This is a genomic window from Kitasatospora sp. NPDC097691 (genome assembly GCF_040302665.1).
Classification (GTDB): Bacteria; Actinomycetota; Actinomycetes; order Streptomycetales; family Streptomycetaceae; genus Kitasatospora.
Genome location: NZ_JBEORY010000065.1, coordinates 1 through 49,364 on the forward strand (window position 1 = coordinate 1; position 49,364 = coordinate 49,364).

Annotated in this window: 50 protein-coding genes; 11 read left to right on the forward strand and 39 right to left on the reverse strand. The window is 72.8% G+C overall.

The window, feature by feature from the left end; translation table 11 throughout:
• The 16 genes from ABTY56_RS32290 to hisI all read right to left on the reverse strand — a co-directional run.
• Positions 1–3,056, reverse strand: a 3,056-nt coding sequence (locus ABTY56_RS32290) for a glutamate synthase central domain-containing protein (RefSeq protein ID WP_502893232.1), incomplete at its 3' end; no start/stop codon positions are given.
• Positions 3,057–3,511: 455 nt separating this feature from the next.
• Entirely contained in the window at positions 3,512–4,249 is a 738-nt protein-coding gene (locus ABTY56_RS32295; protein ID WP_350523523.1) for a VIT1/CCC1 transporter family protein, read from the reverse strand.
• 148 nt (positions 4,250–4,397) lie between these two features.
• Entirely contained in the window at positions 4,398–5,471 is a 1,074-nt protein-coding gene (gene lgt, locus ABTY56_RS32300; protein ID WP_350632919.1) for a prolipoprotein diacylglyceryl transferase, read from the reverse strand.
• A gap of 119 nt (positions 5,472–5,590) precedes the next feature.
• Positions 5,591–6,454, reverse strand: coding sequence for a DsbA family protein (locus ABTY56_RS32305; protein ID WP_350632920.1), 864 nt, complete (start codon positions 6,452–6,454; stop codon positions 5,591–5,593).
• Positions 6,455–6,530: 76 nt separating this feature from the next.
• Positions 6,531–7,049, reverse strand: a complete 519-nt coding sequence (locus tag ABTY56_RS32310; RefSeq protein ID WP_350632921.1) for a MauE/DoxX family redox-associated membrane protein — start codon at positions 7,047–7,049, stop codon at positions 6,531–6,533.
• A gap of 129 nt (positions 7,050–7,178) precedes the next feature.
• Complete coding sequence (locus tag ABTY56_RS32315; protein ID WP_350632922.1) at positions 7,179–7,412, reverse strand: hypothetical protein; 234 nt, start codon at positions 7,410–7,412, stop codon at positions 7,179–7,181.
• A 211-nt stretch (positions 7,413–7,623) separates the two neighbouring features.
• A complete protein-coding gene (gene trpA, locus ABTY56_RS32320) occupies positions 7,624–8,436 on the reverse strand; it encodes a tryptophan synthase subunit alpha (protein ID WP_350632923.1) in 813 nt (270 codons plus the stop codon).
• Positions 8,437–8,438: 2 nt separating this feature from the next.
• Positions 8,439–9,701: a tryptophan synthase subunit beta gene (trpB, locus tag ABTY56_RS32325; protein WP_350632924.1), complete on the reverse strand. Its 1,263-nt coding sequence runs from the start codon at positions 9,699–9,701 to the stop codon at positions 8,439–8,441.
• Between the two features lie 48 nt (positions 9,702–9,749).
• Positions 9,750–9,899: a tryptophan biosynthesis modulator TrpM gene (gene trpM / locus ABTY56_RS38885; RefSeq protein ID WP_396547533.1), complete on the reverse strand. Its 150-nt coding sequence runs from the start codon at positions 9,897–9,899 to the stop codon at positions 9,750–9,752.
• A gap of 9 nt (positions 9,900–9,908) precedes the next feature.
• Entirely contained in the window at positions 9,909–10,715 is an 807-nt protein-coding gene (trpC, locus tag ABTY56_RS32330; protein ID WP_350632925.1) for an indole-3-glycerol phosphate synthase TrpC, read from the reverse strand.
• 211 nt (positions 10,716–10,926) lie between these two features.
• Complete coding sequence (locus ABTY56_RS32335; RefSeq protein ID WP_350632926.1) at positions 10,927–11,367, reverse strand: DUF2752 domain-containing protein; 441 nt, start codon at positions 11,365–11,367, stop codon at positions 10,927–10,929.
• Between the two features lie 129 nt (positions 11,368–11,496).
• Positions 11,497–11,769 carry an HGxxPAAW family protein gene (locus ABTY56_RS32340; protein ID WP_350632927.1) on the reverse strand — a complete coding sequence of 91 codons (273 nt, stop codon included), beginning with the start codon at positions 11,767–11,769 and terminating at the stop codon, positions 11,497–11,499.
• Between the two features lie 222 nt (positions 11,770–11,991).
• Positions 11,992–12,591 carry a TIGR02234 family membrane protein gene (locus ABTY56_RS32345; RefSeq protein WP_350632928.1) on the reverse strand — a complete coding sequence of 200 codons (600 nt, stop codon included), beginning with the start codon at positions 12,589–12,591 and terminating at the stop codon, positions 11,992–11,994.
• Positions 12,588–13,178 (reverse strand): Uma2 family endonuclease, encoded by a 591-nt coding sequence (locus ABTY56_RS32350; RefSeq protein ID WP_350632929.1) that lies wholly within the window; start codon positions 13,176–13,178, stop codon positions 12,588–12,590. Before ABTY56_RS32350 ends, ABTY56_RS32345 begins: the two co-directional genes overlap by 4 nt.
• Positions 13,179–13,198: 20 nt before the next feature.
• Entirely contained in the window at positions 13,199–14,722 is a 1,524-nt protein-coding gene (locus tag ABTY56_RS32355) for an anthranilate synthase component I (RefSeq protein ID WP_350632930.1), read from the reverse strand.
• Between the two features lie 41 nt (positions 14,723–14,763).
• The gene (gene hisI, locus ABTY56_RS32360) at positions 14,764–15,135 is read right to left on the reverse strand and encodes a phosphoribosyl-AMP cyclohydrolase (protein WP_350632931.1); all 372 of its coding nucleotides are present in this window, start codon (positions 15,133–15,135) and stop codon (positions 14,764–14,766) included.
• Positions 15,136–15,269: 134 nt separating this feature from the next.
• Between hisI and ABTY56_RS32365 the strand changes: the two genes are divergently transcribed.
• Together ABTY56_RS32365 and ABTY56_RS32370 are read left to right on the forward strand one after the other, a co-directional pair.
• Positions 15,270–15,833 (forward strand): hypothetical protein, encoded by a 564-nt coding sequence (locus ABTY56_RS32365; protein ID WP_350632932.1) that lies wholly within the window; start codon positions 15,270–15,272, stop codon positions 15,831–15,833.
• A 52-nt stretch (positions 15,834–15,885) separates the two neighbouring features.
• Positions 15,886–16,530: a TIGR03085 family metal-binding protein gene (locus ABTY56_RS32370; protein WP_350632933.1), complete on the forward strand. Its 645-nt coding sequence runs from the start codon at positions 15,886–15,888 to the stop codon at positions 16,528–16,530.
• Positions 16,531–16,636: 106 nt separating this feature from the next.
• Here the strand turns inward: ABTY56_RS32370 and ABTY56_RS32375 are convergent, their stop codons facing one another.
• The 5 genes from ABTY56_RS32375 to ABTY56_RS32395 form a co-directional block, all read right to left on the reverse strand.
• Complete coding sequence (locus tag ABTY56_RS32375) at positions 16,637–17,776, reverse strand: FG-GAP-like repeat-containing protein (protein ID WP_350632934.1); 1,140 nt, start codon at positions 17,774–17,776, stop codon at positions 16,637–16,639.
• A 68-nt stretch (positions 17,777–17,844) separates the two neighbouring features.
• Positions 17,845–19,929 carry a glycoside hydrolase domain-containing protein gene (locus ABTY56_RS32380; RefSeq protein WP_350632935.1) on the reverse strand — a complete coding sequence of 695 codons (2,085 nt, stop codon included), beginning with the start codon at positions 19,927–19,929 and terminating at the stop codon, positions 17,845–17,847.
• A gap of 188 nt (positions 19,930–20,117) precedes the next feature.
• Positions 20,118–21,530, reverse strand: a complete 1,413-nt coding sequence (locus ABTY56_RS32385; RefSeq protein ID WP_350632936.1) for a C40 family peptidase — start codon at positions 21,528–21,530, stop codon at positions 20,118–20,120.
• A gap of 104 nt (positions 21,531–21,634) precedes the next feature.
• Positions 21,635–21,910, reverse strand: coding sequence for a hypothetical protein (locus ABTY56_RS32390; RefSeq protein ID WP_350632937.1), 276 nt, complete (start codon positions 21,908–21,910; stop codon positions 21,635–21,637).
• Positions 21,911–21,953: 43 nt separating this feature from the next.
• Positions 21,954–22,151 carry a hypothetical protein gene (locus ABTY56_RS32395; RefSeq protein WP_350632938.1) on the reverse strand — a complete coding sequence of 66 codons (198 nt, stop codon included), beginning with the start codon at positions 22,149–22,151 and terminating at the stop codon, positions 21,954–21,956.
• Between the two features lie 412 nt (positions 22,152–22,563).
• On the opposite strand from ABTY56_RS32395, the gene ABTY56_RS32400 reads away from it, so the two are divergent.
• Together ABTY56_RS32400 and ABTY56_RS32405 are read left to right on the forward strand one after the other, a co-directional pair.
• Entirely contained in the window at positions 22,564–23,550 is a 987-nt protein-coding gene (locus ABTY56_RS32400; protein WP_350632939.1) for a LuxR C-terminal-related transcriptional regulator, read from the forward strand.
• 172 nt (positions 23,551–23,722) lie between these two features.
• A complete protein-coding gene (locus ABTY56_RS32405) occupies positions 23,723–24,502 on the forward strand; it encodes a VOC family protein (protein ID WP_350632940.1) in 780 nt (259 codons plus the stop codon).
• 90 nt (positions 24,503–24,592) lie between these two features.
• Here the strand turns inward: ABTY56_RS32405 and hisF are convergent, their stop codons facing one another.
• From hisF to hisD, 8 genes are read right to left on the reverse strand one after another with little or no spacing between them, the layout of a single operon-like run.
• Positions 24,593–25,363, reverse strand: coding sequence for an imidazole glycerol phosphate synthase subunit HisF (hisF, locus tag ABTY56_RS32410; protein WP_350632941.1), 771 nt, complete (start codon positions 25,361–25,363; stop codon positions 24,593–24,595).
• Positions 25,360–25,791: a RidA family protein gene (locus ABTY56_RS32415; RefSeq protein WP_350632942.1), complete on the reverse strand. Its 432-nt coding sequence runs from the start codon at positions 25,789–25,791 to the stop codon at positions 25,360–25,362. The genes hisF and ABTY56_RS32415 overlap by 4 nt, the downstream gene beginning before the upstream one ends.
• Positions 25,788–26,513: a bifunctional 1-(5-phosphoribosyl)-5-((5-phosphoribosylamino)methylideneamino)imidazole-4-carboxamide isomerase/phosphoribosylanthranilate isomerase PriA gene (gene priA, locus ABTY56_RS32420; protein ID WP_350632943.1), complete on the reverse strand. Its 726-nt coding sequence runs from the start codon at positions 26,511–26,513 to the stop codon at positions 25,788–25,790. Before priA ends, ABTY56_RS32415 begins: the two co-directional genes overlap by 4 nt.
• Positions 26,514–26,533: 20 nt before the next feature.
• On the reverse strand, positions 26,534–27,169 hold the full coding sequence (gene hisH / locus ABTY56_RS32425) for an imidazole glycerol phosphate synthase subunit HisH (protein WP_350632944.1): 636 nt from the start codon (positions 27,167–27,169) through the stop codon (positions 26,534–26,536).
• Between the two features lie 31 nt (positions 27,170–27,200).
• Complete coding sequence (locus ABTY56_RS32430; protein ID WP_350632945.1) at positions 27,201–27,353, reverse strand: CG2302 family histidine operon protein; 153 nt, start codon at positions 27,351–27,353, stop codon at positions 27,201–27,203.
• Positions 27,350–27,940, reverse strand: coding sequence for an imidazoleglycerol-phosphate dehydratase HisB (gene hisB, locus ABTY56_RS32435; RefSeq protein WP_350632946.1), 591 nt, complete (start codon positions 27,938–27,940; stop codon positions 27,350–27,352). The genes ABTY56_RS32430 and hisB overlap by 4 nt, the downstream gene beginning before the upstream one ends.
• Positions 27,941–27,946: 6 nt before the next feature.
• Positions 27,947–29,047 carry a histidinol-phosphate transaminase gene (locus ABTY56_RS32440; protein ID WP_350632947.1) on the reverse strand — a complete coding sequence of 367 codons (1,101 nt, stop codon included), beginning with the start codon at positions 29,045–29,047 and terminating at the stop codon, positions 27,947–27,949.
• Positions 29,044–30,351 carry a histidinol dehydrogenase gene (hisD, locus tag ABTY56_RS32445; protein WP_350632948.1) on the reverse strand — a complete coding sequence of 436 codons (1,308 nt, stop codon included), beginning with the start codon at positions 30,349–30,351 and terminating at the stop codon, positions 29,044–29,046. Before hisD ends, ABTY56_RS32440 begins: the two co-directional genes overlap by 4 nt.
• Positions 30,352–30,441: 90 nt before the next feature.
• Between hisD and ABTY56_RS32450 the strand changes: the two genes are divergently transcribed.
• The 3 genes from ABTY56_RS32450 to ybaK all read left to right on the forward strand — a co-directional run bounded on the left by ABTY56_RS32450 (position 30,442) and on the right by ybaK (position 33,388).
• Complete coding sequence (locus ABTY56_RS32450) at positions 30,442–32,022, forward strand: oxidoreductase (protein WP_350632949.1); 1,581 nt, start codon at positions 30,442–30,444, stop codon at positions 32,020–32,022.
• A gap of 120 nt (positions 32,023–32,142) precedes the next feature.
• Positions 32,143–32,871, forward strand: coding sequence for an LON peptidase substrate-binding domain-containing protein (locus ABTY56_RS32455; protein ID WP_350632950.1), 729 nt, complete (start codon positions 32,143–32,145; stop codon positions 32,869–32,871).
• Positions 32,872–32,893: 22 nt separating this feature from the next.
• Positions 32,894–33,388, forward strand: a complete 495-nt coding sequence (gene ybaK, locus ABTY56_RS32460) for a Cys-tRNA(Pro) deacylase (RefSeq protein ID WP_350632951.1) — start codon at positions 32,894–32,896, stop codon at positions 33,386–33,388.
• 122 nt (positions 33,389–33,510) lie between these two features.
• Here ybaK and ABTY56_RS32465 read toward each other — a convergent pair whose 3' ends face one another.
• From ABTY56_RS32465 to ABTY56_RS32490, 6 genes are all read right to left on the reverse strand, one after another.
• Positions 33,511–34,266 (reverse strand): hypothetical protein, encoded by a 756-nt coding sequence (locus ABTY56_RS32465; protein ID WP_350632952.1) that lies wholly within the window; start codon positions 34,264–34,266, stop codon positions 33,511–33,513.
• A 54-nt stretch (positions 34,267–34,320) separates the two neighbouring features.
• Positions 34,321–35,130, reverse strand: coding sequence for an ABC transporter permease (locus ABTY56_RS32470; protein WP_350632953.1), 810 nt, complete (start codon positions 35,128–35,130; stop codon positions 34,321–34,323).
• Positions 35,127–36,125: an ABC transporter ATP-binding protein gene (locus ABTY56_RS32475; protein WP_350632954.1), complete on the reverse strand. Its 999-nt coding sequence runs from the start codon at positions 36,123–36,125 to the stop codon at positions 35,127–35,129. Before ABTY56_RS32475 ends, ABTY56_RS32470 begins: the two co-directional genes overlap by 4 nt.
• A gap of 150 nt (positions 36,126–36,275) precedes the next feature.
• Complete coding sequence (locus ABTY56_RS32480; protein WP_350632955.1) at positions 36,276–37,631, reverse strand: NYN domain-containing protein; 1,356 nt, start codon at positions 37,629–37,631, stop codon at positions 36,276–36,278.
• A gap of 306 nt (positions 37,632–37,937) precedes the next feature.
• Positions 37,938–38,966, reverse strand: coding sequence for an aspartate-semialdehyde dehydrogenase (locus ABTY56_RS32485; protein ID WP_350632956.1), 1,029 nt, complete (start codon positions 38,964–38,966; stop codon positions 37,938–37,940).
• A gap of 136 nt (positions 38,967–39,102) precedes the next feature.
• Positions 39,103–39,993, reverse strand: a complete 891-nt coding sequence (locus ABTY56_RS32490) for a dihydrodipicolinate synthase family protein (protein ID WP_350632957.1) — start codon at positions 39,991–39,993, stop codon at positions 39,103–39,105.
• 72 nt (positions 39,994–40,065) lie between these two features.
• Here ABTY56_RS32490 and ABTY56_RS32495 point away from each other — a divergent pair, with 72 nt between their 5' ends.
• Positions 40,066–40,953 carry a LysR family transcriptional regulator gene (locus ABTY56_RS32495; protein ID WP_350632958.1) on the forward strand — a complete coding sequence of 296 codons (888 nt, stop codon included), beginning with the start codon at positions 40,066–40,068 and terminating at the stop codon, positions 40,951–40,953.
• A gap of 106 nt (positions 40,954–41,059) precedes the next feature.
• Here ABTY56_RS32495 and dnaE read toward each other — a convergent pair whose 3' ends face one another.
• The 3 genes from dnaE to ABTY56_RS32510 form a co-directional block, all read right to left on the reverse strand.
• On the reverse strand, positions 41,060–44,593 hold the full coding sequence (gene dnaE / locus ABTY56_RS32500; protein ID WP_350632959.1) for a DNA polymerase III subunit alpha: 3,534 nt from the start codon (positions 44,591–44,593) through the stop codon (positions 41,060–41,062).
• A 135-nt stretch (positions 44,594–44,728) separates the two neighbouring features.
• Positions 44,729–45,556 carry a hypothetical protein gene (locus ABTY56_RS32505; protein WP_350632960.1) on the reverse strand — a complete coding sequence of 276 codons (828 nt, stop codon included), beginning with the start codon at positions 45,554–45,556 and terminating at the stop codon, positions 44,729–44,731.
• Between the two features lie 135 nt (positions 45,557–45,691).
• Positions 45,692–46,153 carry a GyrI-like domain-containing protein gene (locus tag ABTY56_RS32510; RefSeq protein WP_350632961.1) on the reverse strand — a complete coding sequence of 154 codons (462 nt, stop codon included), beginning with the start codon at positions 46,151–46,153 and terminating at the stop codon, positions 45,692–45,694.
• 93 nt (positions 46,154–46,246) lie between these two features.
• On the opposite strand from ABTY56_RS32510, the gene ABTY56_RS32515 reads away from it, so the two are divergent.
• From ABTY56_RS32515 to ABTY56_RS32525, 3 genes are all read left to right on the forward strand, one after another.
• Positions 46,247–47,026, forward strand: coding sequence for a VOC family protein (locus ABTY56_RS32515; RefSeq protein WP_350632962.1), 780 nt, complete (start codon positions 46,247–46,249; stop codon positions 47,024–47,026).
• A gap of 164 nt (positions 47,027–47,190) precedes the next feature.
• Positions 47,191–47,997: a hypothetical protein gene (locus ABTY56_RS32520; protein WP_350632963.1), complete on the forward strand. Its 807-nt coding sequence runs from the start codon at positions 47,191–47,193 to the stop codon at positions 47,995–47,997.
• 73 nt (positions 47,998–48,070) lie between these two features.
• Entirely contained in the window at positions 48,071–48,604 is a 534-nt protein-coding gene (locus ABTY56_RS32525) for a HEAT repeat domain-containing protein (RefSeq protein WP_350632964.1), read from the forward strand.
• 137 nt (positions 48,605–48,741) lie between these two features.
• Here the strand turns inward: ABTY56_RS32525 and ABTY56_RS32530 are convergent.
• The coding region (locus ABTY56_RS32530; protein WP_502893231.1) for an MFS transporter at positions 48,742–49,364 on the reverse strand (623 nt) is incomplete at its 5' end.

Consider the following 49,364-nt stretch of genomic DNA (forward strand, 5'->3'; position numbering starts at 1 on the left):
TCCTCGATCGAGTAGATGTCGTGGTGCGGCGGCGGGGAGATCAGACCGACACCCGGGGTGGAGTGCCGGGTCTTGGCGACCCACGGGTACACCTTGTGGCCGGGCAGCTGGCCGCCCTCGCCGGGCTTGGCGCCCTGGGCCATCTTGATCTGGATGTCGTCCGCGTTGACCAGGTACTCGGAGGTGACGCCGAAGCGGCCGGAGGCGACCTGCTTGATCGCCGAGCGGCGCTCCGGGTCGTACAGGCGGTCCGGGTCCTCGCCGCCCTCGCCGGTGTTGGACTTGCCGCCGAGGCGGTTCATCGCGATGGCGAGGGTCTCGTGCGCCTCGCGGGAGATCGAGCCGTACGACATGGCGCCGGTGGAGAAGCGCTTGACGATCTCGGAGACCGGCTCGACGTCCTCGACGGGGATCGGCTCGCGGTCGAGGCCGTCCAGCCGGAACAGGCCGCGCAGCGTCATCAGGCGGGCGGACTGCTCGTTCACCCGGTCCGTGTACTGCTTGAAGATGTCGTACCGGCGGTTGCGGGTGGCGTGCTGCAGCCGGAAGACGGTGTCCGGGTCGAACAGGTGCGGCTCGCCCTCGCGGCGCCACTGGTACTCGCCGCCGATCTCCAGCGCGCGGTGCGCGGCGGGGATGCCGGAGGCCGGGTACGCCTTGGCGTGCCGGGCGGCGGTCTCCTTGGCGACCTCGTCCAGGCCGATGCCGCCGAGCTTGGTGGTGGTGCCGGCGAAGTAGCCGTCGACCAGGCCCTGGGAGAGGCCGATGGCCTCGAAGACCTGGGCGCCGCGGTAGGAGGCGACGGTGGAGATGCCCATCTTGGACATGACCTTGAGCACGCCCTTGCCGAGCGCCTTGATCAGGTTCTTGATGGCCTTCTCGGGCTCGACGCCCTGGATGAACACGCCCTGGGCGACGAGGTCCTCGACCGACTCCATGGCCAGGTACGGGTTGACCGCGCCGGCGCCGTAGCCGATCAGCAGCGCGACGTGGTGCACCTCGCGGACGTCGCCGGCCTCGACCAGCAGCGACACCTGGGTGCGCTGCTTGGTGCGGATGAGGTGGTGGTGGATCGCGGAGGTGAGCAGCAGGGAGGGGATCGGGGCGTGCTCGGCGTCCGAGTGCCGGTCGGAGAGCACGATGATCCGGGCGCCGTCGGCGATCGCGGCGTCGGCCTCGGCGGCGATCGCGGCGAGCCGGGCGGCCAGGCCCTCGCCGCCGCCGGAGACCTTGTAGAGGCCGGAGAGCGTGACGGCCTTGAGGCCGGGCTGGTCGCCGTCGGCGTTGATGTGGACGAGCTTGGCCAGCTCGTCGTTGTCGATCACCGGGAAGGTGATGCCGACCGAGCGGCAGGAGGCGGACTCGGCGGCCAGCAGGTTGCCCTCGGGGCCGAGGTTGGAGAGCAGCGAGGTGACGAGTTCCTCGCGGATGGCGTCCAGCGGAGGGTTGGTGACCTGCGCGAAGAGCTGCACGAAGTAGTCGAACAGCAGGCGCGGCTTCTCGCTGAGCGCGGCGATCGGCGAGTCGGTGCCCATCGAGCCGAGGGCTTCGCCGCCGGTCTTGGCCATCGGCGCGAGGATGACCCGCAGCTCCTCCTCGGTGTAGCCGAAGGTCTGCTGGCGGCGGGTGACGGAGGCGTGGGTGTGCGCGATGTGCTCGCGCTCGGGCAGCTTGGCGAGCTGGATCTGCCCGGCCCCGACCCACTCCTGGTAGGGGTGCTCGGCGGCGAGGGCGGACTTGATCTCCTCGTCCTCGACGATGCGGCCCTCGGCGGTGTCGATCAGGAACATCCGGCCGGGCTGCAGGCGGCCCTTCTTGGCGACCTTCTCCTGGTCGATGTCGAGCACGCCGACCTCGGAGGAGAGGACGACCAGGCCGTCCTCGGTGATCCAGTAGCGGGCCGGGCGCAGGCCGTTGCGGTCGAGCACGGCGCCGACCTGGGTGCCGTCGGTGAAGGTGACGCAGGCCGGGCCGTCCCAGGGCTCCATCAGGTTGGAGTGGTACTGGTAGAACGCGCGGCGGGCCGGGTCCATGGTGGCGTGGTTCTCCCACGCCTCCGGGATCATCATCAGCACCGAGTGCGGCAGCGAGCGGCCGCCGAGGTGGAGCAGCTCCAGGACCTCGTCGAAGGAGGCGGAGTCGGAGTGGTCGGGGGTGCAGATCGGGAAGATCCGCTCCAGGCCCTGCCCGTTGCGGTTCGCGGGGATCAGGTCGGTGACGAGCTGGGACTCGCGGGCGCGCATCCAGTTGCGGTTGCCCTTGACCGTGTTGATCTCGCCGTTGTGCGCGACGAAGCGGTACGGGTGGGCGAGCGGCCAGCTCGGGAAGGTGTTGGTGGAGAACCGCGAGTGCACCAGGCCGATCGCGGACGCGTAGGTGCGGTCCGACAGGTCGGGGAAGAAGGGCTCCAGCTGGCCGGTGGTCAGCATGCCCTTGTAGACGATGGTGCGCGCGGACAGCGACGGGAAGTAGACCCCGGCCTCGCGCTCGGAGCGCTTGCGGACCACGAAGGCGATCCGGTCGAGCTCGATGCCGGCCTTCTCGCCGTGCGCGAGGAAGACCTGGCGGAAGCGCGGCATCACGCTGCGTGCGGTGGTGCCGAGCAGGTCCGGGGTGACGGGGACGTCGCGCCAGCCGAGGACGGTGAGGTCCTCGTCGGCGGCGATGGCCTCGATCTGCGCGACGGCGGCGGCGTCCTCGTCGTCGTCGTCGGGCAGGAAGGCGATGCCGACGGCGTAGGCGCCGGCTGCCGGGAGTTCGAAGTCGACCCGGCCGCGCAGGAACGCGTCGGGGACCTGGGTCAGGATTCCCGCACCGTCACCGGAGTCCGGCTCGGCGCCGGTGGCGCCGCGGTGCTCCAGGTTGCGCAGGACGTTCAATGCCTGCTCGACGATGGTGTGGTCGGCGATGCCGGTCAGCGTGGCGACGAAACCGACGCCACAGGCATCGTGCTCGTTTCGCGGGTCGTACAGGCCCTGAGCAGCAGGTCGCGCATCCGGCACGAGCGAGTACGGCTGGCGGGCGGCGCCGGCCTGGGGCTCGTTGGCGGAGTGCATGGATGCAGACAGCATCGGCTCTCCCGTCGTCGTCTTTCGGCAAGTTGGTGCAAGTAGGGACGACGTTGGCCCTGATGCGATGGTGCGGTGTCGTGCAAGTTACATGATGCCCAGGATCCCGAGAAGCGGAATATCCCGTCCACATGGCGGGACGAGTCGCAGGTCAGGGGGTGTGGGAAGAAGGACGTGCCACAGTGCGCGTCCCGACGATTGTGCCCAACCGTCCCCGGCCTGAAACAGGGGCGAAACCGGATCGCCACAGAGGCCGATCATGGCCGCCTGCGAATCCATTCCGGGAGTCGGCCCACGGATGCGAATCCGCGGCACCGAGGCCCGGATGGTGAGACTAGGCCAGGCATGACGCGACGCCCATGTGTGAAACGTCACGCATTGCCCGGCATAATCATGCACAGTTCTGGGTCATCCCACAGGTTCTGACGAAGGCCCGGCGGGCCTCAGCCCACGTGCCCGCCGATCAGCGAGCCGAGCAGGTAGGTCACCCCGGCCGCCGCACCGCCCAGCACCAGCTGCCGCAGCCCGCTGAACCACCAGCTGCGGGCCGTCACCCGGGCCACCACCGCGCCGCACAGGAACAGCCCGGCCGCCGCCAGCACCAGGGCGGGCAGCAGCGAGGTCGCGCCCAGCAGGTACGGCAGCAGCGGCAGCAGCGCGCCGAGCGCGAAGCACAGGAACGACGACCCGGCCGCGACCAGCGGCGAGGGCAGGTCGGTGGGGTCGATGCCCAGCTCCTCGCGGGCGTGCACCTCCAGGGCCAGCTCCGGGTCGACGGACAGCTGCCGGGCCACCTCGTGGGCGAGCTCCGGGTCCACCCCGCGCGAGACGTACAGCTGGGCCAGTTCGGCCAGCTCGCCGTGCGGGTTGCGGCTCAGCTCCAGCCGCTCGGCCTCGATCTCGGCCTGCACCAGCTCACGCTGCGAGGCCACCGAGGTGTACTCCCCCGCCGCCATCGAGCAGGCACCGGCCGCCAGGCCCGCCAGCCCGGTGAGGATCACCGTGCCGTTGGACACCGCGCCGCCGACCACCCCGGTCATCAGCGCGAAGTTGGACACCAGGCCGTCCACCGCGCCGAACACGGCCGGGCGCAGCCAGCCGCCGTTGACGTCCCGGTGGTGGCCGGCCGCGGGTATCCGGGGCTGGTGCCCGGCCTCCGGTTCCAGCGTGGTCGCACTCATGTCCCTGTCCCCTCCGTCGTCATTGCTCCGCCCTGACCGTAGCCCTCCTGACCTGCGCATTTCCAGCAAAGTAAGGCTGTCCGAACACGACTGAGGCCACCCTTCGCAAGCGCTGCGAAGGGTGGCCCCGGTCGGGGGAAGCCCCAGGTCAGATCGGGTTCTTGGCGTCCTCGTCGGCCTTGTCGGCGGCTGCCGCGGCCGGTGCGGCGGCCGGCTTTCCGTCCACGGACCGGGACGACTTCGCCCCGTCCCCGCCCTCGGCGACCTCGGCGTCGGCCTTCACCGCACCCTTGGCGCGGGCCTTCTCCGCGACCTTCGCATCGGCCTTCACCGCACCCTTGGCGCGGGCCTTCTCCGTGGCTCCGCCCTCGGCGCCCTCCGCCTCCAGGTGCGCGGCCGGGTCGATGCTCGCCGGGTCCTCCCGACCGGGCCGCTTCTTGCCGACGATCACCAGGTACGCCACGGCGCTCAGGAACACCGCGATCGACACCCAGTCGTTCAGGCGCAGGCCGAAGTAGACGTGCGCCTCGTCGATCCGCAGCCACTCGGTCCAGAACCGGCCCACCGTGTACGCGGCGACGTACAGCGCGAAGGCCCGGCCGTGGCCCAGCGTGAACCGGCGGTCCGCCCAGATCACCAGCAGTGCGACGCCGACGCACCAGAGCGACTCGTACAGGAAGGTCGGGTGGTAGACGCCGTCCACGACCGTGCCGTCCGGCAGCACCTTGTGGATCTTCAGGCCCCACGGCAGCGTGGTCTCGCGGCCGTACAGCTCCTGGTTGAAGTAGTTGCCCCAGCGGCCCAGCGCCTGCGCGAGCGCGATGCCCGGCGCGATGGCGTCGGCGTAGGCGGGCAGCGGCACGCCCCGGCGGCGGGCACCGATCCAGGCGCCGACCGCGCCCAGCGCGATCGCGCCCCAGATGCCGAGGCCGCCCTCCCAGATCTTGAGGGCGTTCCAGGGGTTCTTCCCCTCACCGAAGTACAGCCGGCCGCCATCGGTGATCACGTGGTAGAGGCGGCCGCCGACGAGGCCGAACGGCACGGCCCACACGGCGATGTCACCGACCGTGTGTTTGGCACCGCCCCGGGCGACCCAGCGCTTGCTGCCGAGCCAGACGGCGACGACGACACCGAGGATGATGCAGAAGGCGTAGGCGCGCAGCGGGACTGGTCCGAGGTTCCAGACGCCCCGCGACGGGCTGGGAATGTAGGCGATATCCATGGCAGTTCCGACGCTACAGGGTCGATGGCCCGGGTCCGACACCCCCGGGGTCACAGAAACCGAACAACAGGGCCGCCGCCGCCTCCGGACGGGGAGGGGACGGCGGCCGGGTACGCGGCTCAGCCGGCGTTCGGCGACGGGTTGTTGGCCTCCGAAGCGGTGCTGGTCGGCGCCGGGGTCTGCCCGTGCGAGCCCGCCGTGCCGGGCTGCTTGCCCTGGTTCGCGGCCTCCACCCACTTCACCAGGTTCTCCGGGGTGATCTCCTCGCTGCCGTTCTTCGGGTAGATCGGCTGGCCGTTGAGCAGCACCGTCGGGGTGGACTTGTAGCTGGACTTGTCGAAGTCCTGCTGCACCGAGGACACCCATCCGCCGTACTTGTTGTCGTTGACGCAGGCCTGGAACTCGGGCGTGTCCAGGCCGTTGACCTGCTTCGCCAGGTTGAGCAGGACGGCCTTGTCGCCGAAGGCGTCGTTGGTCTCCTCCGGCTGGTTGCGGTACAGCACGTCGTGGTAGTCCCGGAAGTGCCCGGCGTCCTGGGCGCAGGCCAGCGCGTTGGCGGCGGTCTTGGAACCCTTGCCCGGCACGGCCCGGTCGATGAACGACACGATGTGGTAGTTGGTGTAGACCTTGCCGGCGTCCTCCAGCTGGTCGACGGTCGGCGAGAACTCCCGCTCGAACATGCCGCAGGCGGGGCAGCGCGGGTCCTCGTAGACGGTGAGGACGGAGGGTGCGTTGCCGGCGCCGACCGGGATGACGAGGTTCTTGTCGCCGATGGTCCCGGCCGGGGCGGCGGTCGGGGTCTCCGGCTTGGAGCGCTCGTTCTGCACCACGACGCCGACGACCACGGCGGCGGCGATCACCGCGAGCACGGCGCCGCCCACGACCAGCTTCTTCCTGCGCCGGGCGGAGGCCTCCTCGGCCGCCCGCTGCTCCTGCATCCGCTCGCGGGCGGTGCGCTTGCCTTCTCGGTTCTTCTCGCTCATTGCCTTGACATCCACGGTCGGGGGCCTTCGTCGGGTGCGGGGTGGGCGGGGACGGGGGTGCGGCGGGGCCGGCGGGTCAGGTCGCCAGCCAGCGGTCCACCGAGAACCGGGTACGGGGCCGCCAGAGCAGCCACCCGGACAGCAGCAGGAACCCGGTGTCGCGCAGGATCTCCTGCAGGTACTTCGTCTGGGACTCGTCGACGTGCCCGCCGCCGCCGAAGCAGCCGCAGTCGATCGAGATGCCGCGCGCCCAGGCGGAGGCGATCCCGGCGATGAAGACGAGCAGCAGCAGCGCCGAGACCCCGGCGACCAGCCGGACGCCGAGTCCGATCAGCAGCAGGAAGGCGAGCGCCAGCTCCAGGAAGGGCAGGCCGTAGCCGATCGGCTTGACCAGGCTCTCGGGCAGGATCTCGTAGGCCCGGACGGCCTGGGCGGCCTCCGCCGGGTCGGCGATCTTGGCCAGCCCGGCCCAGCCCCACACCACCGCGAGGCCGAGCCGTACGGCCGTGCCGACCCACTCGCTCCAGACCGGTACCGGCCGCCGCTCCGACGGTGCGGGAGCCGGGCCACCGGGCTGCGCTGCCGGGCCGGCCATCAGGGAACCCCCCTCGGGAAACTCGTTCACTTCCTGACGAACCGTAAGGGAGGAAGGGGGGTTCCTCCTCATTCGGGAATTAAGCCGGAAGAGTGACGACCTGTCCGAATCCTCGCGAACACCCGTACGTCAGTGGCACCCCGGCATCCGCCCCGGGTCGAACAGGTCCGGACGCCCGTGCCCCGCCCGCTCGGCGGCGTCCCACCGGGCCGCCTCGGCACACGCGACCGCGTCCCGCTCCGCCCGCTCCGCACCCCGCTTGGCCAGCGCCTGACCCACCTCGGTGTGCGCCCCGACGGCGGCGCCCAGAGCCAGCGCGGCGGCCGCCGCCCGCAGCAGAACGGCCCGATGAAAACCCCGCACCGGCTCACCCCTTCGCTCGCTCCGCTACCCCCGTGCACCTCGTTCGTGCACTCGTCCCTCCACTCAACGTCCGTCAACCCCGCCTGATGCGTGTCGCCATCACTGTTCACTCGTTCGGGTCCGCCCCCGGCCCGACCCCGCCCGCGGAAACCCGACGGCCCGCCACTCCCCGAGGAGTGGCGGGCCGTCGACCGACCGTTTCCGGCGCGCGTCAGCGCCTCCGCACGCCCGCCGCCAGCTCCCCGGCCAGCGCCCGCACGGCGTCCAGCGCCGCCGCCTCGTCGTCGCCCGCCTCCAGGATCCGCTTCACGAACGCCGAACCGACGATCACGCCGTCGGCGAACCGCGCGACCTCCGCCGCCTGCGCGGCGTCGGAGACCCCGAGCCCGACGCAGACCGGCAGGTCCGTGGTGGCCCGGGTGCGCGCGACCAGGTCCTCGGCCAGCGAACCGACCGCCGAGCGGGTGCCGGTCACGCCCATCACCGCGGCCGCGTACACGAACCCGCTGCCCGCCGCCGTGACCTCGGCCAGCCGGGCGTCCTTGCTGCTGGGGGCGACCACGAACACGGTGTCCAGCCCGTGCTCGTCCGCCGCCTTGCGCCACTCCTCCGACTCCTCCACCGGCAGGTCCGGCAGGATGCAGCCGGCCCCGCCCGCGGCCGCCAGGTCGGCGGCGAAGCGCGCCACGCCGTAGCGGTCGACCGGGTTCCAGTACGTCATGACCAGCACCGCCGCCTCGGGGTGCGCGGCCGCGGCCTCCTGGACGGTGCGCAGCACGTCCTTGATCCGCACGCCGCCGCGCAGCGCGATGTCGTCGGCGGTCTGGATGACGGCGCCGTCCAGCACCGGGTCGGAGTGCGGCAGGCCGACCTCGACCACGTCGCAGCCGCCCTCGATCAGTGCGTTGACCGCCCGGATGCCGCCGTCGACGGTCGGGAAGCCGGCCGGCAGGTAGCCGATCAGCGCGGCGCGGTCCTCCGCCTTGGCGGCCGCCAGGACTCCGCTGAGCTTCGAAGCAGCCATGGTCAGTTACCCCCCTGGGCGGAGCCGTTGCCGGTGCCGGCGCCCGGCTCGTCGTACAGGCCGAAGTACTCGGCGGCGGTGTGCATGTCCTTGTCGCCGCGCCCGGAGAGGGAGACCAGGATGGTGGCCTCCGGTCCGAGCTCGCGGCCGAGCTCCAGGGCCCCCGCGAGGGCGTGGGCGCTCTCGATGGCCGGGATGATGCCCTCGGTGCGGGACAGCAGCCGCAGCGCCTGCATCGCGGCGTCGTCGGTGACGGGGCGGTACTCGGCCCGTCCGGTGTCCTTCAGCCAGGCGTGCTCCGGGCCGACGCCCGGGTAGTCGAGGCCGGCGGAGATCGAGTGCGACTCGATGGTCTGGCCGTCCTCGTCCTGCAGGACGTAGGTGCGGGAGCCGTGCAGCACGCCCGGGTCGCCCTTGGTGAGGGTGGCGGCGTGCCGGGGGGTGTCGGCGCCCTCGCCGGCCGCCTCGCAGCCGATCAGGCGCACGTCGGCGTCCGGGATGAACTCGTGGAAGATGCCCATCGCGTTGGAGCCGCCGCCGACGCAGGCGACCACGGCGTCGGGCAGCCGCCCGGTGCGGTCGAGCACCTGCTGCCGCGCCTCGACGCCGATGATCCGGTGGAAGTCGCGGACCATCATCGGGAACGGGTGCGGCCCGGCGACGGTGCCGAACAGGTAGTGGGTGGAGTCCACGTTGGCGACCCAGTCGCGGAACGCCTCGTTGATGGCGTCCTTCAGGGTCCGGCTGCCGGACTTGACGGCCACCACCTCGGCGCCGAGCATCCGCATCCGGGCGACGTTCAGCGCTTGGCGCTGGGTGTCGACCTCACCCATGTAGACGGTGCAGTCGAAGCCGAAGAGCGCGCAGGCGGTGGCGGTGGCCACGCCGTGCTGGCCGGCGCCGGTCTCGGCGATGATCCGGGTCTTGCCCATCCGCTTGGTGAGCAGCGCCTGGCCCAGCACGTTGTTGATCTTGTGCGAGCCGGTGTGGTTGAGGTCCTCGCGCTTGAGCAGGATGCGCGCGCCGCCCGCCTCGGCGGAGAAGCGGTGCACGTCGGTCAGCGGGCTCGGGCGCCCGGTGTAGTCCTTGAGCAGCGCGTCGAGCTCGGCCGCGAAGGCCGGGTCGGTCTTGGCCTTCTCGTACTCCTCGGCGACCTGCTCGACCGCGGCGACCAGCGCCTCGGGGATGAAGCGGCCGCCGTACGCGCCGAAGTATCCGCGCACGTCCGGCACCTGGGCACCGGGCAGGTAGTCCTTCTCGGACATGTGGTTTCCCTTGGGGAGTTGACGACAGTGACGTCTGATCGGCTGGGGTCAGCCGCGCGTCACGCGCCATCGCCGTCCCGGCACCTGCCCGGGCTCACAGCCGATCACGTACCGCACCCGACGCCCCAGCACCCGGCGTGCGGGCGCGCGGCAGCCGCGCGGGCGGCAACCGGGGGCGAGTCGGGCGGCGATCTTCATCGGGCTGTGTCAGTCCTTGTGCCGGACGGCCGGGTGGGCCCCGGCGGCGACCAGGTCGGCGACCGCGGCGCGCGGGTCCTTGCCGGTCACCAGGGACTCGCCGACCAGCACCGCGTCGGCGCCGAGGTTGGCGTAGTTGATCACGTCCAGCGGGCCGCGGACCCCGGACTCGGCGATCTTCACGATGCCGTCCGGAATGGCGTGGACCACGTTCCCGAAGGTGTTGCGGTCCACCTCCAGGGTCTTCAGGTTGCGGGCGTTGACGCCGATGATCCGCGCCCCGGCGTCCACCGCGCGCTTGATCTCGTCCTCGTCGTGCACCTCGACCAGCGGGGTGAGACCGATCGACTCGGCGCGCTCGATCAGCGACACCAGGGCCGACTGGTCGAGCGCCGCGACGATCAGCAGCGCGAGGTCGGCACCGTGCGCGCGGGCCTCCCACAGCTGGTAGGCGGTGACGATGAAGTCCTTGCGCAGCAGCGGGGTGTCCACCGCGGCGCGGACGGCGTCCAGGTCGGCCAGCGACCCGCCGAAGCGGCGCTGCTCCGTCAGCACGCTGATCGCGGCGGCACCGCCGGCCGCGTAGTCGCGTGCCAGGGCGGCCGGATCGGCGATCGAGGCCAGGGCGCCCTTGGACGGGCTGGAGCGCTTCACCTCGCAGATCACCCGGACCCCGTCGCCCTTGAGGGCGGCGACGCCGTCCTTGGCCTCCGGGGCCTTGGCGGCGCGCTCCTTCAGCTCGTCCAGGGAGACCTGGGCCTGCCGCTCGGCGAGGTCCTCGCGGACCCCTTCGATGATCGAGTCGAGCACACTCACTCAGGAGCCCCCATCGTTTCTGCCAGTTGGCCAGCGAGAGCCGGGCGGGCGGTGACCCGCCGGCTCTTCGATGGTATCGGCACCCGGGAGCGCGGGGCGCATCCGCCCGGCGCGCGTCTCGCGGACCGGACCCCGGCTCCGGCCGCGCTCAACTGCGACTTCACCGCTTCTCCACCCACGTCGAGGGCGGTTGCCGGTCAGGAGCCTGCACTCACACCAGGGGCGGCGCCAGACCGGCTCCGACCGGCGAGTTCCGCACCACGGTGAACACCAGCACGAGCAGCGCGATCAGCGCCCAGCGCCGGCCCCCGACGGTGACCCGGGGCGGCGGTCCGCAGGTCAGCGCGGCCCAGGCCCAGCGCAGCCAGAGCACCCCCAGCACGCCGAACAGCAGGACGGCGGCGGCGTTGTCGTGCAGGGCCCCGGTGAGGTCCCCGTGGGTGAGCGCGTGGACGCAGCGCAGCCCGCCGCAACCGGGGCACCACCAGCCGGTGGCCGTCAGGAACGGGCAGTCCGGGTAGTGCCCGGGGCTGTTGGGGTCGACCACGGCGACGTACGCGGTGGGGACGGCCACCGCCGCCAGCGCGGTCAGCGGCGGGCCCAGCCGGCGCAGCACGGTCGGCGGGGCGGAGGCGGTGGGGGCGGCGTTCACGCCCCGATTCTGCCCGCGTCCGGGCCCGGACACGACGAAACGGCGGGCGCGGCGCGCCCGCCGTTCGGTTGTGCGAAAAGGCGAGTCGTACGGAAGCGGGGTCGGGCCCCCCGTACGGTGAGCCGGTCGTCAGGCAGTGGCAGCGGCGGCGACGGCGCGGGCCTCGCGGGCCGCGACCTGCTCCTCGGCCGACTTGTAGACATTGGTGCTCGGCTGCTTGCCCATGCCGGCCATCGACATGGCCTTGCCGACCACGCCACCGGCCACGACGACGGCCAGGCCGGCACAGACGAGGAGCACCGACGGCAGGATCATCGCGACACCCGCGATGCCGAAACCGACGAAGGAGATGACGACGCCGGTCCAGGCGGCGGGGTTGTGGCCGTGTGCTGCTGCTGCCATCTGAGTGGTGCTCCTTGGCTCTCGGGGCCCGGCCGGGCCTGCGGGGCCGCCGGCGGGTTGACGGAGTCCATTGTGCCGGGCCACACACCGGCGCCCCAAAGCGGGTGGCGGGTCTATCGCGTCACATGTGCACGTCGGGCGGCCACGGGGCCCGTGCGGCGGCGTGCGGGGCCGCCGCGACGGCTGCGGCGCCCTGGCCGCGAGCCCGGACGGGTGCGGGCCTCAGACGGCCGTGGGGTCCTCGCCGCGGTCCAGCGCCTTCCACAGGTCGCCCGGGGTGTCGGCCTTGGCCGGGGTCCTGGCCGGGGCCTTTCCGGTCGGCGCCTCGTAGCGGCTGCCCATGGCGGGCCAGCGGCGGCCGTAGCGCAGGGTGAGCAGTCCGGCGAGGGCCAGCAGCACGCCGCCGACCAACGCGACCCACGGCCAGGCGGTGTGCGAGACCCCGGTGGCCGCCGAGCCGGTCAGTGCGAGCTTGCGGGCCGCCTCGGCGTCCAGCGCGGCGGTGTCGCCGGCCCCGGCGACCGACGCGGCGGCCGCGCCGATCCCGGCGAGCAGGGTCAGCGCCCCGACGGCCAGCCGTCCCACGCCGCGCACCGCGAACACCGCGACGGCCGCGGCGAGGCCCACCAGGGCCAGCCCGCCGGGCAGCTCGGAGATCGTGCCGCCGGTGACGGCGACGTCCAGGGTGCCCGCCCGCCCCTCGGCCCAGGTCCGCCCGACCGCGGTCAGCACCAGGACGGCGCTCAGCACGGTCAGCAGCAGCATCACGCCGAGCGTGCGGCGGCTGGAGGCGGCGGGGGCGGGGGTCTGGTCAGCACTCACCCGTCCACTATCCCCCGACCGACACCCCGGTCCGCACCCGGGGTGGGGGACGGCGTGGGGAAGGGGTCCGTCCGCAGCACCACCGTCCGCCCGCCCAGCGACAGGAACAGGTCGTTGCCGAACGGCACCCGCTCGGCCTCCCGGTACACCCCCTCGGGGGACGGCGCGGTGTGCACGGTGCAGACCGCCGCCGCCGGATCGACCACCACGTAGAGCGGCACACCGCTGCTCGCGTACGCCCGCCCGGCCTCCGCCAGGTCCGGCCGGGCCACCTCCAGCACGGCCTCGACCCCGGCCGCGCCGAACCGGCCCCGCTCGCCCCGCACCGCGCCCCGGGCGAGCACCACCAGGTCCGGGGCGAGCACGGCCGCGTCCGGGGTCGGGCCGGCCGTGTCCGGGGTCGGGGTCGGGCCGGCCGCGTCCGGGGTCGGGGTCGGGCCGATCACGTCCGGGCCGCCGGGCGCCGTCGGGAAGTCCACCGCCACGCCGGACAGCACCCGGCCGTGGCCCGCCGGCTGCTCGGCGAACTGCCCGGCCGCGCTCAGCACGACCTCCCAGCGCAGCTCGTCGTACGGCACCTCGGGCATCCGGGCCGCCTCCTCACACCTCAGGACAGTTCCGGCCTCCGCAGCGTATTGGCGGTGGCGACGGCCCGCAGCACGGCGGCTGCCTTGTTGCGGCACTCGGTGTCCTCGCCGTGCGGGTCGGAGTCGGCGACCACGCCCGCGCCGGCCTGCACGTAGGCCGTGCCGTCGCGCAGCACGGCCGTACGGATCGCGATCGCGGTGTCGGAGTCCCCGGCGAAGTCCAGGTAGCCGACGCAACCGCCGTACAGGCCGCGGCGGGTGGGCTCCAGCTCCTCGATGATCCGCATCGCCCGCGGCTTGGGCGCGCCGGAGAGGGTGCCGGCCGGGAAGCAGGCGGTCAGCACGTCGAAGGCGCTCCGCCCCGGCGCGACCTTGCCGGTGACGGTGGAGACGATGTGCATCACGTGGCTGTAGCGCTCGATCTGCATGAAGTCGACCACCTCGACGCTGCCCGGCTCGCAGACCCGCCCGAGGTCGTTGCGGCCGAGGTCGACCAGCATCAGGTGCTCGGCCCGCTCCTTGGGGTCGGCGAGCAGCTCGGCGGCCAGCGCCGCGTCCTCGTGCGGGGTCGCGCCGCGGTGCCGGGTGCCGGCGATCGGGTGCAGCATCGCCTCGCCGTCGGTGACCTTGACCAGCGCCTCCGGGCTGGAGCCGACCACGTCGAAGCCCCCCTCGGCGGTGCCGTCCGGCCCCGGGAAGCGGAACAGGTACATGTACGGGCTGGGGTTGGTGGTGCGCAGCACCCGGTAGACGTCCAGCGCGGAGGCCGGGCAGGGCGCCTCGAAGCGCTGCGAGGGCACCACCTGGAAGGCCTCGCCGGCCCGGATCCGCTCCTTGATCTCGTCCACCGCGGCCCGGTACGGCTCGCCGCCGAACGGCGAGTGCACCTCGCCGGGGCCGGCCGGGGTGAAGGTGGCCAGGCCCGGGTCGACCGGCTTGAGCAGGTCGGCCTCCATCGCGTCGAGACGGCCCACCGCGTCCGCGTAGGCCTCGTCCACGCCGGTGGCCAGGTCGTTGTGGTTGACGGCGTTGGCGATCAGCAGCACCGTGCCGTCGGCGTGGTCGAGCACCGCGAGGTCGGTGGCCAGCATCATGGTCAGCTCGGGGAGCCCGAGGTCGTCCGGGTTGAGGTCGGGCAGCTTCTCCAGTCGGCGGACGATGTCGTAGCCGAGGTAGCCGACCAGGCCGCCGGTGAGCGGGGGCAGGCCGTCGTCGGCGTGCCGCGGGGTGTGCAGCGCCTCCAGGGCGGCGCGCAGCACCTGCAGCGGGTCGCCGGTGGTGGGGATGCCGACCGGCGGGGTGCCGAGCCAGCGGGCGTCGCCGTCCCGGTCGGCGGTGAGCGTGGCGGCGCTGCGCACCCCGACGAAGGAGTAGCGCGACCAGCTGCGGCCCTGCTCGGCGGACTCCAGCAGGAAGGTGCCGGGCCGCTCCGCGGCGAGGCTGCGGTACAGACCGATCGGGGTGAGGCCGTCCGCGAGGAGCCTGCGGGTGACCGGGATGACCCGGGTGTCGACGGCGAGCTTGCGGAAGGCTTCGAGGTCCATGCGGGGCGGCACCTTCTTGAGTTCTGTGAGTGGAGGGAGGGTCAGGAGAGCGGGAGCACGTCGGCGTCGAAGCAGGTGCGGTCGCCGGTGTGGCAGGCCGCGCCGGTCTGGTCGACCTTGACCAGCAGGGTGTCGCCGTCGCAGTCCAGTGCCACCGACTTGACCACCTGGACGTGGCCGGAGGTGTCGCCCTTCACCCAGTACTCGCGGCGGCTGCGGCTCCAGTAGGTGCAGCGGCCGGTGGTGAGCGTGCGGTGCAGCGCCTCGTCGTCCATCCAGCCGAGCATCAGCACCTCGCCGGTGTCGTACTGCTGCGCGATGGCCGGGAGCAGGCCGTCCTCGGTGCGCTTGAGACGGGCGGCGATCTCGGGAGCCAGGGCGGTGGTGCCGGGAGTGGCGGGTGTGGTGGACATGGGGCCCATTGTGTCAGTCCGGTCGGCCGTCCCGGCGGGTCCGTCCGACCGGTGGTCCCGGTTGTGCCGCCCGTCCGGGGCGAGTTCGGCCAACCGCCTGCCGGGCGGCCCCTTCGTGGGCCATCCTCGTGGCCATGACGCCCGAGCAGCCGCCCGCAGCCGCCTCCCGCGGCCTGGTCCTCACCGTCGTCGCCGTGCTGGTCGTCCTGCTCGCGGTGGTGGCCACCGCGGCGCTCTGGCCGGACGACAGGAAGCCCGCCGCCGCACCGCCGCCCACCCCCACGGCCACCCCGACGCCGACCCCCACCCCGACACCCACGCCCACCCCGACCAAGCCGCCGCCGCCGTACGCCTTCTTCGCGGTCGGCACCTGCTTCGACCACCCGCAGCTGAGCCCGGTGATCACCCGCGCCGAGGAGCGCCCCTGCAGCGGCGAGCACGACGGCGAGGTGATCGCCGACCTCAAACTTGCCGACAACCTGACCGGCGAGATCCCGATCGCCCTCGCCATGCGGGACGGCTGCAAGGAGGCCGAGGCCGCCGCCAAGGCCAGGCAGGCCGACGGAAAGACGTACTACGGGCGCCAGTTCGGCCCGGCCCTGGTCAACTACCAGCAGGGCTGGCGGGACTACACCTGCACCCTCACCGCCGCCAACAAGCAGGGCGGCCCCAAACTCACCGGCCACCTCCGCCCGTAGGCCGGGTCCTGGGGCCCGTCTTCGAACGGAGGACGGGCCATAGGCTTCCACCATGTCGAACCACGCTCTCGCCGAACGCCACCGCCTCGCCGAACTCCTCACCGCCGCAGGGCCGGACGCCCCCACCCTCTGCGCCGGCTGGACCACCCGGGACCTCGCCGCCCACCTGGTGATCCGGGAGCGTCGCCCCGACGCGGCGGCGGGGATCCGGATCACCGCCCTGGCCGCCCGGACCCGGCGGGTGCAGGACGACTACGCCGCGCGGCCGTACGAGGAACTGATCCGCCTCTTCCGCTCCGGCCCGCCGGTCTACTCCCCCTTCGCCCTGCCCGGCGCGGACGAGGCGGCCAACACCGTCGAGTACTTCGTGCACGCCGAGGACGTCCTGCGGGCCGCCGAGGACTGGACCCCCCAGACCGTCCCGCCCGGCCGCGCCGAGGCCCTGTGGCGCCGCCTCCCCATGATCGCCCGCTTCGAGGCCGGCCGCCGCTCCCCCGTCCGCCTGGTCCTCGCCCGCCCCGACGGCCGGTCCCTCACCGTCGGCCCGGCCGGCGCCCCCACCGTCCACGTCACCGGCGACCCGGGCGAACTGGTCCTCTTCACCTACGGCCGCGGCGCCCGCACCACCCTGGACGTGGACGGTGCCCCCGACGCCGTCGAAGCCCTCCGCCACGCCCTGCCGCTGCCCCCGAAGTAGGGCGCCCGAGCGTGCGGCGGGCCCGCCGGTCGGGGCCTTCCCCTGACCGGCGGGCCCGCCGTCCGCCCTGAACTCCGTCACCGGGTCGGGGCCGCAGGGCCCCCGGTCACCAGCCGCCGGAGCCGATCTCGGTGCGGGCGCTCAGGCCGTTGCCGGTGCCCTTGTAGAGGTAGAGCTTCCCGGTCTGCCCCGGGTCGGAGTCGACGGCCGCGAGGTCCCCGATGCCGTCACCGGTGAAGTCAGCGCCCGCGTAGTCGGAGATGCCGTTCCAGCCGGCGGTACCGATCTCGACGCGGTCACCCAGGCCGTGTCCCGTGCCGGGGTACAGCCACAGCTTGCCGGTGGACTTCTCGGTCGCGACGATGTCGTCCTTGCCGTCCTTGTTCATGTCACCGGGGCTGACGATCTTGTTCATGCCGTTCCAGCCGCCGGTACCGATCTCCACCCGCTTGCCGAGGGCCCCGCCGAGGCCGGGGTAGAGGAAGAGCTTGCCGGTCGAGTTCTCGCTCGCCACGACGTCGGCCACGCCGTCGCCGTTGAAGTCGCCCACCGCGGTGTTGTTCATGCCGTTCCAGCCGCCGCTGCCGATCTCGATCCGGCCTTCGACGCCGTGGCCGTTGCCCGGGTACACCCAGAGCTTGCCGGTCGACTTCTCGGTCGCGACGATGTCGTCCCCGCCGTCGCCGTTCAGGTCGCCCACGGCCAGGTTGCTCATGCCGTTCCAGCCGCCGCTGCCGACCAGCACCCGGCTCCCCAGTGCGCCCTTCCCGTTGCCCGGGTAGAGGAACAGCTTGCCGGTCGAGACCTCCACCGCGACCAGGTCCTTCTTGCCGTCGCCGTTGAAGTCACCCGCCGTCAGGTCGGTCATCCCCGGGTCGGCCGGCCCGGCCGGGTACGGGTCAGCGTGGTCGGTCGAGAGCCCGGTGCCGGGGCTGCAGGTCCACGCGCCGGCCCCCTGGTCGGCGAGGATCTTCTCGGCGATCAGGATCTGTTCCTTCTTGGTCGCCTGGTGCGGATAGGCCGCGTACTGGGTGCCGCCGTAGTGCTGCCAGTTGTACTCGGATATCTGCAGGCCGCCGTAGTAGCCGTTCCCGGTGTCGATGGACCAGTTGCCGCTGCTCTCGCAGGCGGCCACCTTGTCCCAGGTGCCGACCGTCGCGGCGCCGGCCGTGCCGGCGAGGGCCAGGGGTGCGAGGCTCAGCGCGAAGACGGCCAGGCTCTTGCGCATACGGGTCTGTGCGGACATGGGTGTTCTCCCCCTGAAGTCGGTGCTGGCGTACGTGGATTCGGGACCGTGCCGGTGCGCTCGGCGGCTCACCAGCCGCCGGAGCCGATCTCGGTGCGGGCGCTCAGGCCGCTGCCGGTGCCCTTGTAGAGGTAGAGCTTCCCGGTCTGCCCCGGGTCGGAGTCGACGGCCGCGAGGTCCCCGATGCCATCACCGGTGAAGTCAGCGCCCGCGTAGTCGGAGATGCCGTTCCAGCCGGCGGTACCGATCTCGACGCGGTCACCCAGGCCGTGTCCCGTGCCCGGGTACAGCCACAACTTCCCCGTCGACGTCTCGGTCGCGACGATGTCGTCCTTGCCGTCCCTGTTCATGTCACCGGGGCTGACGATCTTGTTCATGCCGTTCCAGCCACCGGAACCGATCTCCACCCGGCTCCCCAGACCACTGCCCGTCCCCGGGTACAGCCACAGCTTCCCCGTCGAGTTCTCACTCGCCACGACGTCGTCCTTGCCGTCACCGTTGAAGTCACCGACAGCCGTGTTGTTCATCCCGTTCCAGCCACCGGAACCGATCTCCACCCGGTCACCCACACCACTGCCCGTCCCCGGGTACAGCCACAGCTTCCCCGTCGACTTCTCCGTCGCGACGATGTCGTCCTTGCCGTCCTTGTTCAGGTCACCCACGGCCAGGTTGCTCATCCCGTTCCAACCACCGTTGCCGATCAACACCCGGCTCCCCAGCGCCCCCGTCCCCGTCCCCGGGTACGACCAGAGCTTGCCGGTCGACACCTCGACCGCCACCAGGTCCTTCTTGCCGTTCCCGTTGAAGTCACCCGCCGTCAGGTCGGTCATCCCGGGGTCGTTCACCGGGGCCTTGGCGGCGACGTCGACGTAGTTCCGGTCGATGTTGATGGTGGTCCCGCCGTGCGACTCCGTGACGTTGCCGGCGTACTGGTGGACGCGCTGGTGGTTGGACCAGTACCCCGCCGGGATGTAACCGTCGTCGGTGTCGGCGGCGTTGTTCCAGTTCGCGGACCACGCCACGTCGGGGCGGTCGAAGCTGGACGAGTTGTAGGCGCCGGCCATGTCCTTGATCCCGCTGGACGAGGAACTGTAGACGCCTGAACGGAAGTTGAGCTCGTGCAGTCGGCCGGTCCAGCCCGACAGGTAGTTCAGCACATTGGTGCGGTAGCCGGGCGAGTAGTCCTCCATGTCGGTGTAGAGCACCGTGCCGGTGGTGAAGCCCAGGCCCTTGGCCAGCTTGACGGCGGCCTCCGCCGCGGCCCGGCCCTGACCCTCGGCGCCCGAGGAGGAGATCCCCGCGGCCTGGGTGCCCGCGTAGACGGGCAGCAGGTGCCAGCCGGCGCTGCTCTGCTGCGCCACCCACGACGCGGTGAGGTTGTTCTGCGCGCAGACCCGGGTCGGACCGCCGATGTAGATGCCCACGCCCCGGTACGGCGAGGAGGCCCAGTCCGCCATCGCGCCGGAGGAGGGGGCGGCGCAGGCGTCGAACGCCTTGCCGGTGTAGCCGGTGCCCGGCGTCTCCGACGCGGCCGCCGACGCCCCGGCGGGCGCGGCGAGGGCGCCGGGGACGGCCTTCGGGGGCTGCGGCACGGGGGCCGCGGCGGCGCCGTCGCCGATCGAGGCGGAGGCGAGGATGCGTTGCACCGCGGCGGCCGAGGCGGAGGCGTGACTGGTCGTCACGTAGACGCCGGCGCCCTCGAAGGCCACCCGCGCCTCCTGGCCGTCACTGTCCGGCAGGGTCGGGACGCCGCGGCCGGCCGGCACCGTGACGGTGGCGAGGTCGGCCCGCTCGGCGGAACCGGAGAAGGTCTCGACGACCAGCGCGTCCGCCTTCTCCCCGATCAGGTGGGTCGGGCAGTTCTGGTCCGCGCCGGGGTGGCCGAGGTAGACGGTGTTCCGGTCGAGCCGGACGCAGGTGTCGGGCGCCTGGGCCAGGTCGACCACCGGCCAGCTCGACGGCACCTGGAGCGAAAGCCCCTGGTAGGAAACGGTCTTGACGCTCTGCCCGGCAACAGCGGACTCGGCAGTAGCGGACTCGGCGCCGACGGGCTCGGCCGCCTGGGCGGCGACCTGTCCCAGCGGCAGGGTGACGGTGAGGGCACCGGCCGCCACGGCGAGCGCGGCGACACCCCTCAGACGGTGGTGGTTCACGGATCTCTCCAGGGAAACGGGCAGGGCGGAGCCACCCGGGGACGGATCCGGGCAGGGCGGCGCGCGCAGCAGGTCAGGGAAGGTGAGCGGGGAGGGCCGGGGCGGGCCCGCGCGGTGGTCGCGGGCCCGCCCCCGGTTTCAGCGGCCGGCCGGGCGGCCGGGGGCGGCCGGCGGAGCCGGCGTGGGGACTACCAGCCGCCGGAGCCGATCTCGGTGCGGGCGCTCAGGCCGCTTCCGGTGCCCTTGTAGAGGTAGAGCTTCCCGGTCTGCCCCGGGTCGGAGTCGACGGCCGCGAGGTCCCCGATACCGTCACCGGTGAAGTCCGCACCCGCGTAGTCGGAGATCCCGTTCCAGCCCGCGGTACCGATCTCCACCCGGTCACCCAGACCGCGCCCCGTACCCGGGTACAGCCACAACTTCCCCGTCGACGTCTCGGTCGCGACGATGTCGTCCTTGCCGTCCTTGTTCATGTCACCAGGGCTGACGATCTTGTTCATGCCGTTCCAGCCACCGGAACCGATCTCCACCCGGCTCCCCAGACCACTGCCCGTCCCCGGATACAGCCACAGCTTCCCCGTCGAGTTCTCACTCGCCACGACGTCGTCCTTGCCGTCACCGTTGAAGTCACCGACAGCCGTGTTGTTCATCCCGTTCCAGCCACCGGAACCGATCTCCACCCGGTCACCCACACCACTGCCCGTCCCCGGGTACAGCCACAGCTTCCCCGTCGACTTCTCCGTCGCGACGATGTCGTCCTTGCCGTCCCTGTTCAGGTCACCCACGGCCAGGTTGCTCATGCCGTTCCAACCACCGTTGCCGATCAGCACCCGGCTCCCCAGCGCCCCCGTCCCCGTCCCCGGGTACGACCAGAGCTTGCCGGTCGACACCTCGACCGCCACCAGGTCCTTCTTGCCGTTCCCGTTGAAGTCACCCGCCGTCAGGTCGGTCATCCCGGGGTCGGACGGACCGTCCTCGCGGATGGACTTGTTGCGGACCGGCACGAAGGTGCCGTAGCCGGAGAAGTACGGGTAGGGGATCTCGCGGTAGTGGACGCCGCTGCCGGTGAACTCGTAGCCCATGTAGTGGCTGGAGTCGGTCCACTTCTCGAACAGCACCACGTGGCCGTGGGCCCCGCTGTCGTCGTTGAGCAGCGCGTCGCCGGCCTTGAGGTCGCCCTTGTCGATGTGCTCCGTGACGCCCCGAGGGCCGAAGGTGTCGGTGGTCAGCGAGTCGTCGAGCTTCCAGGCCATCGAGACGTAACCCGAGCAGTCGGTGCGGTAACCGTTGTGCGAGCCGGTCCAGCTGTAGTCGAGGCCTATGCCGACCCAGGTCTTGGCGCGCCGGATCGCCTCGCTGCGGGAGACCGCCGGGGCCAGGACGGACGCGGCCGCCGACGACCCGTCAGCGGCGGGCGCCTGGGCGACCCCGACCGGCTGGCCGGCGCCCCCGTACTCGCCGCCCGCGACCGCGGTGCCGGCGACGGGGGCGGGGGCGGGATCGGCGGCGAACGCCGTGCCGCCCTGGACGACCAGGCCGAGCGAGAGCGAACCGGCCAGCCCGAGGGCGGCGGCGGACGTGCGGAGATAAGCCCTGCGGGACATGCGTACTCCTGAAAATGGCATCGAAAGGACCGGCGCGGCGCGACGGCGCCCGGATCACCGGAAGAGGGAGCGCCGGACGGACTCCGGCAGGAAGCGGACGGCCGTCAGCCGGCGACGGAAACGTGCCAGGACTGGAAGGCCGGAGACCGCGCGATGGCGGCGGAACAGATGGCCAGCGAAAGGGCGGGGGCGTTGTCGCCACTCCCGCCGCTGGTGAAGACGACGAGGTCGATGGAGTCCTGACGGGCCCTCGACTGGACGTGCTCCAGGCCGCCGAAGGGATCGGCGTGGGCCCAGAGCACGTCCTTCAGGACATGGGCGTCGGCAGCGGTCGGCGGACGCCGGTCGGGGCTCGTCAGGGTGAGGCGGACAATGTGCATCTGGCTCGGTTCGAGCGGCCGGTGACGGCGAAGTCGGCGGCGGTCACTTCTTGTTGTCCCAGCTGATGCTGCCCGGGTCACCCAGACCGCCCTTGCCGCCCCCGGTGCGGACGGGGGCGCCCTCACCCGGGTCGCCCGCGCCGGGGTCGCTCGCCGCGGACACGCCCGCCGCGCCGGCCGGTGCGCTGGCCGGTGCGGCGGCGAAGGCGGTGGCGGTCGGCAGAGCGAGCGTGGCCACCATTGCCGCAGCCGCGAGGACACCGGGAACGCGAGCGGTAATCCGCATGGAGAACAACCCCCTGTTGATGATCGGTCGGTGCGTCGGACGCCGGCTGGTTCCCGCCGTCCCGCCGGCCCGGGGTTCGGCGCCCCCGGCTCGGTGATTCCCATCCTGCAAGCCCCGGGCGGTGCTGCGGAAGGCCTTGCCCGAGGCATCATCAGGCCAGGCAGCATGGCGCCACCCCAGCCGCCCCGGCCACCTCTGCCGCCCTTTCAGCCCCTTCAACCCCTTCCGCCCCGGACGCCTCCGCAGCCCCCTCCGCCGCTCCGACGCATCGTCAGATCTCCTTGCACACACATTTGTAAGCTGTGAGAATCTTGTCGACGGCCTTGACATGAGCTGGCCGCGCGCATCGCCGAGTCCGGGGGGAATCGTGCTCGAAGTGCTGGGACTGGACCCTACGGCGGAGGCCGTCTACGCGGCCCTGCTGGTCGAGCCCGGGTGCGGGGTCACCGTCCTGTGCCGCCGCCTCGGCCTCTCCGAGACCGCCGTCAGAGAGGCCCTCGACCAACTCGCGGACCTGACGCTGCTGCGCCCCTCCCAGGAGGTCTCGGGCGCGCTGCGCCCGGTCAGCCCGGCGATCGGCCTGGAGGCCGTCATCCGCCGCCAGGAGGACGACCTCGCCCGCCGCCAGCAGGAGCTGGCCGCCAGCAAGGCCGCCGTGGCGCGGGCCGTGGCCGCCTACGCGGACCTGGTGCCCAACACCACCTCGGACGCCACCGAGCGCCTGGTCGGGATGGACGCGATCCAGGCCAAGCTCGAGATGCTGGCGCGCGACCTCCGGGAGGAGTTCCTCGCCGCGATCTCGGGCGGCGCGCAGTCCCAGGCGAGCATGGACGCCGCCCGTCCGCTCGACCAGGACGCGCTGGAGCGCGGCGTCACCATGCGGACGCTCTACCAGGACAGCGTCCGCAACGACCAGGCCACCCACGCGTACGCCCAGTGGCTCACCGAGCTCGGCGGCCAGGTGCGGACGGCGCCCCTGCTGCCGCCCCGGCTGCTGGTCTTCGACCGGCACACCGCCGTCGTCCCGATCGACCCGACGCAGACCAGGCTCGGGGCGCTGTGCACCAGCGAGCCCGGGCTGGTCGCCTCGCTGGTCGCCCTGTTCGAACAGGCCTGGTCCACCGCCGTACCGCTCGGCGCCGACCAGCCCACCCACCACGACACCGGCCTCACCGCGGCCGAGCGCGACCTGCTCCGGCTGCTCGGGACGGGCCTGACCGACGAGGCCGCCGGCAAGCGGCTCGGCATCTCGGTGCGGACCGTACGCCGCCAGATGTCCGCCCTCATGGAGCGGCTCGACGCCGCCAGCCGCTTCGAGGCCGGCCTCAAGGCGGCACAGCGCGGCTGGCTGTAGGCGGCGGCGCCGCAGGCGCACCCACAGAGCCCCGCCCCGCCCCGCGTGCGGACGTCCGTGCCCGGGTGCGGATGTCAGTGCCCGGGTGCAGACTCGCAGGTGGCCGGGGAGGGGGCGTGCGCGCGCCCGACGGAACCTCCCCGGTCACTCTCCGTCGAAGGGGCACCACTCCATGCTCACCACCGACTTCCCCACCGGATCCCCCTGCTGGATCGACCTCGGCAGCCCGAACATCCCGGCCACCGCCGAGTTCTACAACAAGGTCTTCGGCTGGACCTTCCAGGAGGTCCCCGAGGCCGGCGGTTACGGCTTCCTCCAGCTGAACGGCAAGACCGTCGGCGCCCTCGGCAACCTGGACGCGGGGGCCCGGTCCGCCTGGACGACGTACTTCCGCAGCGAGGACGTGGACGCCACGGTGAAGGCCGCCGAGCAGGCCGGCGCCACCGTCCGGGTACCGCCGATGGACGTCATGCAGGAGGGCCGGTTCGCCGCGCTCACCGATCCGCAGGGCGCCGAGTTCGCGGTCTGGCAGGCGGGGAACACCAAGGGGCTGGACGCCGTCTCCGAGGACGACACCCTGGTCTGGTCCGAACTGCACACCTCGGACCAGGACGGGGCCTTCGGGTTCTACCAGCGGCTGTTCGCCTGGCGGGTGGAGAACTTCGAGCCGTCGCCGGGGATGACCTACCGGGTGATCTCGACCGCCGAGGGCGACCAGCAGGCCACCAGCTTCGGCGGCATCGCCCCGACGATGACCCCGGACCAGCCCTCCGCGTGGACTCCGTACTTCGCGGCCGCCGACGTGGACGCGGTGATCGCCAAGGCGACGGCGGCGGGCGGCTCGGTGCTGATGCCGGCCTCGGACGTGGAGAACGTCGGCCGGCTGGCCTGGCTGGCGGACCCGAACGGCGCCCCGTTCGCCCTGATCAAGGGCGAGCCGCGGGAGTCCTGAGAACGCGAGCGGGGCCCGCGGTTCCGAGGAACCGCGGGCCCCGAGCTCCGCACGGGTCGACGCATGGCTCGACGCACGGGTCGACGCGGGTCACCGCACCGGGTGCCCGGCCTCCCGCAGCGCGCCCTTGACCTCGCCGATCCGCAGGTCCCCGAAGTGGAAGACGCTGGCGGCCAGCACCGCGTCCGCGCCCGCTTCGACGGCGGGTGCGAAGTCGGCGAGCTTGCCGGCGCCGCCGGAGGCGATCACCGGCACCGAGACGGCCTTGCGCACGGCCCGGATCATCCCCAGGTCGTAGCCGTCCTTGGTGCCGTCCGCGTCCATCGAGTTGAGCAGGATCTCCCCCGCGCCCAACTCGGCCGCGCGGCCCGCCCATTCGACGGCGTCCAGGCCGGTGCCCCGGCGCCCGCCGTGGGTGGTCACCTCGAAGCCCGACTCGGTTTCCGTGCCGGGCGGGCAGCGCCGGGCGTCGACCGAGAGCACCAGCACCTGCCGGCCGAACCGCCGGGCGATCTCCCGGACCAGCTCCGGGCGGGCGATCGCGGCGGTGTTGACGCCGACCTTGTCGGCGCCGGCCCGCAGCAGCTTGTCCACGTCCTCGACGGCGCGGATGCCGCCGCCGACGGTGAGCGGGATGAAGACCTGCTCGGCGGTGCGGCGGACCACGTCGTAGGTGGTCTCGCGGTCGCCGGAGGAGGCGGTGATGTCGAGGAAGGTCAGTTCGTCGGCGCCCTCGGCGTCGTAGAGCTTGGCCATCTCGACCGGGTCGCCGGCGTCGCGCAGGTTCTGGAAGTTGACGCCCTTGACCACCCGCCCGGCGTCCACGTCCAGGCAGGGGATGACTCGTACGGCGAGGGTCACGGCTGTTGGCCTTCCAGGGTCTTTGCCAGCCCGGAGCGGTACGCGTCGAGCTCGATCTCGACCATCATCCGGGAGTCGATCAGGCCCTCGACCACCACCATGGTGGCCACCGGGCGTGCGGCGTCGAAGAGTTCGCGGTGGGCGCGGCCCACTTCCTCGGCGTCGCGGACGTGGGTGATGTACATCCGGGTGCGGACCACGTCGTCCGCGGTCAGACCGTACGCGGCCAGGGCCTTGAGCCCGACGCCGAACGCGGCGAGGGTCTGCCGGTACGGGTCGCCCTCGTGCTCGATCCGGCCGTCCACCCAGGCGGTGGAGCCGGCCACGTGCACATGGTCCCCCGCCGCGATGGCCCGGGAGTAGCCGAACTCGTCCTCCCAGGGGGAGAATCCGCCGACACGTCCGCGTACGATCCGACCGTCCGTCATCCTGAAACCGCCTCCAGGGCCTCTTCGAGGGTGAACTTCTGCTCGTAGAGTGCCTTGCCCACGATGGCACCCTCGACACCCTCGCCAACGAGGGAGGCGATGGCGCGCAGGTCGTCCAGCGAGGAGACGCCGCCGGAGGCGACGACGGGGCGGTCGGTGGCGGCGCAGACGTCGCGCAGCAGCTGCAGGTTGGGGCCGGTCAGGGTGCCGTCGCGGTTGACGTCGGTGACGACGTAGCGGGCGCAGCCCTCCTGGTCGAGGCGCGCCAGCACGTCGAAGAGCTGGCCGCCGTCGCGGGTCCAGCCGCGGCCGCGCAGGGTGGTGCCGACCACGTCCAGGCCGACCGCGATCTTGTCGCCGTGCTCGGCGATGGCCTTGGCGACCCACTCGGGGGCCTCCAGGGCGGCGGTGCCGAGGTTGACCCGGGTGCAGCCGGTGGCGAGGGCGCGGGCGAGCGACTCGTCGTCGCGGATGCCGCCGGACAGCTCGACCTTGATGTCCAGCCGGCCGGTGACGTCGCGCAGCAGCTCGTAGTTGGAGCCGGTGCCGAACGCGGCGTCGAGGTCGACCAGGTGCAGCCACTCGGCGCCGGCGTTCTGCCAGGCGAGAGCGGCGGCCAGCGGCTCGCCGAAGGAGGTCTCGGTGCCGGATGCGCCCTTGACCAGGCGGACGGCCCGGCCGTCGCGGACGTCGACGGCGGGAAGCAGTTCGAGGCGGCTCATCAGTAGCAACTCTCAGACAGTCAGAGGGTGTTGACCCAGTTGGTCAGCAGGGCGGCGCCGGCGTCGCCGGACTTCTCGGGGTGGAACTGGGTGGCCCACAGCGGACCGTTCTCGACGGCCGCGACGAACGGCTGCCCGTGCGTGGCCCAGGTGACCAGCGGCGGGTTGATCCGCGCGCTGTGGCTCTCCAGCTCCCAGTGCCGCACGCCGTAGGAGTGCACGAAGTAGAAGCGGGTCTCCGGGTCGAGGCCGGCGAACATCCGGGTGCCCTCGGGCACGTCCACGGTGTTCCAGCCCATGTGCGGGACGACCGGGGCCTCCAGCGGTTCGACGGTGCCCGGCCACTCGTCGCAGCCGGCCGTCTCCACGCCGTGCTCGACCCCCTTCTCGAAGAGGATCTGCATGCCGACGCAGATGCCCATGACCGGGCGGCCGCCGGCCAGGCGGCGGCCGATGATCCAGTCCCCGCGGACCGACTTCAGCCCGCGCATGCAGGCCTCGAAGGCGCCCACGCCGGGGACGAGCAGGCCGTCCGCGGCCATCGCGGTGTCGTAGTCGGAGCTGACCGTGACGTTCGCCCCGGTCCGCTCCAGGGCGCGCTGCGCGGAGCGGAGGTTGCCGGAGCCGTAGTCGAGGACGACGACGTTCTTGCCCATGTTCAGGTGTCCAGTCTCTCTACGACGGGTCTTACAGGCGCATGAGGCCGGAGGCCAGGCACATCACGGCACCGAACGCCAGCACCAGGATGACGCCCTTCGACTGCTTCTGCTTCCAGAAGGAGATCACCCCGCCGACCAGGAACAGGCCGACGAAGACGAGGATCATCGCAGAGTTGTTCACAGCGCACCCTTGGTCGACGGGAGGATGCCGGCCGCGCGCGGGTCGCGCTCGGCGGCGTAGCGCAGCGCACGGGCCAGCGCCTTGAACTGGCACTCCACGATGTGGTGGGCGTTGCGCCCGTACGGCACGTGGACGTGCAGCGCGATCTGCGCCTGGGCCACGAAGGACTCCAGGATGTGCCGGGTCATCGTGGTGTCGTAGCTGCCGATCATCGGCGCCATGTCGGGCTCGGTGTGCACCAGGTAGGGCCGGCCGGAGAGGTCCACGGTGACCTGGGCGAGCGACTCGTCCAGCGGCACCGTGCAGTTGCCGAAGCGGTAGATGCCGACCTTGTCGCCGAGCGCCTGCTTGAAGGCGGCGCCGAGCGCGAGGGCGGTGTCCTCGATGGTGTGGTGGGTGTCGATATGCAGGTCGCCGTCGGTCTTGACGGTGAGGTCGAACAGACCGTGCCGGCCGAGCTGGTCGAGCATGTGGTCGTAGAACCCGACGCCCGTGGAGATGTCGGTCTTGCCGGTGCCGTCGAGGTCTATCTCGACCAGGACGGAGGTCTCCTTGGTGGTGCGCTCGACGCGTCCGATGCGGGACATACGGGGTTACAGCTCCTTGATCACGGTGCGGACGGCGTCCAGGAAGGCGTCGTTCTCGGCGGGCGTGCCGGCGGTGACGCGCAGCCACCCGGGCACGCCGTTGTCGCGGACCAGGACACCCTGGTCGAGGATGGCCTGCCAGACGGCGTGGGTGTCGGCGAAGCGGCCGAACTGGACGAAGTTGGCGTCCGAGTCGGTCACCTCCAGGCCCATCCCGCGCAGTGCGTCGACCAGCCGGTCGCGCTCCTCCTTGAGCCGGCCGACGTACCCGAGCAGGGTGTCGGTGTGCTCCAGGCAGGCCAGCGCGGTGGCCTGGGTGACGGCGGAGAGGTGGTACGGCAGGCGGACCAGCTGGACGGCGTCCACCACCGCCCGGTCGGCGGCCAGGTAGCCCAGGCGCAGTCCGGCCGCGCCGAAGGCCTTGGACATGGTGCGGCTGACCACCAGGTTGGGGCGGCCCTCGATCAGCGGCAGCAGCGAGGCCCGGTGCGAGAACTCGACGTACGCCTCGTCGACGACGACCAGGCTGGGCCGGGCGGCCTGGGCGGCCTCGTACAGCCGCAGCACGGTGTCGGCCTCGACGGCGGTGCCGGTCGGGTTGTTCGGCGAGCAGATGAAGACCACGTTCGGCCGGTGCTCGGCGATGGCCGCGAGAGCGGCGTCCACGTCGATGGTGAAGTCGTCGTTGCGCGGGCCGGAGATCCAGGCGGTGCCGGTGCCCCGGGAGATCAGCGCGTGCATCGAGTACGAGGGCTCGAAGCCGAGCGCGCTGCGGCCGGGGCCGCCGAAGGTCTGCAGCAGCTGCTGGAGCACCTCGTTGGAGCCGTTGGCGGCCCACACCTGCTCGCGCACGACCGGGAAGCCGGTGGTGCGGGTCAGGTACGCCGCCAGGCCCTCGCGCAGCTCGACCGCGTCCCGGTCGGGGTAGCGGTTCAGCCCGCGGGCGGCGTCGGCGACGCGCTCGGCGATCCGGGCCACCAGCTCCTCGGGCAGCGGGTACGGGTTCTCGTTGGTGTTCAGCTGGACGGGGACGTCCAACTGCGGCGCGCCGTACGGGGACTGGCCGCGCAGCTCGTCCCGGATGGGGAGATCGTCGATGGCGGTCACGAGCCGGGCACCGTCCAGTCGAAGCGGGCCTTGACGGCGTCGCCGTGGCCGGGGAGGTCCTCGGCGTTCGCCAGGTTGACCACGTGCGCGGCGACGTCCGCCAGGGCGTCCCGGTCGTACTCGACGACCTGGACGCCGCGCAGGAAGGTCTGCACCGACAGTCCGGAGGAGTGGCAGGCGCAGCCGCCGGTCGGCAGCACGTGGTTGGAGCCGGCCGCGTAGTCGCCCAGCGAGACCGGGGTCCACCGGCCGATGAAGATCGCGCCCGCGTTGACGACGCGCGCGGCCACGGCGTGCGGGTCGCGGGTCTGGATCTCCAGGTGCTCGGCCGCGTACGCGTTGACCACGGCGAGGCCCTGGGTCAGGTCGTCGACCAGGATGATGCCGGACTGCTTGCCGCCCAGCGCCTCGGCGACCCGCTCACTGTGCTTGGTCCGGGCGACCTGCTCGGCCAGCTCGGCCTCGACCGCGTCGGCGAGCGCCGGGGAGTCGGTGACCAGCACCGAGCCGGAGGTCGGACCGTGCTCGGCCTGGCTGATCAGGTCGGCGGCGACGTCGGACGGCAGCGCGCTGTCATCGGCGAGGACGGCGATCTCGGTCGGGCCGGCCTCGGAGTCGATGCCGATCCGGCCGGCGAAGTAGCGCTTGGCGGCGGCCACGTAGATGTTGCCCGGGCCGGTGACCATGTTCACCGGCGCGCACTCCTCGGTGCCGAGGGCGAACATCGCGACGGCCTGGGCGCCGCCGACGGAGTAGACCTCGTCCACACCGAGCAGGGCGCAGGCCGCCAGGATGGTCGGGTGGACGCGGCCGTCGAACTCCTTCTGCGGCGGGGAGGTCACCGCGATGCCGCGGACGCCCGCCTCCTGGGCCGGCACCACGTTCATCACGACGGAGGACGGGTAGACCGCCAGACCGCCCGGCACGTACAGCCCGACCCGCTCGACCGGCACCCAGCGCTGGGTGACCGTGCCGCCCGGCACCACCTGGGTGGTGTGCCCGGTGCGGCGCTGGTCGGCGTGCACGGCGCGGGCCCGGCGGATCGACTCCTCCAGGGCGGCGCGCACCTTCGGGTCCAGCGTCTCCAGGGCCTCGGTCAGCTGCTCGGCCGGCACCCGGGTGGACTCCAGGCGGACGCCGTCGAAGCGCTCGGTGATCTCGATCAGCGCCGCGACCCCGCGATGGCGTACGTCCTCGGCGATCGGCCGCACCTTCTCCAGGGCGGCCGCGACGTCGAACTCGGCACGGGGCAGCAGGTCACGCGGGTCGTCGAGCGAGCCGCGGAGGTCGATTCGAGAGATCACGCCACCCAGTGTAAGGAGTGACCGGAATCGCTGGTCCCTCATTTCAGTCCGTGATACGAAAGGCGAGACGACCGGGGGACGGGGGAAACCATGGCGGATCGCGCTCCAGAGGGCTGGACCGCTACCGAACGCGAGGTCTGGGAGGCCTACCACCAGGGCGAGATCCTGGACCTCCGTAGTGGCGAAGCCGACACCGACGACCCCTTCGGCGACGCCGTCTGGGGCGCCCGGCGCACCGTCCGCGCCGAGGTGCTCGCCCACCTGCTGCTGGTCGGCCCGGAGCCCGCACCCGGGCACGTCGCCTCACTGCGCCTCAGCGGCGTCCTGGTCACCGGCGCGCTCAACCTGGCCGGCGCCGCCATCGGCGCCTACGTCGAGCTCCACAACTGCCGCTTCGAGCACAAGATCCTCATCTCCGAGGCGGCGGCCTCCACGCTGCGCTTCGTGAACTGCCTGATCCCCCGGCTGGAGGCCTCCCGGCTCTCCACCACCGGCGACCTCCACCTCGCCCGCTGCCGCTTCCGCGACGGCATCCGGCTCACCGACGCCCGGATCGGCACCGACCTGCTGCTCAACCAGGCCGTCATCGGCGGTGACCGTTACGGCCGCGCCGTCTCCGCCGACGGGATCACCGTCAACCAGGACTTCGAGGCCGAACGGATGGAGACCACGGGCGAGTTGAGCATCCGCACGGCCCGGATAGGCGGCCGGCTCTCGCTCCGCGGCGCCCAGCTGCGCGCCGACCGGCAGCTCAACCGCACCTGCCTCAACGCCGTCCGGGTCACCGTCGGCCACACCCTCTACCTGACCGGCTCGGCCGACCTCGGCTGGGTCGGCTCCCGCGGCTACTACGGCTCCGGGTACGGCGAGAACCCGCCGCCCGACGGCCCCGTCACCCCCTTCCGCGCCTTCGGCCGGGTCCGGCTCTCCGACAGCCGCTTCGACGGCGCCTGCCTGATCTCCGGCGAATTCCACCTGGAGGACGACGACGAACTCTCGCTGCGCCGCATCCACACCCCCGAGCTGCGCTTCACCTGCAAGTTCCGCCCCACCGGCACCGTCTCACTCTCCCGCGCCCGGGTCGGCAACCTGGTCGACACCCCGGGGGCCTGGCCGCTCGGCAAGCACCTGGGCCTCACCGGCTTCGTCTACGAGAACCTGCGCCCGAGCACGGCCTTCCCGGTCCAGGACCGGATCGCGTGGCTGGAGGGCTCCTCCGTCGAGTTCCAGCCCGAGTCCTACGAGCAGCTGGCCGCCGCCCTGCGCCGCGACGGCGCCGACGACGACGCCCGCGAGGTGCTGTACGCCAAGCAGCGCCGCCGTCGTCGGACCCTGCCGCTGCCCGCCCGGATCTGGGGCGCCGTCCAGGACCTCACCGTCGGCTACGGCTACCGCCCCGGCCGGGCGGGCCTGTGGCTGCTGCTCGCCTGGATCCTCGGCAGCTTCTGGTTCGCCACCCACCCGCTGGACCCGCTCAAGGCCGACGAGCGCCCGCACTGGAGCCCGGTGCTCTACACCCTCAACCAGCTGCTGCCGATCGTGGACCTCAACCAGGGCGGCTGGAACCCGGGCGGCCTCTCCCAGTGGATCTCCGCCGCACTGGTGATCATCGGCTGGCTGCTCGCCTCCACCGTCGTCGCCGGCGCCACGCGGATGCTCCAGCGCGGGTAGCTCGGACGGCTCGGGGGGCGCCGACGGGGCGGACGGCCCGGGTGACGCCGATGCCGCCGATGGCGCCGATCGTCGCGGGCGAGCGACGAACGCCGGGTCGGGGGAACTACGCTGTCCGCCGTGACAGAACGGCTGCCGCTCTTCCCGCTGAACACCGTGCTCTACCCGGGCCTGGTGCTGCCCCTGAACGTCTTCGAGGAGCGCTACCGCCGTCTCGTCGCCGACCTGCTCGAACAGCCCGAGGACACGCCGCGGCGCTTCGGCATCCTCGCGATCAAGGACGGCCGCGAGGTCGCCCCGGTCCGGGCCGAGGAGGGCCCGGCCGGCCCGCTCGACGGCCTCGGCACCGTCACCGGGGACCCGCTGGAGGCGATCTTCCCCGTCGGCTGCGTCGCCGACGTCGCCTCCGCCGAGCACCAGCCGGACGGCCGCTACGAGCTCCTGGTCACCGGCACCACCCGGTTCCGGCTGCGCTCGGTGGACGCCTCCGGTCCGTACCTGACCGGCGAGATCGAGCCGATCGAGGAGCGCCCCGGCGAGGGCTCCGGCGCCCTGGCCGCCGAGGTCGAGCGGGCGTTCCGGGTGTACCAGAAGCGCCTCGCCGGCGCCCGCGAGGCCAGCACCGTCGGCCGCCAGGACCTGCCCGACGACCCGCAGGTGCTCTCCTACCTGGTCGCCGCCGCCTCGGTGTTCGAGACCCCGGTCAAGCAGCGGCTGCTCGCCTGCCCGGACACCGCCCAGCGCCTGCGCACCGAACTCGACCTGCTGCGTCGCGAGACCGCCGTCCTCACCTGGCTGCCCTCGCTGCCCGCCGTCGACCTCACCCGCCAGTCCTTCAGCCCCAACTGACCCAGGAGCCCCAGGACCCCGCATGGCCAAGAAGACCAAGAAGGGCGGCCAGGGCACGCCCGCCACCGTCGCCCTGGAAGCCGCCGCCGTCCCGTTCACCGTGCACGCCTACGACCACGACCCGGCCGCCGCCTCCTACGGCGGCGAGGCGGCCGAGGTCCTCGGCGTGGCCGCCGAACGCGTCTTCAAGACCCTGGTGGCCGACGTGGACGGCACCCTCACCGTCGGTGTGGTCCCCGTCGCCGGCCAGCTCGACCTCAAGGCCCTGGCCTCGGCCGTCGGCGGCAAACGCGCCGCCATGGCCGACCCCGCCGCCGCCGAACGCAGCAGCGGCTACGTCCTGGGCGGCATCTCCCCCCTGGGCCAGCGCCGCCCCCTGCGCACCGTCATCGACGCCAGCGCCCTCGCCCACCCCACCGTCTACGTCTCGGCGGGCCGCCGGGGCCTGGAGGTGGAACTCGCCCCCACCGACCTCGTCACCCTCACCAACGCCCGGACCGCCCCCATCGCCCGCTGACCGCCCCACCACCCCCGGGGCCGCGAGGAACCGCACCGACCGGAAAGCCCCCGGGAAACGCCGCAGGGCGGAAGCCCCGGGGCCCGTACCGGACCACCGACCTTCCGCCCTGCCACCAAACCTCAGACCCGGTCCTGCGGCCCCTGCGGCCCCGCGGACCCCACCGGCCCCACCGACCCACCCGGAGCCTGCGCCGCAGGCGCCCAGTACGGCGGCGGGTCCTCCTCCCGCTTCCCGACCGCCGCCGACAGCGCGAGCAGCACCACCATCGCCGCCATCGGCCACACCAGCAGCGCCCCCAGCGCCCCCAGGTCGATGTTCGCGTCGAAGTGTCCGCCGTTGCCGACCCGCCGGGCCTCCCCGATCAGGTCCTTGCCCGGCCCGAGCCACTGCCCGATCCGCCAGGCCCCCACCGACCCGAGCAGTCCGCCGACGGCCAGCCCCAGCGCGACCGCGATGCCGCCCCCGCGCCGCCGGGTGACCAGGAAGGCGCCGAGCGCGGTCAGGATCCCCGCGCCCAGGCCGATGATCGCGAACACCGCGTCGGCCCCGGCCCGCTGCTCGCCCTCGGGGTCCAGGTAGAGGATCCGGTCCCCGTCCACGACCAGCGGCACCTTCGGCGCCAGCCACGCCCAGAGCGCGGCCATCACCAGCCCGGCCACCAGGCAGGTGACGACGACCCCGGCCCCGATCCGCACCTCCGGCAGCAGCCGCTGCACCAGCGAGGTCCCCTGCGTGTCGGACGCGACGGGCGCGGGCCACTGCGGAGGCGCGTACGGGTCGGACACGGCGTCGGGCGCGGCGCCGGGCACGGCGTCTTCCGGCGCCGCCTGCACATCGGCGTGGGCGGGATCCGGAGGTGTGTTCGGTACGGTCACAGGCCCCATCGTTTCACGACAGCCCCCGGAACGGCCCAACCACCCGTTCGGCCCTTACCGGGAGACGGCCCGCCGGTACGCCCAGGTGGCCAGGGCCAGCGACACCACGCCCACCCCGGCGCACACCCCCAGGTCCGCGAGCACCATCGCCCAGTCCGGGTCCGGCGTGAAGGTCCGCGCGAAGGCCTCCACCCCGTACGTGGACGGCAGCAGGTCCCGCAGCCACAGCACCGGCTGCGGCAGGTGGTCGACCGGCAGCACGCCGAGCAGCAGCGCGGCGGACATCCCGAGCTGTCCGAGCATGGTCGCGATCTCCTGCCGGGGTGCCAGCAGCCCGCAGGCGGCCCCCAGCCCGGCCAGCGCGGCCCCGGCGAGCGGCACGACCGCCAGCAGCACCCACAGCTGCCCGAGCGGCAGCCCGAACATGACGGCCCCGACGGCCGCCGTGACGACCGTCCCGGGCAGTGTGAACGAGGCGTACGCGGCGGCCGCCCCGAGCACCACCGAGGCCGCCGGCACCGGCAGCGTCGCGTAGTGGTCGAGGCCGCCCGTGGCCCGGAGCTTGCCGAAGTACTGGGCGAGCAGGTTCAGCGCGACGAACGCCACCACCAGCACGCTCGCCCCGGCGACCACCGACCGCGCCGCCGAGGACTGCCCGGCCTCCACGACGCCCCGCATCATCACCAGGATGCCGAGGGACTGGAAGGTGGCGACGAACAGCAGCGGGATCCGCGCGACCCGCGCCCGGGCGAGCTGCGCCCGGTACACGGCGGCGAGGGCCGGCAGCAGCCTGGCCGCGGGGGCCAGCGGGGCGGGCCCGGCCGAGGTCCGGCCGGTCCGGGGCGGCACCGAGAGCAGAGTCACTTGGCCAGTCCTCCGTGGCGGCCGCCCAGCTTGAGGTACGCGTCCTCAAGGCTCGGGGTGGCGAGGGTGAAGTCGTCGAGCGCGGCGAAGGCCGGGCCGGTGGTGACGGCGGCGACCAGTTCGCGGGCCTGCTCGGGGGTGGTGCGGACGGTCCATCGGCGGCCGGTGCACTCGGCCCGCTCGCGCAGCGCGGCGACGGCGGGCACGCCGACCGGCGCCTCGTCGCGCCAGACCAGGTCGAGCCGGACGTCGCCGTCCACGAGCGCCTTGAGTCCGCCGGGCGTGTCGCAGGCGATGACCCGGCCGTCGTCCACCACGGCGACCCGGTCGAGCACCGTCTCCGCCTCGATCACGTTGTGGGTGACCAGCAGCACGGTCGTCCCGTGCTCGGCGCGCCGCCGGTCGACGGCGCTCCACACGGCCCGCCGGGCGACGGGGTCCATGCCGGTGGTCGGCTCGTCGAGGACGAGCAGTGGCCGGTCCCCGACCAGGGTGGCCGCGAAGCAGGCGAGCCGTCGCTGCCCGCCGGACAGCTTGGCGAGCGGCCGTGCGGCGATGGCCGTCAGCCCGAGCTCGTCCAGGACGTTCCCGGCCGCGCTCCGGGCCCGGGCCCGGTCGAGCCCGCGCAGCCGTCCGGTCGTCTCGGCGGCGAGCGCGACCGTCAGTTCGTCCAGCGCGGTGGATTCCTGCCCGAGGTAGCCGAGCAGCCGGGCGGCCCGCTCGGGGTGCCGCACGATGTCGTGGCCGAGGAGTTCGACCGTTCCGGAGTCGGGGCGCAGCAGCCCGGTGATCTGGCGGACCAGCGTGGACTTGCCGGCGCCGTTGGGTCCGAGCAGCCCGAAGATCTCGCCCTGCCGGACGGTGAGGCTGATCCCGTCGTTGGCCCGGATCTCTGTGGCGGCCGCGCCGCGCCCGCTGCGGTAGGTCCTGACCAGGTCGCGCACGACGACGCACGGCGGGGTTTCCTCGGGTGCTCGCCCGGCCGTCTCACTCACGACCGAAGACTCTACGCGCTCGTACGGGCGAACCGGACACGGGGCCCGGTCGCCGGAAGCCGCGGTCACACCCGGCTGCCGGTCGGGCGGCCGTCCGTCACCGTCCCGGTCGTCCCGGGCGGCGCCTCGGCCGCCGTGCCGGCCGCCGCCTCAGTCGTCGACGACCATCGTTCCGCCGGGCACCCTCGCGGCCATCTCCTTCCAGAACCCGGCCCGGATGGCGTAGCGGTCGTGCTCGTCGATCTGGTCGTCCTTGTGGGCGAGCAGGCCGAAGCGGGCGGCGTAGCGGAGCAGCTCGCCGTCGACGCGGTGCGGGATGCGCGGGTAGTCGGGCCACAGCACGGTGAGCCGTTCGAAGTCGCCGATCCGGTCGCTCCAGCGGCGGGCGAAGACCTGCCCGACCTCGTGGGCGTCCCCGCCGATGGAGGTGATGTCCTCCTCGCGGTCGGCCCAGCGTTGTTCGGCGGTGGTGAGCTGGGCGAGCGTGGGCAGGTTGTCGCCGGCGGTGACGGCGGGTTCCGGGGTGGGCCGGTCGACCCAGCCGCGGTCGGAGGACCACCGCAGCACCGGCCCGGCCTGTGCGACGGCGCCGTGGCCGTTCGCCCCGTGGCCGTTCGCGCCGTGCCCGTTCGCCCCGTGCCCGTTCGTACCGTGGCCGCCGTGCCCGTTGACCGCGTGGCCGGCCGGCCCGTGCCCGTTCGCCGCCGGGGTGATCGGTGTGACGGCCGGGGACCGCCCGGCCAGGTCCTTCGGTGTCGGGACGACCTTGAGCGCGGCCGCAGACTGTGGCCGCCCGTCGGCGGCCGGGGCGGTCGCGCTCGCCGCCACCGCGGCCACCGCCGCGGGGCGGACCGTCGGCGCCACCCCCGGCACCACACCGGGCAGCGCGGCGGGCGGGGCGGCGAGGATCTTGGCGATCTCCTGCCGTGCCCCGGGCGCCGGGAAGAGGTTGGAGTTGTCCCGCAGCGAGAACGAGCCCTCGATCCACTCCCGGTCCAGCACCCGCCGTTCGTCCGCTTCGCCGACCAGGTCCTCGGACTGGTTGAAGTCACCGTCGGCGGCCTGCAGTGCCCAGAGGTGGACGGCGACGCCGTGCTCCTTGGCGGTCATCATGCCGGGCAGCAGGTCACCGTCCCCGGTGATCAGCACGACGTCGGCGCAGGCCCGGTTGCGGGCGAGTTCGGAGAGCTCGGCGTGCATCGCGGCGTCCACGCCCTTCTGCACCCAGCGCCCCTCGGCCCGGGTGAGCGCTCCGAGCCGTACGGTGACCCGGGGCAGGACGCGCAGCCGACGGTGCTCGGGCATCGGGCGGCGGTCGGGTGCGGCGTCGAACCAGTAGATGCGCAGCAGTGGCAGTCCGGTCTCGGCCTCGGCGCGCTCGCGCAGGGCGGTGATGAGGGCCGTGTGGTTCACCGTGACCTTGGACCGGGATGGATCCCCCGCGAGCAGGCTGGCGGCGGCGCCCAGCAGGTATCCGGCGTCCACCAGGACGACACAGCGGTCCATCGCGCACCTCTTTTCGCTCGCCCTCGGAATCAGTCGGGTGGGGTCGTTCGGGGTGGGCGGTCCGCCCGCCGTACGGGCGTGCCGAGGTGAGGGGCCCCCGTCGTCGCCCGATCGTTGGGTCACCTTTTACCCGGGGTTCGCCCGCCGAACCTTGCCGGATGTCCCGGTACCGCAACAGCCGCCCCAACGGAGCGCAAAGAACGCGAAGGCGGGCCCCGTTCAACGACGGAGCCCGCCCGAGGTCACGCGGCGGTGTACCGGCCCGCGGGCCCGGGGTCCGCCCCCGGGCGCCGGGTTCCGGGGTTTTCAGGCCTTGAGCTCGGCGGCGACCAGCTCGGCCAGCTGGACGGCGTTGAGCGCGGCGCCCTTGCGCAGGTTGTCGTTCGAGACGAACAGCGACAGGCCGTTGTCCACGGTCTCGTCCACCCGGATGCGCCCGACGTAGCTCGGGTCCTGGCCCGCGGCCTGCAGCGGGGTGGGGATGTCGGACAGCTCGACGCCGGGGGCGGCGGTGAGCAGCTCGACGGCGCGCTCGGGGCTGATCGGGCGCTCGAAGCGGGCGTTGATCTGCAGCGAGTGGCCGGAGAAGACCGGGACGCGCACGCAGGTGCCGGCGACCTTCAGCTCCGGGATGCCGAGGATCTTGCGGCTCTCGTGGCGGAGCTTCTGCTCCTCGTCGGTCTCGTTGGAGCCGTCCTCGACGATGGAGCCGGCCAGCGGCACCACGTTGAAGGCGATCGGGCGCTGGTAGACCTGGGGCTCGGGGAACTCGACCGCGGCGCCGTCGTGGGCGAGCGCGGCGGCGCCGTCGATGACCTTGGAGGCCTGGCCCTGCAGCTCGGCGACGCCGGCGACGCCGCTGCCGGAGACGGCCTGGTAGGTGGAGACGATCAGCGCGGCCAGGCCGGCCTCCTCGTGCAGCGGGCGCAGCACGGGCATGGCGGCCATGGTGGTGCAGTTCGGGTTGGCGATGATGCCCTTGGGGCGGTCCGCGATGGCCTCGGGGTTGACCTCGGAGACGACCAGCGGGACCTCGGGGTCGCGGCGCCACGCGGAGGAGTTGTCGATGACGACGGCACCGGCCGCGGCGACCTTGGGGGCGAGGGCCTTGGAGGTGGCGCCGCCGGCGGAGAAGATCACGATGTCGAGGCCCGTGTAGTCGGCCGTGGCCGCGTCCTCGACGGTGACCTCGGTGCCCTGCCAGGGCAGGGTGCGCCCGGCCGAGCGGGCCGAGGCGAACAGCCGCAGCTGCTCCACCGGGAAGTTACGGTCCGCCAGGATCTCGCGGACCACGCTGCCGACCTGGCCGGTGGCACCGACAATGCCGATCTTCATTCCGACTACTCCTCTGAATGGTGCTGTTCACAGCCGCACTCCGCCCATCATGCCTTGTCACGCGGGTGGGGCGACCTGCCGTTCCACTGCTTGAGAGGGGGGAGCCACGGCGTGAGAGGCCCCTCCGGACAGACCCCTAGTGGTCCAGACCACTCACCAGGTCGAGCGCCGCGCGGACCTCCGCTCCTCCCGCCGGGAGGAGCGGCAGCCGGACGTCCGGGGTCGGGATCCGCCCCTGGGCGTGCAGCACGCCCTTGGTGACCGCCGGGTTCGGCGCCGCGAAGGCGGCCAGGGCCAGGCCGGTCAGCCGGTGTCCGAGCGTCCGCGCCCGGTCGACGTCCCCGGTCTGCCAGGCCTGCGCCAGCTCCACGAACCGGCCGGTGGCCAGATGGGCGGAGGCGAGGATGCCGCCGGCCGCGCCGAGCGCCATCATCGGCGAGAGGAAGGCGTCCTCCCCGGCCAGTACCGCGAACCCCGCGGGGGCGTCGGCGAGCAGCTCCACACCCGCCTGGTCCAGCCCGCCGGTCGCGTACTTGACGCCCACCACGCCCTCGATCGCGGCGAGTTCGCGCAGCGCGGCGGCCGACAGCTGCTGCCCGGTGCGGTACGGGATGTGGTAGAAGACCAGCGGCAGCGGGCTGCTCGCGGCCAGCGCCCGGAAGTGCGCGACCGTCCCCGCCTCGCCGGGCCGCACGAACGCCGGGACGGTGACCAGCGCGGCCGCGGCCTGCGGTACCCGTGCGCCGAGCGCGGCGAGCGACTCGGCGGTCGCCCGGGTGTCCCCGCCGTGCGCGCCGACGATCAGCCGCGCCCCACGCGTGGCGCAGGCGGCCGCGGCGACGTCCACCACCGCGTCCCGCTCCTGCGCGCTCAGCGCGGCCGGCTCGCCGGTGGTGCCGAGCGCGACCAGCCCGGCCGCACCGGCGTCGAGCACCTCGTGCGCGAGCTTCTCCAGCGCGTCGAGGGCGACGGTGCCGTCGGCGGCGAACGGTGTGACGAGGGGGACGTAGATGCCCTTGAGTTCCATGCTCACGATCCTGCGGCCGGCCGTCACCGCAGGTCCAGTTCACATTTCCGACGCTTCTCGTAAGCTGAGCCGATGCTCGACGTCCGACGCCTGCGCCTGCTGCGCGAACTCGCCCACCTCGGCACCATCGCGGCCGTCGCCGAGGCGCTGTCCTTCAGCCCTTCCGCGGTCTCCCAGCAGCTGTCCGTCCTGGAGAAGGAGGCCGGTGTCCCGTTGCTGGAGCGCACCGGCCGGCGGGTCGCCCTCACCCCGGCCGGGCGCAACCTGGTCCGGCACGCCGAGTCGGTGCTCGCGCTGCTGGAGCAGGCGGGAGCCGAACTCGCCCACGCCAAGCGGGGGTTGGCCGGTCCGCTGCGGATCGGCACCTATCCCTCGGCGGCCCGCGCGATCATCCCGGCGGTGCTCGCCGAGCTGGCCGCCTGGCACCCCGGACTGGAGCCGATGGTCACCGAGGTCGACCCGGCGGCCGTCGGCGCGGCCCTGCGCGCGGGCGAACTGGACGTGGCCCTGGTGCACGAGTACGACCTCGTCCCGGCCGACCCCGAACCCGGCCTGGCGGCGACCCGCCCGGTCTTCACCGAGCCCATGTACCTGGCCGCCCGCACCCCGGGCACGATCGCCGAGCAGCGCGGCGCGCCCTGGATCATGTCCCCGCCCGGCACCCTCTGCCACACCATGGCCGTCCGCGCCTGCGAAGCGGCCGGCTTCGCCCCCCGGATCCGCCACCAGATCGACGACTTCACCACCGTCCTCGCCCTGGTCTCCGCCGGCCAGGGCGTGGCCCTCGTCCCCCACCTCGGCACCGCCCAGCCCCCGCCCGGTGTGGTCCTCACCCGCCTCCCGATGTACCGCCGCACCCGCGCCGCCTTCCGGGCCGGCGCCGGCTCCCACCCGGCCATCTCCGCCTTCGTCTCGGCCCTCCACACCGCGGTACCGCCGGGCCTCGGCAGCGGCTCCTGACCCCCGCCTGTTCCCCGCCCTCCTCCTCCCCCGAACGGAAGTTCCCCGCGCCCGAAGGGGACGCGGGGAACCGGGCGATGCGGCAGGCCGCACCCGCACTCGGCCGTCAGACCGCCAGACAGCTCGGCCCGAGCAGCTGCTTCAGGTCCCCGAACAGCGCCGGATCCGACTTCACCCGGTGCCGGTCGAGCCGCAGCACCGTCGTCTTGGTGCGGCTCTCCAGCCGCACCCGGACCTCGGTGGTGCCCCGGTGGCTCCCCAGCACCTCGCCCAGCCGCGCCACCAGCGGCGGCGTGACCTTCCCGCTCGGGATGTTGATGGTGATCGGCGCCTCGGCGTGCGCGTTCGAAAGGTCGGGGGCGGACAGCTCCATCCCCATCAGCCGCGGCACGTCCTCCCGCTTGTCGAGCTTGCCGCGCACGAACACCACGGCGTCCTCGACCAGTTGGGAGGACACCAGCTGGTAGCTCGCCGGGAAGAACATGCAGTCGATCGAGCCCGCCAGGTCCTCGACGGTCGCGATGGCCCAGGCGTTGCCCTGCTTGGTCATCTTCCGCTGGAGGCCCGAGATGATGCCGCCGATGGTGACGATCGAGCCGTCCGGCCGTTCCGCGAGGTCGGCGACCGCGCAGTCCGCCTTGTCGGCGAGCACGTGCTCGATGCCGTGCAGCGGGTGCGAGGAGACGTACAGGCCGAGCATCTCCCGCTCCTGGGTGAGCAGGAAGGACTTCTCCCACTCCTCCTCGGAGAAGACGACGTCGAGCCCGAAGCTCGGCTCGTCGTCCGTGGCGTCGCCGCCGAACAGGTCGAACTGCCCCTCGGCCTCCTTGCGCTTCACCCCGACGACGTTGTCGATCATCGGCTCGAACTGCGCGCTGAGCCCCTTGCGGGTGTGCCCGAGCGAGTCGAAGGCCCCGGCCTTGATCAGCGATTCGACGGTCCGCTTGTTGCAGACCACCGACTCGACCTTGTCCAGGAAGTCGGGGAAGGAGGAGAACTTCCCCTTGGTCTTCCTCGTCCGGATCATCGACTCGACCACCGGCCCGCCGACGTTGCGGATGGCGGTGAGGCCGAAGCGGACGGTGTCGTCACCGTGCGGGGTGAAGTCCGAGTCCGACTCGTTGACGTCCGGCGGAAGGACGTTGATGCCCATCTTGCGGCACTCGTTGAGGTAGACCGCCGACTTGTCCTTGTCGTCCTTGACGGACGTGAGCAGGCCGGACATGTACTCGGCCGGGTAGTTGGCCTTGAGGTAGGCCGTCCAGTACGAGACCAGCCCGTAGCCCGCGGTGTGCGCCTTGTTGAACGCGTAGCCGGAGAAGGGGACGAGGACGTCCCACACCGCCTGGACGGCCGCGTCGGAGTAGCCGCGCTCGCGGCAGCCCTTCTGGAAGGGGACGAACTCCGCCTCCAGGATCTCCTTCTTCTTCTTGCCCATGGCGCGGCGCAGCAGGTCCGCCTGGCCGAGCGAGTAGCCGGCGAGGATCTGCGCGGCCTTCTGCACCTGCTCCTGGTAGACGATCAGGCCGTACGTCGGCCGGAGCACCTCCTCCAGGGGCGCTTCCAGCTCCGGGTGGATCGGGGTGATCTCCTGCTGGCCGTTCTTGCGCAGCGCGTAGTTGGTGTGGGAGTTGACGCCCATCGGGCCCGGCCGGTACAGCGCGAGGACGGCGGAGATGTCCTCGAAGTTGTCGGGCTTCATCAGGCGCAGCAGCGAGCGCATGGGGCCGCCGTCGAGCTGGAAGACGCCGAGCGTGTCACCGCGCGAGAGGAGTTCGTAGGTCGGCTTGTCGTCCAGGGGCAGATCAAGCAGGTTGATCTTGACGCCCTTGTTCTTCTCGATCGCCTTGACGGCGTCGTCCATGATCGTCAGGTTGCGCAGGCCGAGGAAGTCCATCTTGAGGAGGCCGAGGCCTTCACAAGTCGGGTAGTCGAACTGCGTGATGGTGACGCCGTCGGTGTGCCGGGTCCAGACCGGGATGTGGTCGGTCAGCGGCTCGGCGGACATGATGACGCCGGCGGCGTGCACGCCGGGCTGGCGGATCAGGCCCTCGATGCCGCGCGCGGTGTCGATGACCTTCTTGACGTCCGGGTCGGTCTCGTACAGCCCGCGGATCTCGCCGGCCTCGCTGTAGCGCGGGTGCGAGGAGTCGGTGATGCCCGACAGCGGGATGCCCTTGCCCATGACGTCCGGCGGCATGGCCTTGGTGATCCGGTCGCCCATCGCGTAGGGGTAGCCGAGGACCCGCGAGGAGTCCTTGATGGCGGCCTTCGCCTTGATGGTGCCGTACGTGACGATCATGGCGACCTTGTCGGATCCCCACTTCTCCGTCACGTAGCGGATCACGTCACCGCGCCGACGCTCGTCGAAGTCGATGTCGACATCGGGCATCGAGATGCGCTCGGGGTTGAGGAAGCGCTCGAAGATCAGGCCGTGCGGGATGGGGTCGAGGTCGGTGATGCCCATCGCGTACGCGACCAGCGAGCCGGCCGCCGAACCACGGCCGGGGCCCACCGCGATGCCCTGGCTCTTGGCCCACATGATGAAGTCGGCGACCACGAGGAAGTACGCCGGGAACCCCATCTGGATGATGGTGTCCATCTCGTACTCGGCGAGCTTCTTGTGCTCCTCGTCGTACCCGCCCGGGAAGCGCCAGTCCATGCCCTCCCAGACCTTGGACTTGAAGAAGTCCGCCTCGGACTCGAAGCCCTCCGGGATGGGGAAGCGGGGCATGAGGTTCTTGAACTTGAACATGCCCTCGGTGTCGACCCGGGAGGCGACGAGGATCTGGCTGTTGCGGCAGCCCTCCTGCCAGGCGTCCGAGGAGTCCAGCGCGTACATCTCGGCGGCGGACTTGATGTAGTAGCCGGTGCCGTCGAAGCGGAAGCGGTCCGGGTCCGAGAGGTTCTTGCCGGTCTGGACGCAGAGCAGCAGGTCGTGCGCGCCGGCGTCGGCCTCGGTGGTGTAGTGCGAGTCGTTGGTGACGACCGGGGGGATGTTCAGCTTCTTGCTGATCTCCAGCAGCCCGTCGCGGACCCGCTTCTCGATGTCGAGGCCGTGGTCCATCAGCTCCAGGAAGTAGTTCTCCTTGCCGAAGATGTCCTGGTAGTCGGCGGCGGACTTCACGGCCTCGTCGAACTGGCCCAGGCGCAGCCGGGTCTGCACCTCGCCGGAGGGACAGCCGGTGGTGGCCATCAGGCCGCCGGAGAGCTCGGAGATCAGCTCCTTGTCCATCCGGGGCCACTTCACCAGCCAGCCCTCGGCGTAGGAGCGCGAGGTCAGCTTGAAGAGGTTGTGCAGGCCCTCCTTGTTACGGGCCCAGATGGTCTTGTGGGTGTACGCGCCGGACGCGGAGACGTCGTCCCTCTTCTGGTGCGGCTGGCCCCACAGGATGCGCTTGGTGTTGGAGCGCGACTCGGGGGCGACGTACGCCTCGATGCCGATGACGGGGGTGATGCCGGCGTCGGTGGCCTGCCGGTGGAACTCGGCGGCGCCGTACATGTTGCCGTGGTCGGTCATCGCCACGTGGGTCTGACCGAGGCGCTCGACCTCCTTGAACATCTGCTTCAGCCGGGCGGCACCGTCCAGCATCGAGTACTCGGTGTGGACGTGCAGATGCGCGAACGGCTGGTCGCTCAAGGCGGGGCCTCCGGAGGCTCTGGTGCTGGTCTGGTGGGCCGGCGAACGCGCGGGTCACAGGGAGGAAAGCCCTGGAAATGGATGTGGCCCGAACCGCCTCACGGGGTCCGGACCATCACTCACACGTTCACGCGTCTACTCTAGCCCGCCGCCGATCGAGCCCGCCGCCGAGCCGCCGCCGAGCCGTGTCGTGGCGGCCGTCCGGACGGCCGCGTCCTCCATCGGGTCGTCCCGGAGGCGGACCAGGCGGTCCCGCACGCGGGGGAGGTCGGGGGCGTGCCCGACGCCGAGCAGCCGGGCTCGAGCCTCGCAGTCCCAGAGCGACTCGGTGTACGCCTCGGCCATGCCCGCGGAGCCGAGCGCCGCCAGCGCCTCCAGGTACGCCGGGCGCTCGTGCGAGTGCGGCGTCCACAGCCAGAAGCGGCGCAGGAGGGAGATCGCTCCGGCGGCCTCCGTTCCGGCTCGCGCCAGCCCGCGCGCCGTGCGCATCGGGCCGCACCAGGTGCGGTCCACCCAGTCCCGCTCCAGCGCGGCGAGGAGCGCCGGGACGTCCGGCTGCCCTCCCTGCCCGGCCGGCGGCTCAACATCGGCGGGCTCCCGCCGTCCCGCCTCCTGTTCCTCCTCCGGCAGGTGCGCCCGCAGCGCGTCCCGGGCCTCGGTCGAGCCGCCGCGCGCCAGCAGCCCCAGCACACCGGCCGCCCGGCCGCGGGCGTCGTCGTCCCCGGCCAGCAGCTCGACCACGGGGGCGAGCGGCAGCTCCAGGTCCCGGACCAGCCGGGCGAGGTAGAGGTGGCGGTCGTCCACCGCCGTGTCCCAGCGCCACTCCCAGCGGATGCAGCCGTACACCAGGTCGGCGGCGGCCGCCGGGTCCTCCGCCGCCATCGTGGCGCCCAGGCCGCGGCCGCGCTGCAGGAGCCCGGGGAGGGTGTTCGGCGGTGCGTACTCGTATCTCCGCTGTGTCACGTGGTCCATCGTGCCGCAGCCCCCGACCCCCCGGAGCAGGCCCTCCACCTGCGCCCTCCGGCGGATCGCCCGCCGGTGGATCGCGCTGCGGTCCCGTGCCGCGCGGTCCTGCGCGGCACGGGACCGGCCGCTCCCTCAGCCCAGGCGCTCGACCGGCTGGCGCAGGACGGTCCTCAGCTTCTCGGGCGCCGTCTTCCGCGGGTCGCCGAGGCAGACCTCGTGGTGCAGGCCCGACAACCGCAGGCCCTGGGCCGCGAGGAAGACCCGGTGCAGCTCGTCCAGCACCGGGGTCTCGTCCTCGTACGAGCCGACGTGCAGCACCTGGGCGCTCAGGCCCTCGTGCAGCGCCACCCGCCGGATCTCCGCGATCGCCGGGAGCTTCTTCTTCGCCGACGCCGCCCGCTTCGCCTCCTCGATCATCTCCTCGGTGATCCACGCCGGCATGCCGATGAGCATGGTCCAGTTCCAGGAGTCCTTCTCCCGCGTGGTGAAGACCTCCGGCCGGTCCGACCACCACAGGCCTTCCAGCGAGCCGACGACGAAGTCGCCGCCCTCCGTGCCCCCGCGTCCGACCCCACCCCGACCCTCACCCGCCACCCGGCGGCCCACCGCCACGGCGGCGTGTCGAGTGGCGATTCGCCTCCCGCGACGAAATCGTGACCGGCAGCAAACCCACCGGAAAGGGTCAAAATGCCTGAAGTCACCACCCCGTACGCGACCGGCACGCCCTGCTGGGTCGATCTGATGGCGAAGGACCAGCAGGCCGCACTGGACTTCTACCGTGACCTCTTCGGCTGGCAGGGCCGGCCCGGCCCGGCCGAGTTCGGCGGCTACGCGGTCTGCGCGCTCGACGGCAAGGCCGCGGCCGGCATCGGCCCGGCGATGGCCCCCGAGGGGATGCCGGAGCCGCCGACCGTCTGGAACACCTACCTGTCCACCACCGACGCCCAGGCCACCCAGGACGCCATCGTCGCCGCCGGCGGCACCCTGCTCGTCCCGGTGGTGGACGTCGGCAACCTGGGCCGGATGCTGATCGCCGCCGACCCGCAGGGCGCGGTCTTCGGCGCCTGGCAGCCCGGCGAGTTCTTCGGCGCCCAGGTGGTCAACCAGGCCGGTGCGCTGACCTGGAACGAGCTGCACACCAGCGACATCCCGGCCGCCACCGCCTTCTACGGCGAGGCGTTCGGCATCGAGATCGAGCCGCTGGCCGGCGCGGACTCCTACTGGGAGCTGCGGGTCGGCGGCCGCGCGGTCGGCGGCGCCACCCTCCTCGCCAACGACCCGCCCGGCACCCCGGCGCACTGGCTGACCTACTTCGCGGTCGACGACGTCGACTCCACCGTGGACGCCCTGGTCAAGCGCAACGGCACCGTCCTCGCCCCGCCCTTCGACATGGTGGCCGGCCGGATGACCGTCGTCGCCGACCCCCAGGGCGCCCCCTTCGCCATGATCAAGCCCGGCCCGATGTAGCCCCGCCCCCGCACCCGAGCCCGCCCCCGCCCGCCCGGACCCCTCCGGGCGGGCGGTTCCCGTCCCCATCCGGCCGGGCGGTTCCCGGCCCCATCCGACCGCGCCAACTCCGGCCCACGTCAACACCCTTGAGGTGAACGAACCACCCTGCTTGACTGACCACCGTGACCGACACCACCGCCGCCCCCGAAGCCCTCGGAGCCCACCTCGGCCGCCACCGGGTCGCCAACGGCACCCGCTGGGTCAACGCCGCGTGGGCCCTCCCGATCGGCATCCTCACCTCCTGGCTGGGCCTGTGGGCCCTCCTCCAGGACGGCGACGACGGCTCCGCCGGCGGCGGCCAGGGGCTCGGTGCGGCCCTGGGCCTCGGCCTGTGCGGGCTCGGCATCGGCCTCACCCAGGCCGCACGGGCCCTGCGCGGTGGCGGCGGCGAGTACTTCGACGTCCACGAGCACGGCCTGGTCCACGGCAACGCCCGCGGCCCGAAGGGGAGTTGGCGCTGGTCCCAGGTCGCCGCCATCACCGTCCCGACCCGCCGGGACTCGGTCGGTGCCTTCGCCCACCGCTTCGGCAACGACTACCGCTGCATCCTCACCCTGGCCGACGGCACGCGAGTCCGGATCGACGGCCTGGCCACCAGCGCCCCCGCCCTGGGCAACGCCGTGATCGACCACTGCCCGGACGCCCGCCTGCTCACCGGCGAGGAGTGGACCCGCAAGGCGGGCGGCTGGCTGCTCCTGGGCGCCGCGCTCTGTGTCGGCGGCATCATCGCCATGGTCGACTACATCTCCGGCCACCCGGACGGCGAGAAGGTCACCGTCGACGCCGGCGGCCACACCGCCCACGAGTCCGTCCAGGGCGTCGACGACACCACGATCATGCTGCTCGGCCTCGGCATGGTCGCCTGCGGCATCACCGCCGTCGCCTGCCTCTCCCTCTTCGTCCACGGCCGCACCCGCCGCGCCCGCTGAGCCCCCTCCCGAGACCGCCACCTCAACCCGAAATCCCTTTGCCCCGAACCCCCTTGGGGCGGACACTCACCCCATGCTCGGATTCGCACGGACCGACAACGAAGCCCTCGTCTCGTGCCTGGGCGACCCCCAGCGCACCGTGGCCGCCTACCACGCGCTGCTCCGCCGCGGGGCGGACGCACTGGACGCCATCCGCACCGGCCTCTCCCACGCCGACCCGGCCGTACGGGAGGGCTGCTGCCGCCTCCTCGACCACCTGGTCGACCTGGACTCGATGGACCTGCTCATCACCATGGCCGACGACCCGGACGCCCGCGTCCGGATCGCCGCCTTCCACGCCCTGGCCTGCGACCGCTGCAAGGGCGACACCTGCGCCCCGGGCGCGGACCGGGTCCTCGCCCCGGCGCTGCGGCACCTGGCCACCGACCCGGACCCGCACGTCCGCACGATGGCCGCCGAACTCGTCGGCAAGTTCGTCCACACCGATCCCCACGCCCTCGCCGCCCTGCAGGCCGCGCACGACGGGGACCCGAACCCGACCGTCCGCAAGAAGGCTGGCTGGTACGCCCCGGGCGGCCCGATCCACAACCGCACCCGCCCGCGCTGAGGCACAGCGCTCGGCGCTCGGTGCTCGGTGCTTGGTGCGCGGCGCGCGGTGCCGGCGCGTGCGGCACGGTGCGCAGGAAGTCGGCCCATCCGACGTCCTGCGCACCGACACCGCCCACCCGCCTACCGCCTGCCCGCCTATCCGCCCACCCGCCGAGCAGCCCGCAGCCACAGCGCGAGCCCGAGGCAGAGCAGGCACGCCCCGGCCAGCAGCAGCGGGATCACCACCGCCCCGCCCGACCCGCCGAGCGCCCCCACCACCGCCGGCACGACGGCGTTGCCGAGCATGCAGCAGAGCGTCAGCACCGAGGTCGCCTGCTGCGGCACCTCCGCCACACCGGAGACCCAGGCGATCAGGGTTGGCAGCACGGGCGCCAGCGCCAGCCCGGCCAGCGGGTAGGCCACCACCGCGAGGTGCGGCACCGCGGCCAGCGCCAGCGCGCCGAGCCCGGCGGCCAGGTGGGCCGGCAGCGTGGTCCGGCCAGGCAGCCGCCTGGTCAACTGCGGGACGACCAGGCGCCCGACGGCCATCCCGGCCCAGAATCCCGAGGCCGCCGTCGTCGCGGCCTGCGTGCTCCAGCCGTCGCGCACCAGCTGGGTCGACTGCCAGGTGCCGATGCTGGTCTCCATGCCCGCGTACACCAGGCCGACCAGCAGGAACGGGAGCAACTCCAGCCCGATCCGCGCACGTTGTCCGCCCGCGTTCCCGCCCCCGCCTCTGCCCGTACCCTCGTCCCCGCCCGCACCGGGCGCGGCTCCGG

Bases quoted from the DNA above. Each gene is read 5' to 3' on its own strand.
- trpM (WP_396547533.1), bottom strand. From the start codon at position 9,899: ATGAAGATCGCCGCCCGACTCGCCCCCGGTTGCCGCCCGCGCGGCTGC.
- ybaK (WP_350632951.1), top strand. From the start codon at position 32,894: ATGGCCAAGAAGACCAAGAAGGGCGGCCAGGGCACGCCCGCCACCGTC.
- ABTY56_RS32525 (WP_350632964.1), top strand. From the start codon at position 48,071: ATGCTCGGATTCGCACGGACCGACAACGAAGCCCTCGTCTCGTGCCTG.
- ABTY56_RS32350 (WP_350632929.1), bottom strand. From the start codon at position 13,178: ATGCCCGAGGTGCCGTACGACGAGCTGCGCTGGGAGGTCGTGCTGAGC.
- ABTY56_RS32370 (WP_350632933.1), top strand. From the start codon at position 15,886: ATGTCGAACCACGCTCTCGCCGAACGCCACCGCCTCGCCGAACTCCTC.
- hisI (WP_350632931.1), bottom strand. From the start codon at position 15,135: ATGTCCACCACACCCGCCACTCCCGGCACCACCGCCCTGGCTCCCGAG.
- lgt (WP_350632919.1), bottom strand. From the start codon at position 5,471: ATGGATATCGCCTACATTCCCAGCCCGTCGCGGGGCGTCTGGAACCTC.
- hisH (WP_350632944.1), bottom strand. From the start codon at position 27,169: ATGGGCAAGAACGTCGTCGTCCTCGACTACGGCTCCGGCAACCTCCGC.
- ABTY56_RS32495 (WP_350632958.1), top strand. From the start codon at position 40,066: ATGCTCGACGTCCGACGCCTGCGCCTGCTGCGCGAACTCGCCCACCTC.
- trpB (WP_350632924.1), bottom strand. From the start codon at position 9,701: ATGTCCGAGAAGGACTACCTGCCCGGTGCCCAGGTGCCGGACGTGCGC.
- ABTY56_RS32375 (WP_350632934.1), bottom strand. From the start codon at position 17,776: ATGTCCGCACAGACCCGTATGCGCAAGAGCCTGGCCGTCTTCGCGCTG.
- ABTY56_RS32490 (WP_350632957.1), bottom strand. From the start codon at position 39,993: ATGGAACTCAAGGGCATCTACGTCCCCCTCGTCACACCGTTCGCCGCC.
- ABTY56_RS32365 (WP_350632932.1), top strand. From the start codon at position 15,270: ATGACGCCCGAGCAGCCGCCCGCAGCCGCCTCCCGCGGCCTGGTCCTC.
- ABTY56_RS32390 (WP_350632937.1), bottom strand. From the start codon at position 21,910: ATGCACATTGTCCGCCTCACCCTGACGAGCCCCGACCGGCGTCCGCCG.
- ABTY56_RS32310 (WP_350632921.1), bottom strand. From the start codon at position 7,049: ATGGCCGGCCCGGCAGCGCAGCCCGGTGGCCCGGCTCCCGCACCGTCG.
- ABTY56_RS32485 (WP_350632956.1), bottom strand. From the start codon at position 38,966: ATGAAGATCGGCATTGTCGGTGCCACCGGCCAGGTCGGCAGCGTGGTC.
- hisB (WP_350632946.1), bottom strand. From the start codon at position 27,940: ATGTCCCGCATCGGACGCGTCGAGCGCACCACCAAGGAGACCTCCGTC.
- ABTY56_RS32515 (WP_350632962.1), top strand. From the start codon at position 46,247: ATGCCTGAAGTCACCACCCCGTACGCGACCGGCACGCCCTGCTGGGTC.
- ABTY56_RS32305 (WP_350632920.1), bottom strand. From the start codon at position 6,454: ATGAGCGAGAAGAACCGAGAAGGCAAGCGCACCGCCCGCGAGCGGATG.
- ABTY56_RS32415 (WP_350632942.1), bottom strand. From the start codon at position 25,791: ATGACGGACGGTCGGATCGTACGCGGACGTGTCGGCGGATTCTCCCCC.
- ABTY56_RS32385 (WP_350632936.1), bottom strand. From the start codon at position 21,530: ATGTCCCGCAGGGCTTATCTCCGCACGTCCGCCGCCGCCCTCGGGCTG.
- ABTY56_RS32355 (WP_350632930.1), bottom strand. From the start codon at position 14,722: ATGGACCTCGAAGCCTTCCGCAAGCTCGCCGTCGACACCCGGGTCATC.
- priA (WP_350632943.1), bottom strand. From the start codon at position 26,513: ATGAGCCGCCTCGAACTGCTTCCCGCCGTCGACGTCCGCGACGGCCGG.
- ABTY56_RS32450 (WP_350632949.1), top strand. From the start codon at position 30,442: ATGGCGGATCGCGCTCCAGAGGGCTGGACCGCTACCGAACGCGAGGTC.
- ABTY56_RS32480 (WP_350632955.1), bottom strand. From the start codon at position 37,631: ATGGACCGCTGTGTCGTCCTGGTGGACGCCGGATACCTGCTGGGCGCC.
- ABTY56_RS32395 (WP_350632938.1), bottom strand. From the start codon at position 22,151: ATGGTGGCCACGCTCGCTCTGCCGACCGCCACCGCCTTCGCCGCCGCA.
- ABTY56_RS32340 (WP_350632927.1), bottom strand. From the start codon at position 11,769: ATGGCAGCAGCAGCACACGGCCACAACCCCGCCGCCTGGACCGGCGTC.
- ABTY56_RS32295 (WP_350523523.1), bottom strand. From the start codon at position 4,249: ATGAGTGCGACCACGCTGGAACCGGAGGCCGGGCACCAGCCCCGGATA.
- trpA (WP_350632923.1), bottom strand. From the start codon at position 8,436: ATGGCTGCTTCGAAGCTCAGCGGAGTCCTGGCGGCCGCCAAGGCGGAG.
- ABTY56_RS32405 (WP_350632940.1), top strand. From the start codon at position 23,723: ATGCTCACCACCGACTTCCCCACCGGATCCCCCTGCTGGATCGACCTC.